This is a genomic window from Thalassospira sp. MBR-102 (genome assembly GCF_040549275.1).
Classification (GTDB): domain Bacteria; phylum Pseudomonadota; class Alphaproteobacteria; order Rhodospirillales; family Thalassospiraceae; genus Thalassospira; species Thalassospira xiamenensis.
Window position 1 is genome coordinate 1 of the sequence record NZ_JBEPTC010000009.1, and the last position, 56,790, is coordinate 56,790.

Below are 56,790 nucleotides of genomic sequence, written 5' to 3' on the forward strand. Positions count from 1 at the left end.
ACGGACCCCGCTGCCCTGAACAAGCACCCGCCGCCCTCGGTTGACGCCGCAAACGCACCTCACCCCAAGGGCCACACGTTGCCGCATGGCAGACACACAACTCCCGCCATCGATGACCGCCCTTTCGGCACCTCCGAACGCACCACCAGCCCGCTGACAACCGATCCTGCCAGTCGCTCCGGGCAAACCGATCCAATCCCACCAAGCCAAGCCCGTTGCCCCCGGCATTGCCAACCGCCACCAACCGCACCCCGGACGGACCCCGCTGCCCTGAACAAGCACCCGCCGCCCTCGGTTGACGCCGCAAACGCACCTCACCCCAAGGGCCACACGTTGCCGCATGGCAGACATACAACTCCCGCCATCGATGACCGCCCTTTCGGCATGTCCGAACGCACCATCGGCCCACTGACAACCGATCCTGCCTGCCGATCCCCACCAGCCGATCCCGTGCCGATCCAATCCGGGCGCAATTCGGGCCCGCTGATTCTCGGCATTGTCACGCTTCACCGACCGGACTGAACCAACTTGGCCCCGGCTCTTGCTGCCCCGAACAAATGCCCTTGCCCCAAGGGCACATTTCTCCCGTCATGATAAACACCCGTTTTTCGCAAATTTCCCGCGGCCTTACGGCCCGGACGCACCGCCGCCGTAATGACTTTTCCATGCGCCAGTGACGTCCCTTTGGCGGTGCCGCCCCCGCCATGTCATCGCGTCAGATCGCTGCTCTGTCATCGTCTCATTCCTGTTTTTGCCGCCCGAAACGCAAAAAACCCGCAAAAGCGAATCACGCTTTGCGGGTTTTGTCTCCGGACCCATTTGTCCTGTTGACTTTATCTTTATGCCACAACGAAAAGAACAAATCAAGAACTTTCTTCCCGAAAACCGGAAAAAGTTCCTTTTCAAAGCTCGCTGCGGAAAGAATGGTATATTTTCCAATATCTTAGCCGGGCGTTTTGTGATGGTTTGATGAAGTCGGCAAAATCGGCTGCTTTGGGCTTTGGCCCTGCGGTTGCGTCCATTATCCTTCGCGCTTGGTTCCATCGGGACCGCAGTGATCTGAGCACGGGGAAAGCATGACCGACCAAAACCTGGCCAAGCCCGATTTACGCCTTTGGCAGATTTTCCTGATTTTTCTGCGTCTGGGGTTAACCAGCTTTGGCGGGCCGGTCGCCCATATCGGCTATTTCCGCGAAGAATTCGTTCTGCGCCGCAGGTGGCTTTCAGATGCAACCTATGGCGATCTGGTGGCACTTTGCCAATTCGCGCCCGGTCCGGCCAGTTCGCAGGTCGGCATGGGGATCGGCATGTCGCTGGGGGGGCTTGCCGGTGCCTTTGCCGCATGGCTCGGTTTTACCATGCCATCGGCAATCGTTCTGGCCGCACTCGGGCTTGGCCTTTCGGCGGCTGATCTGGCGGCGACCGGGCCGGTGATCTGGGGGCTTAAGCTGGTTGCGGTTGGTGTGGTAGCACATGCGCTTGTCGGGATGGCACGCAGCTTATGCCCCGATGTCCCGCGCGCCATACTGGCGTTGATTGCGGCGGCGTTGATGATCGCGATCAACAGTGTTGGCATGCAGGCAATTGTGATTATCGGCGGGGCCTTTGCCGGTTTTGTGTTTCTGCGCGGTGATCATGGAAAGGTAGAGGGAAGCCTTGGTGCAGGCCTATCGCCGAAGGGGGCCATATGTGCCTTGGGCCTGTTTGTTCTGTTGCTGATCGGGTTGCCTTTATTGGCCAATATTGTCCCATCGCCCTGGCTTGCGGTGTTTGACGGGTTTTATCGCAGTGGCGCACTGGTTTTCGGCGGCGGGCATGTGGTGCTGCCGCTGTTGCAGGAAGCCGTGGTTGCCCCCGGATGGGTCGATCTGGATGTGTTTCTTGCCGGTTACGGTGCAACCCAAGCCGTGCCGGGGCCGATCTTTACGTTTGCGGCCTATCTGGGGGCTGTGTTGCAAAATGGTGCCGGGGGAATTTGGGGCGCTTCTGTGGCCCTGATCGCGATTTTCCTGCCCGCGTTTCTTCTGGTGATCGGGTTATTGCCGTTCTGGGATCGCGTGCGGCATATACCCAAAATGCGCGCCGGACTGGCCGGGATCAATGCGGCGGTTGTCGGTTTGCTGGCATCGGTTTTATATGACCCGATCTGGACCGGAACCATCCATGACGTAAAGGACGTGGTTATTGTGGCCCTTGCGTTCGTCGTTTTGCAATGGCGCGTAATGCCGGTCTGGGCGCTTGTTCTGGCAGGGGGTGCCGGCGGGGCAGTGATGGGTGTTCTGGGTTTGGCGGAGGCAATCACCTGATCCGAAATTTAGATCCATGGATCCCTTATTCCGCGACCTGACGGGCACTTTCGACTTCTACGGTCGTATCCCCGTTGCGGGCGACAATATCGGGAAACAGGGCCGCAATCGATCCGACAAAGCGACGCAGATCAAAGGCATCTCTGTCGCGCGTCAGTCCCAGACGCACGATCACCAGTTCCTTTGATGGAATGATGCTGATCGATTGTCCGTCATGACCAAGGGCAAAGAACGCGTCATCCGGAACAGGCGGCCCATCGTCAAGCAGATTTCCATCGCTGTCGCGTGCCCCCGGAAGTTCAAGCCACCAATGTGCGCCATAGATGCCGTTTGGGGCCGCTGGTGCCGGGGTGATGGAATAATCGACCCAACCTGCCGGCAGCAGGCGTTCATCGTTCCAGACGCCATCCTGCAGGAACAATTGGCCAATCTTGGCCCAATCGCGCGCGGTGGCATGCATGAAGCTCGATCCGATGAAATAACCGTCCTGATCTGTTTCAATCACGGCATTGCCAATGCCAAGCGGCCGGAACAGCAAATCAAACGGAATACGCTGATAGCTTTGGGACGAGCCACTGATATTGCGCATTGCAGCCGACAGAATGTTTGTCGCCCCGGAATTATAGGCAAAGACGGTGCCCGGACTATGTTCAAGCGGGCGGGCAACAGCAAATCCGGCGGCTGCCGGTTCGACAAACAGCATCTGAACCACGTCCGATAACGGGTTCCAATAGCTTTCATCAAATGCCAGCCCGCTGCTCATATGCAGCAATTGGTCATAGGTGATAACCGAACGCGGATCGTTAAGCTGTGATTGCCATTCATTGATCAGGACCGGGCCGTCAACGCCGGGGAGCATATGTTCCTGCTGCATGCGGCCAAGCAGGGCATTGAAGACGCTTTTGGTCATTGACCAGCCGGGCAGGGGGGTGCTGGCGGTGATGCCCGGCGCATAACGTTCGGCAATGACCTTGCCCCGGTGCAAAACAACAATAGCCCGGCTGCGCCGCGAGGCATTGGTGCCGGGTTCGTCCATGGCGTCTGCAAGAATGGTGCTAAAGGCGCGCCGGTCGATATTGCCAGGCACGGATGCCGTTCGAAGCGGCTGGGCCGGGATCGGGCGAAGTAACGGGCTTGTCGTGCGAAGCTGTTCTATGCGTGCCGGATCATCGGAAAGTGTGCAGCCCAGATTGGGCCGATAAACAGCAATCCGTTTGCGAAAACCGAATGCATGCGCGCTGACCGTCTGATGACGCAAATCGACATTGGCGGTAATCAGCGACAAAGCAGGATTGTTATCGGCCAGAACATCTTCTTCAAGTGCCCGGTTCGATGGCAGGCCATTCACAAAAATGGCCGAACACATGATTTTGGCCGTATAGCCCGCGCCGACCGGTGCCAGCCAGATAAAGAACGCGGAAATCACAAGAATGCCAAGCAATATCATGCCGATAAAGGTGGCTTTAATCCAGGTCATTCCGTTTCCCTTGTGCCGGGCGTTATTTGCCCTCTGCTTTTGTCTGGCAAAGAGGGTCGCCTGCTTTGCGGGATAGGTCAAGACAGCGCATTGTATAGTCGGACTAATCCGCGGTTACGATGCGGACCGGGCGGTATCGAAGCGAAATGACAAATCCCGCAAGGTAAAATCCGGCCAGCAGAAATGCCGCCCCCTGCCAGCTTGCCCAGTCGATCATCGCACCGGCGACCGGTGGAACAATCACAACGAAAATCTCGGCAAACTGGGCCAGCATCCCCTGAAGGGCGGGCATCGAAAGATCGCGACCGGCAATGCGCGGCAAAAGGGCAAAACATGTCCCGGCAACCGATCCCTGCCCGATATTGAACAGGATTAATGCCAAGACGCTGATCACGATGTTCTGACTGACAAACAGGGCGAAGATGGCGGCTGCCATCACCGGAAGGCCGATGGCAAGGATTCGGCGGCCCGGGACATCGCGGCCCAGAAACATCCCGGCACCGACGCTTCCGATAATGTTTCCGGCAATCGCGGTGGTGCCGATGATGGCGGCAGCCGCAGGAATGCTGATTGAAAGATTATCGGCCATCATGGCGGGCATGAACGCAAGGGCGGCGGACGTTGCCCCGGCAAAGGCCGCGAATGTCAGCGCAACCTGCATCGCCGGACGGGATTTCAGGACGCCGGAAATACCTGATGTCAGGGACCGGTTGAAATGCTGGTCACGCGGTTTGGTCAGCAACATCAGGGCAGGCAGAAGAACGGCAACCGGGACGGTGCAGGCAACAACCGCCATGCGCCAGTCAAGCCATGCGACAATCGCGGCACTGGTCCAGTTCCCCATGGCAATGCCGACCGGGATAAAGGTGCCCCAGATGCTCATGGCCATGGCGACGGTTTTCGGATTGCCCAGATTGGCCATCCAGCTTGGCGCGCCCACCACAATCAGAAGATATCCGATACTGGTGACAAGGCGCCCGACATAAAGCATTCCGGTGTTTGATGCTGTTGCAAAGATTGCGGCCCCGATGATCATCATGATGCCGCCCAGAAACAGCGAACGGCGCAATCCGGCCTGTGCGGCCCAGACGCCTGCGGGAATCGCAAACAGGGCCCCTGCCGCCGTGATCAGCGATGCGACAAGGCCGAACTGCGCCTGGCTCAGATCAAAACCGGCACGAAGATCGGGGGCAATCGGCCCCACCAGACCAACCTGCATCGAGGCAGTCAATCCAAGGCCATACAGAACAAAAATTGCAAAAATCGGTGGCATGAGGGGGCAATCCGTTACGTCAGCAAACTGTCTGGTCGGGGCAAACCAGAAGAACGGATTTCTTTTAGCTGAAACCCGTTGCAACGATCCACGTATGAAATATGCGCGAAACGGTTATGCAGGTGGGTGGTCAAAGCCGGTCGTCAGACGAACGGCGGTACCATCGGACAGGAAAAAACGTTCCCACAGGATGAATTTATCGACAATCGGCATCGGCGGGCCGTTGCGCCCGGATGTTGCGAAACTCAGGTGATCGGCCTGATCTTCGTGCCAGCCCATATGATGCAGGCGTTTTTCCGCCTGTGCGATTTCCGGCGTGGCAAAGCGCCAAAGGGATGTGCCAAGAAGATCACCAGAATCCCGTTGCCATTCCTTTTCGCGCGGTCCCGACGCGCACAGCAAACGATGGCTGCGATCCTCGATCAGATGAACACGTTGCCGCGAATGGATCACCAGCCGTTTGATCGCCTGATCCAATCGGAAATTGCGGTTGCGCGTCATCATCTGATGCAGAAGGTCGATCTGAAGCGGGGCGGGCGTTTGCAAACCCTTTTCCCATCGCGATACGGTTGCCTGTGTCACGCCGACAATATCGGCAAGGCGTGCCTGTTTGATCTCGCTTTCGCGGCGCCATTGGCGCAGGCGGCGACCAAATTCAGGATCGGGTGCTGTCGGGGGCAGTAACTTCATCGCTCAACATCGCCTGACATTTCGAAAGGCAGCCCACCATAACACAGCCGGGAAATCAATAAAGGTTCAGGACGCAGCGCCAAGGCGATAGATATCGATCTGGCAGCGGCCATATTTGCGGCTATCAAGGGTTTCAAGGCCGCCGACTTCCGGTGCCGGTTCGCGCGGATCGCGTTCGGCAATGATCAGCGTTTCATCATTGATCCAGCCGGCATTTGCCAGTCCCGTAATACTGGGGCCAAGCAAATCCTTCTGATAGGGCGGATCAAGAAACACCATGCTGGCCGGTTCGGGCGCGCGTGGCGGTTTGGTCGCGTCGGCACGTTGAACGCGGGTTTTATCACCCAGTTTCAGATCGGCGATATTCTGTTCGATGGCGGCCAGTGCACCGCGATCAAGGTCAAAGAAAACCGCCTTTTGCGCACCGCGTGAAATGGCTTCAAGGCCGAGCGCCCCGGAACCGGCATAGGCATCCAGAATAAGCCCTTCATAAAGCGGGTTCTGGTCGTCCTCGTACCAGCGCGATGCATGTGTCAGGATGTTAAACAGGGCTTCGCGAACGCGATCCAGTGTCGGGCGTGTATCGCGCCCGGTGGGGGCGGTCAAAAGCCGCCCGCGAAGACTTCCGCCAACAATCCGCATTCTGCCTTAACCCTTTTTGCCGCGCGGACGATTGCCCGCCGGTTTCGATCCGCTGCGTCCCGCCGGGCGGTTGCCGGGTTTGCCATCGGCAATGCTGCCGCGGTTGTTGCCACCGGTATTGCCAGACGGCTTGCCGCGACCCCCACCAAACGATTTGCCGCCATCGTTGTTACGTTCACCACCGGCTTTGCCACCGGGCGCATAACGCCCGCGGCCTTTGTTGGCCGGGCGGTTTGTATTGTCGCGATCATCAAAACGATTATCCCGGTCGTCCCGAGTACCGCGGTCATTACGATCTTCGCGGTTTTCCCGCGCCGGGCCGCTACGCGATACCTCTCCGCGTGCGACGGCCGGTTTGGCGCGATTACCCGGACGTGTCCGGTTTTCAAAGCTGTTCTCGGTCCGGGTGTCATCGGTGACGGTGTTCGGGTTATTGCCCTGCTGGCGGCGGCGGGGGGCGGCGGGTTTGCCAAATACGGTACGCGGTGCCTTGGGGCGGCCGGTGCCGCCCCGCGCGACCGATTTCTTTTCGGAAACCTTGCTGTAATCACCCTTGAAGAACGCGGCCAGCTGTTCTTTCATCACCTTGCCGGTGATTTCCTCGCAATCGCCAGGTGCCAGATTGCCCAACTGGAACGGCCCATAGGATACACGCATCAGGCGCGTCACCGGCCAGCCAAGATGTTCCATCACGCGGCGGATTTCACGGTTTTTGCCTTCGCGAAGGGTCACGGTCATCCAGGCATTACTGTCTTTCTGAACGTCAACTTCGGCCTGAATCGACCCGTAATTGATCCCCTCAACCGTAACACCGTCTTCAAGCTGTTTGAGTTTGGCCTCGTCAATCCGGCCATGCACGCGCACCCGATACCGGCGTGCCCAGCCGGTGGCGGGCAGTTCAAGATAACGGGCAAGCTCGCCATCATTGGTCAGCAGCAAAAGACCCTCGGAATTCAGATCAAGCCGCCCGACCGAAATCACGCGCGGCATATAGCTTGGCAGATGTTCGAAAACCGTATCGCGGCCCTGCTCGTCGCGGTGGCTGGTGACCAGCCCGCGTTTTTTAAACAGACGCCACAGACGCGGCTTTTCCTTTTGCGGCAACGGTTTGCCATTGACGTAAATTTCGTCTTCGTCGGTGACGGTCACGGCCGGGCTATCAAGCACCTTGCCGTTCAGCTTCACCAGACCTTCCTCGATCATGCGTTCGGCGTCGCGCCGCGAACATACGCCGGAACGGGCAATGCGTTTGGCAATGCGTTCGGGTTTGCTTTCTTCGGTATCTTCTGTCGGGTTCGGGGTCTGGTCGCTCATTTGCGGGCCTCGGAAATCAGGGCGTCGAAGATTTTCGCATCGCCCGAACTGATATGAAATTCAGGATGCCATTGCACCCCAAGACAATAACGATATCCCGGATGCTCAATCCCCTCGATCACGCCATCCGGGGCGACGGAATTGATGATCACATTCGGGCCAACCTTATCAACGGCCTGATGATGCGCGGAATTGACCGACAGGCTTTTGACATCGCCAACAATGCGCGAAAGCAGGGTATCGGCTTCGACGGTCACATCATGCCCCGGCTCGTTGCGCGGGTTGGGTTGTTCATGCGCCAGACAGTTTTCAACACTGTCTGGGATATGCTGGATCAATGACCCGCCAAGGATCACGTTCAACAATTGCTGCCCGCCGCAAATGCCCAGAACCGGCATATTGCGTTTCAGCGCACCTTCGGCCATCGCCCATTCAAACTTGGTGCGGCGGTCTTTGGTGATCACCGTGTCATGGCGTTCTTCGGCCCCAAATAGGCTGGGATCGACATCAAATGCGCCACCGGTAACCACAAGCCCGTCAATCAGATCCAGAAGATCGGGAACCAGTTCCACCTCGTGGGGCAGGGGCATGGGAATGCCCCCCGCCGCCGTGACCGCACCGGCATAGTTTTCACGCAGCGCATACCAAGGAAATTTGGAATAGCCACCGGGTTCCTCGGAATCAAGGGTAATGCCGATGATCGGTTTTCTGGCACTCATGATCTGTCAAATCCCGTTGGTGGTGGCAGTTGGTCGCTATGTTTGCTGGCGATGCCATGAATTTGGCCGGAAACTAACCCCGGTGCGTTAGAAGGGCAACGGCAATTCACGCATATGTGCAATCGGTCGCGATCTTATCACCGCTTGACCGATCCTTGCACAGATTGCAATCTCATATGCTTAACGCCCGATAAAAAACAAAACAAATCAAACCCGCAATGTGCCTGTTGGGGGCAATTGCTTTTCCGGGATGGAAAACAGATCATGAGCGCAGACAGCTTTATGGATATGGCGCTAGATGAGGCGCGCGCCGCCGCAAGGCGCGGCGAGGTGCCGGTTGGTGCTGTTCTGGTCGATGCCGACAGTGGCGAGGTCTTGGCACGTGCCGGCAACCTGACCGAGGAACTCAATGATCCGACAGCCCATGCCGAAATCCTTGTGATCCGTGCCGCTGCCGGGGCCAAGGGCGAGCCGCGCCTGCCCAATTGTGATCTGTATGTCACGCTGGAACCCTGCCCGATGTGTGCCGCCGCCATTTCATTTGCCCGCCTGCGGCGGGTTTATTTCGGGGCCTATGATCCCAAAAGCGGCGGCATCGATCACGGTCCGCGCGTGTTCGAAAGCACAAGCTGCCATCACCGCCCCGAAGTCTATGGCGGGATTGGCGAGGTCGAGGCGGGCAAGCTTTTGAAGGATTTCTTCGGATCTCTGAGGTGAGTGGTTTTATTTTTTACTCAATATTTTTAGGGTCAATGACCGTACAATGAAACTCTTCAGCTGCTATAGTTAGATTGTGATCATTTGTAATGAGCACGAAGTTTTCACTGATAGCAGTGGCAGCTATCAGGGCATCTCTACTTTGGTTTTCAGGTCTTTTCTTTTTACCTGAGGCCTTATCAAGGTTTTGTATCCTGGATAGCAACTTTTCATAGAGCCCGTTGGCATCGCCCCATTTTGCTTCATTCCAGTTTGAGACGCCCCAAACTGCCGCGTTTGTGGGAATGGATTCTGCATCAATAGTCTGGAACCGTGAAAGCAACTGTTCTCGTCTATCAACGCAAGAAGTTTGTTTGATTTCATCAAGTTGAATATGAGTTACGAATAATTTTTGATTTGTAAAATGGTCTAAATTCGCAAGATCATCCAAAATGTGATTGAAAACATTGGTGTCCAATAGGTACTTATTTATTTTTTCCATGTTTTTACTCAATTATAAAGATATTCTCCCTAATGTATCATTGTATATAGATATTTGAAATTTATATTGATCTAATATTTCGAGATTAAATTTTTGATCTAATCTCTCTCATGGATTTGATAAAAAAGCCCGCCATTATGACGGGCCTTTGTTTTTATTCGCGTGTCTGTCCGCGCAATCCCGGCAAATGTTGGAACATCCAGGTTTCGCTAAGCGGGGCATCACCACGTTTCAGATACATCCGCAAATCAACCGGCTCATTGCCCTCGACTTTAAGGTCAAACGCCGCACGCCAGATGCGGGTATCCATGATCGGTTCGATCTTGGTGCGGACAATTTCCCCGCGCGAGGTTGAAACAATGACTTCCGGGAACTCGCCATAGGCCAGGGTTCCAAGGATTTCCCCCTCGAATTCGACCGAGAATTTCAATTCGTCCTTCGGGCGGACCGTGCCGGGATTGCCGCCGCGGCCCATACGGGTGGCGGTCGCATGGGCAAGCTTGTCCATCGGGAACGGATTCTGTGCCTGCCAATACAGGCGATAACGGAACAGATAGCTGTTGCCTGCCTTGGCCGGGGCATTTGGTACCCAGAAGGCACCGATATTGTCATGAATTTCATCGTCGGTCGGGATTTCGACAAGCTGCACGGCCCCGTCTTCCCATGCGCCAAGCGGTTCGACCCACAGGCTGGGGCGGCGGTGATAACGCACACCGTCAAGATAATGGCTGACTTCGCGGTCACGCTGCATCAGGCCAAAACCACGCGGGTTTTTGTCACCGAATGCTGATGTGCGGATGATTTCCGGATTGTTCAACTGACGCCAGATGCGTTCGCCGTTCCCGGTCCAAAGCTCCAGCCCGTCGCTGTCATGGACTTCGGGACGCCAGTCAAAGCGGAACGATTTGTTCTGTTCGGAATACCAGAACATGCTGGTCAGCGGTGCGATGCCAAGGCGTTCGATATCCTTGCGCAGGAACAGGTGTTTTTCAACATCCATCGTCACACCTTCGCCGCGCGTCAGATAGAACCGGTAGGCACCCGTGATGCTGGGGCCATCCAGCAGGGCATAGACCGTGACCGGGGCATTGGCCGATTTCGCGGGCTCGATATAAAATTCGCGGAAATCGGGGAATTCTTCGGGCTGGGACGTTGCCGTATTGACGACAATACCGCGCGCAGACAGGCCATATTGACCTTCATCGCCAATCGCACGGAAATAGGATGCGCCAAGAAACGCTGCCCAGTCCTGTGTTTTCCAGTCATCACGTTCGACATTTTCATGCAGACGGAACCCGGCAAAACCGCTGTTTTCCGAAAGCTTGCGCGCGATGCTGTCTTCGGGCATGTCGAAATAGTCGGGCGTATAAACCACTTCGCGCGATTTGCCACCATCCACCAGATACATATGCACCGGTTTGGCAAAATACATGCCCAGATGGAAGAAGGTCAGCGGATAGGTGCCCGAACCATCGGCGTATGGCGAAAATTCGCGCTTGTAATGCAGCTTGCCGTGGATGTCGTAATCGATCTTGCCGACAATTTCGGGATCGGGGGCGACAGGCGGCTCGTAAGGCGATTTTGCCATGGCTTCGGCGCGTTTGATCAGGGCGTCAAAGCTGAAGCTTTGCGGTTCGCCAAGATCAAGTTTTTCGTTCGCGGCCGAGGCACCATTGACCATCGACATGCCCGGCAGGATCAGCCCGGCAGCGGCCATGGATTTCAGAAATCGTCTGCGTTCCACAGAAGTCGTCATCAATCAGGTCCCGTTAATTTAAGATGTCCGGAACTATACCGGACAGTGTGGACGTAATCGGGATAAAACATGGCGAATTCAAGATCGTAATATCTGCATTTTTCGCATGGCGGTATGCCAGATGTCTGCCTAAATAAACTTGCAATCATTGAAATGGCGAGGTCGCCATCGCAGAAAGGCATGTTCATGCAGCAAACCGTTATGGGAAAGCCCGGGCAGAGAGCCATTTTCCATCAGGCGGAACAGAACGGTCTGCGACTGGCGATCAAGGGGCGTCTGGTCGCGCTGATCCTGATGGGGGTCTGGCTTGTGGCGTCGCGGTCGGGTGACCCGTTACGTGCCATTGAATATCTGATTGCGCTTGGTGTCTTTGCCGGGTTTGGCATCATCCATTACCGGATTATCGGATCATCCTATGACCGGAACTGGATCAAGTATCTGTTCATTGCACTTGATATCGGGTTCCTGTCGTTTCTAATTGCGACCCAACCGGTATTTGACAATGTCGATCTGCCCCAGGCGGTGATTTTCCGCACGCCGATCTTCCCATTCTATTTTATCGTTGTTGGTGTTGCGGCGTTCAGTTTTTCGCCCGGCCTTGTTTTATGGGCCGGTATGTGTGGGGCGGCCGGGTGGCTTGGTGCGTTTCTTTATGCCATCCGCGATATGGATCAGACCTATGACTGGCAGGATATCGGCACATCTCCCGATACCCAGACTTTTGTGACCTATTTCTTCAGCCCCGATTTTATCGGTGCCTGGAGCCGCGCACAGGAAGCCCTCTCGCTGGTTGTTGTTGCCATTCTGATTGGTCTGGTCATGTGGCGTGCGCGCCATACGGTGCGCCGGCAGATCGAGGCAGAACAGGAACGTAGCGCCATTTCCGATATTTTCGGACAATATGTGCCGCCCGCCATTGCCGAAGTGCTGATTTCCAAACGCGGGACGCTGGCCCCGGTCGAGCGTGAGGCAACCATCCTGTTTGCCGATCTGGCCGATTTCACCAAGCTGACCGAAACCATCGGTCCGAAAGGAATTGTCGAGGTTCTCAATACCTATTTCGATGCGGTGTCACAGATCATTACCCGCCATCATGGTGTGATTACGCAGTTTCAGGGCGATGCGGTACTGGCGACCTTCAATGTTCCGGTCGAGGATGCCGACCATGCCAGATGTGCGGTGCGCGCCGCACGCGAGATTTCCGATCTTGTGCAAAGTCGGGATTTCGCCGGGATTCATGTTCGTACGCGTATCGGGATATGCACCGGCACGGTGATTGCTGGCAGTGTCGGCGGGGGTGGGCGTCAGAACTATACCGTGCATGGCGATACGGTAAATATGGCGGCCCGATTGGAAGTGATGAACAAGGAACTGGGAACCGACGTTCTGATTTCTGCAACGACGGCACAGTATCTGACCGCAGAAGATTTTCGCAAGATCGGGCAGATGGATGTTCGCGGACTTTCCGAACCGATTGATCTGTTTACCTTTGCCACGGCTGATGAACGGAATGTCGCGACTGGCAATGTGCCCGTGACAGCGAACTGATTATTGGCAAAGTTTTCGCGCATGAAAATGAAAAAAGGAACGGCATCCATTCGATACCGTTCCTTGCGGGTTCTGCGCCGGGTTAGCCGGTGCAGCGGGGGTTTTAAAGCCTGAATGCTATTGTATGGGCTGGCGATACATCACCATTCCTGCGTGATACAGAACACCGTCTTCGAAATATCCGTCGGCGGTAAAGCCGGTATCATCCCAGTAATCGATATGATTGCCGGAAATTTCATAACGTCCCTGATAGGCAGACGGGCGATTGCCGCGCGCCTCGTCATAACGTCCGTTGGCCAGCAATTCCTGACGGATATTGCCATCAGCCGTGACCCACATGCCAACATAGGGATGCGGGTCGTTCGATGTGGTTCCGGACATGACGGTTTCCTCCTGTGCGGTGGCAGTGCTGGAAAACAGCATCAGAAGACTGGCGATAGAAGACGCAAACATATGACGTGCCATGCGTGCCTCCTTGGGCGTTACGGGTCAATATGCCGATGCGGTCGGGCGCACGATGATCTCGTTGACATCGACGCTTTCGGGCTGGGCGATTGCGTAAAGCACCGACCATGCAATGGAAATCGGGCTGAGTGCGGTTTTGCGCAGTTCACCGAGAAACCCTTTGGCATTGTCATCGGTAATGTCGTTGCCAAGTTCTGTTTCGGTAACGCCCGGCGAAATGGTGGTGACGCGGATATCTCGGCTTTCCTGACGCAGGCCATCGGAAATCGCCCAGACGGCATATTTCGTGGCGCAGTAAACGGCTGCAGTCGGGGATACCAGATGTGCGCCAATGGATGCGGTATTGATGATGTGGCCGCTACCCTGTTCCTTGAACAATGGCAGACCGGCGGCAATGCCATTCAGGACGCCGCGAATATTGACGTCGATCATCTTGTTCCACTCGTCAATTTTCAGTTCGGCAAGTGGTGACAGGGGCATGACACCGGCATTGTTGAAGATCACATCAACGCGGCCATAGGTGTTTTTGGCGAAATAGATCAGTGCTTCGACGTCGTCGGCATCGGTGACATCAACCGCGCGACATGTGGCGGTGCCGCCTTCGGCTTCGATTTCGGCGACGATGGAATGAAGCTTTGCCGTGCGTCGGGCCGCAAGAACGACCTTTGCACCGTTTTCGGCCAGAAGTTTTGCCGTGGCCTCGCCAATTCCGCTGCTGGCACCGGTAATGACGACAACCTTGTTTTCAACATTGTTGGACATAAGCGACATGACATCCTCCTTGTCTGGATCATGGCGCTTACTGTGATTGCAAATGGTGGCCTGATGAATACACAGAACTCTTGATCAATTGCCTGATTCTCCAGGCAGGGTGAAAACCGCTTTTCAGGATGGTTCTGGTTGCTATAGTTCATATTAGGGAAATAAAGGAGTTTGGCGATGCCTGTGTTTGAAGAGATGTCTGAACTGATTGACAGATACTGCGAAGGCGAAGGTGTTGCCGAGACGCCGGTAAAGGCGGTGCATCTGTATCGTGCGACCGGGCCGTCGATGAAAGTTCCGACAATCTACAAGCCATGCCTTTGCATTATCGCGTCAGGTGCCAAAGAGGTCACTCTGGGCGAGGCGGTTTTCAGTTACGCGCCCGGAAAGTATCTGGTGGCGTCGGTCGACCTGCCGATTGTCGGCTGTGTGACAAATGCCAGTGCAGCACTTCCGTATCGCAGTTTGTCGATTGAACTTGATGGTCAGATGTTGGGCGATCTTGTCACCCAGATTGATCTTCAGGTCGGCTCGGCATCCGAAAGCGATTGCGGGCTTCATGTCGATAACGCCAGCGATACCTTGCTGGATGCTGTGATGCGCCTGTTGCGCCTGTGTGATGAGAAAGACGATATTTCGGTGATGGCGCCGATGCTTCTGCGCGAGGTGCATTATCGCCTTCTGCGCGGCCTTCAGGGTGCCAGGATTGCGCAAATCGGCATGGGCGGCAGCAACATGCAGCGCATTTCCAAGATCATCCGCCTTATGAAGGACGATTTTGCCGCACCGCTTCGGGTCGATGATCTGGCGGCACAGGCGAATATGAGCCCGTCTTCCTTCCATCATCATTTCAAACAGGTAACCTCCATGAGCCCGCTTCAGTATCAGAAACGCCTTCGCCTGACGATGGCGCGCCAGATGATGCTGACCGAAATGAAGGATGCGGCAACAGCGGCCTATGAAGTCGGATATGAAAGCGCATCACAATTCAGCCGTGAATATGCCCGCATGTTTGGCGCGCCACCGATGCGCGATGTCTCGGCGATCCTTGGGCGGCTGGGCGGCGATGGCACGGCGGCGGCGAACGCCTATTGAAAATTGTAATCATTGCGATTTATTCGCAATTGGCTTGACCGGCCTTCGTGACTATGTGACACCGATAGATGTCAGTATCCGATAAGGATAAAGGGAATTCGAAGCCGTCCGTGAAGACGGTTAACCGAAGCTGCCCCCGCAACTGTAGGCGGTGAGTGTTTCCTTCTGAAAGCCACTGGGATATTTCCCGGGAAGGCAGGAAAACACAACGACCCGCGAGCCAGGAGACCTGCTGACATAAATACGACGGACCGGGCGGGGTGCCCCGGAGGATGTCGGTATATGTCACCGTTCCGGGCGGGCTGAAAGCCATTGGACCGCCCTTGGATTCCGGCATTTCCCGCCATTTTTCAGCACTTTAGCCAGTCCCTTGACCATAGTAGCTTTGATGTTGTGTTATAACATAACATTTATTGGTTTGGTATGTCCGGTCGGGAAATGAAATTCCCGATCAGCATATCCATGAAAGGACGCAAAGTGATTGAACTGAACAAAAAGGTTCTTGCAGTCGGGGTGTTTGCTGCAGGACTGGCTTCTTTCGCGCAATACGCATCTGCCACGGAATATCCGCTCACACTGGAAAATTGTGGTCGAACCCTGACCTTTGATCAGGCTCCGAACCGTGTCGTATCGCTTGGCCAAAGCAGCACTGAACTGCTTTATCTTCTGGGACTGGCCGACAGGGTGGTCGGAACGGCCGTATGGCTTGGCCCGGTGCAGGAACAGTTTCGCGACGTCAACGCCACCATTCCGCGTCTGGCCGACAACGATCCCAGCTTTGAAAGTGTGGTCGGCCAGAAACCCGATATGGTCGCAACCCAGTTCCAATGGCATATCGGCCCGAATGGCAAGGTCGGAACGATTGACCAGTTTGCCGAACTTTCAATCCCGGTCTATACCGCACCAGCCGATTGCGTCGGTAAGGACAACACCACGGGCGGTGACGGAACGCGGATTGATGCCTTTTCGATGGATCAGATCTATCAGGGGATAGCCGACCTTTCGAAAATCTTCGATGTCGAGGAACGCGGCGCAGATCTGATTGCCGATTTCAAAGCCCGCGAACAGGCTGCGCGCGAAAAAGTCGCCGCCGTGAATGGCAAGGGAATTTCAGTACTGTTCTGGTTCTCCAGTGCTGAAATCGATGTTGATCCGTTTGTTGCCGGGCAGAAAGGCGCACCGGCCTATGTCATGTCGATCCTTGGTGTGGAGAATGTCATCGACAGTGATGATGAATGGCCCACAGTCGGGTGGGAAACCATCGCACGAACCAATCCCGATATCATTGCGATTGGCAAAATGGATCGTCGCCGTTTTCCGGCCGATGACTGGGAACTGAAAATGCAGTTCCTGAAATCCGATCCGGTAACCCGTCAGATGAATGCGGTCAAAAGCGGAAATATCGTCGTCATGGATGCCCAGTCGATGAACCCGACCATGCGGACAATCGACGGCATTGAAACCCTGGCCAAGGCAATCGAGGCGTTCGAGGCAACCCAGTGATCGGGCCAATGATCGGGAATATCATTTCCAGCCCTGTTTTCATCAAACGCATCAGCGTGGCATTTGCCGCGCTGATGTTGCTGGCAGCGGTTCTGGCGGTTGCCGCATCGGTGGGCGAAACAGCGATCCCGGTGGGCACGGTGATCAATACGATTGCCAATCATTTGTGGGATGCCGGGTATCCGGTGGATGCGATTGATGCCGGTATTATCTGGAACTACCGACTTAGCCGCGCCATCGTTGCCGCAAGTTGCGGGGCGGCCTTGGCCGTTTCCGGTGCGGTCCTGCAGGCGCTTTTGCGCAACAGTCTTGCCGATCCCTATCTGCTCGGCATTTCGGCCGGGGCATCGACCGGTGCGGTCAGCATCGTGATCCTAGGTCTTGGGGCCGGGATGCTTTCGCTGTCACTTGGTGCATTTATCGGCGCAGTGGCGGCATTCGCCTTTGTGACCCTTCTGGCGTTACAGGCCGGGCGCGGTACGGGTGCGATCATTCTGGCCGGGATTGCCGGATCGCAGATGTTCAATGCCCTGACATCCTTTATCGTCACCAAATCGGCCAGTGCCGAGCAGGCGCGCGGCATCATGTTCTGGCTTCTGGGCAATCTTAGCGGCGTGCGCTGGCCCGATGTGTGGCTGGCTTTACCCGTGGCTCTTGTCGGGCTTGTCGTGTGTCTTTGGCATGCACGCGCACTTGATGCCTTTACGTTTGGTCGTGAATCCGCCGCATCGCTTGGTGTGCCGGTCAGGCGGGTTTATGCGATCCTGATTGCCGCAGCCGCGATGATGACGGCGGTAATGGTCAGTATCGTTGGTTCCATCGGTTTTGTCGGTTTGGTGATCCCGCATGCGGCGCGCTTTTTTGTCGGAACGCGCCATGGGCTGCTATTACCGCTATCGGCATTGATTGGCGCACTGTTTCTGGTCTGTGCCGATGTGATTTCACGCGTGATCGTTCCGGGGCAGGTTTTGCCAATCGGGGTGATTACCGCCCTTGTCGGGGCCCCGGCCTTTGCCCTGATCCTGTGTCACGGAAGGATTTTGCGATGACCCTGGAACTGCGCGATATCGTCTGGTCTGCCGGTTTTCGCAAGATCATCAAAAATGTCTCGATCCGGGTTGAACCGGGCGAGTTCCTTGGCCTGATCGGGCCAAATGGGTCGGGAAAAACCAGTTTGATGTCGGTTTTGGCCGGTATTCGTCCACCTGATCAGGGGCGTGCAATGCTGGCAGGGCAGGACATGAAAAAGCATGGCCGTCGCAAACTGGCCCGGCAGATCGGCTTTGTCGAACAGCAGGCCGACACGACGGACCGCCTGACCGCGCGCGAGGCGGTGGCACTTGGACGCACACCTTATCTCAGCATGCTGTCGCCTTGGTCGGAACGCGATGATGCGATTGTGGAACGTGCGCTCGGCGATGTTGATATGACCCATCTGGCCGACCGGTTCTGGCATACGCTTTCGGGCGGTGAAAAGCAGCGGGTTCATATCGCGCGTGCGCTGGCGCAGGAACCAAAATTCCTTCTGCTGGATGAACCGACAAACCATCTGGATATCCGTCATCAGCTTGGATTGCTGGAACTGGTGCGTGAATTACCGGTGACCGTGGTGGCGGCCTTGCACGATCTGAACCATGCCGCGATGTATTGCGACCGGATTGCCATGATGCGTGACGGGGAACTGGTGGGGATCGGCAGTCCTGCCGATATTCTGACGACCCAAAATCTGCGCGATGTGTTCGGTGTGGATGCCACCATCGAACATGGCCCTAACGGGCAATGCGCGGTGCGCTATCACGCAGGCATGAAAAAAGACCGGGCTGCATGACCCGGTCTTTTCCAATTCAAAGGCTTACTTCTGTTCGCGGGCAATCGCGCGCCAGCCGATATCACGACGGCAAAAACCACCCGGCCAGTTAATGGCATCAACCGCTTCATAGGCGCGTTTCTGTGCCTCGGTCACCGACGTGCCACGTGCGGTAACGCCAAGAACACGCCCCCCCGTCGCGGTCAGTTTGTCACCATCCATTTTCGTGCCCGCATGCAGGACCTTGACCTTGTCCATCGCATCGGCATCGGCCACGTTTTTGATCTCGGTGCCTTTGTCGTAGCTGCCCGGATACCCCTTGGCGGCCATGACAACGACCATGGCGGTTTCGTCATGCCATTCGGGTTTGACGGTATCGAGTTTTCCGGTTGCCGCCCCATCAAGGATATCAAGCACATCCGATTTCAGACGCGTCATCAGAACCTGGCATTCCGGATCGCCAAAACGGATGTTGTATTCGATCAGTTTCGGATTGCCCGCATCGTCAATCATCAGACCGGCAAACAGGACGCCCTTGAACGGATGGCCTTCGGCGGCCATGCCCTTGACGGTCGGAACAATGATCTGTTCCATGACCTTGTCCTCAACCGACTGCGTAAAGACCGGGGCGGGGGAATAGGCACCCATACCACCGGTATTCGGGCCGGTATCGCCCTCGCCGACGGCCTTGTGATCCTGTGCGGCAATTAGCGGAATGACGTTTTCACCGTCACAAACCGCAAAGAACGATGCTTCTTCGCCGGTCATGAATTCCTCGATCACCAGCTCCGCACCGGCATCGCCGAATTTGCCACCGACCATGCATTCGTCAATCGCGGCAAGGGCTTCGTCGATTGTCTGGCAGATCGTCACACCCTTGCCCGCGGCAAGGCCGTCGGTTTTGACAACAATCGGGGCACCGTGCTTTTCAACAAAGGCCCGCGCATCGTCGGGCGTGGTGAAACGGCCATAGGCCGCGGACGGGACGCCAAACTTTGCCACCATGTCCTTCATGAAACCCTTGGAGCCTTCAAGCTGTGCGGCAGCCTTCGAACAGCCAAACGATTTGATGCCAGCCGCATCCAGCGCATCGACAAGGCCCGCCACCAGCGGGGCCTCGGGGCCGACAACAACCAGATCAACCGCATTGTCGGCGGCAAATTTTACAAGGCCATCAATGTCGCTATCTGAAATGGCGACACATTCTGCTGAATCGGCAATCCCTGCATTGCCCGGCGCACACCAAAGCTTGGTCAGTCGCGGGCTTTTGGCAATTGCCCAGCACAATGCATGTTCACGTCCGCCACCGCCAACGACCAGAACCTTCATGATTTTAACCTCGATTACGTGTCCGACTGCTTGATGGTCCAGACGGGATGAACTAGGCTTGCACCCCATCCCGCTTGAAAATTTATGCGGGCTTTTAGCATAAAGTGCCCTTGATGACGCAAGATTTGTTCGACCCGTTCGCCCCCATGCCCGAAGAACCCGCGAAACCGGGAAATCTCCCGGAATTTTCGGTCTCCGATCTTTCCAATGCGCTTAAACGCACGGTCGAGGATGCGTTTTCGTTTGTGCGTGTGCGCGGCGAGATTTCCGGCTTCAAGCGCGCAAGCAGCGGTCACATGTATCTGGCACTCAAAGACGATCAGGCGGTGCTGGATGGTGTTTGCTGGCGCGGGCAGGCATCCAAACTTGGCATCGCACCCGAAGACGGCATGGAAGTCATTGTAACCGGCCGATTGACGACATTCCCCGGGCGATCAAAATACCAGATTGTCATCGAAACGATGGAGGTTGCCGGCGAAGGTGCGCTTCTGAAACTTCTGGAAGAACGCAAAAAGAAACTTGCCGCCGAAGGACTGTTTGATGCGGATCGCAAAAAGCCGATCCCGTTCCTGCCCGATGTCATCGGGATTGTAACATCCCCGACCGGGGCGGTGATCCGCGATATCATGCATCGTTTGCGCGAACGTTTCCCGCGCCGGGTTCTGTTATGGCCCGTATTGGTACAGGGAACCGGTGCCGCCGAACAGGTCGCGCAGGCCGTGCGCGGTTTCAATGATCTTTTGCCCTATGGCAATATTCCGCGCCCCGATGTCCTGATTGTTGCGCGCGGTGGCGGATCGCTTGAAGACCTTTGGGCATTTAACGAGGAAATCATTGCCCGCGCGGTGGCGGAATCCGACATTCCGGTGATTTCTGCAGTCGGTCATGAAACCGATACCACCCTGATTGATTTTGTGTCTGACCTGCGTGCGCCTACTCCGACGGGGGCCGCGGAAAAGGCCGTTCCGGTGCGGCTTGATCTGATCGGTCAGGTCGAGGAAGACGGCCTTCGTCTGACGCAGGCGGTCCGTCGGCTTGGTGTGGAAAAACGCACCGCCCTTGAAAGTCTTGCGCGTGGTCTTGGCGATCCGCGCCGGATGCTTGAGGAACGCAGCCAGACCCTTGATAACTGGGCCGACCGGCTGCCTCGTGCAGCAGGCAGTGTCTTGCAGCAGGCGCGCGCACGCCTGAACGAAGCCGGGGCACGGTTGGTTAGCCCGCGTGAACAGCTTTCGGAAAAACGCGGGCGATTGGAAAATGCCGGTCTGCGACTGGATGGGGCGATCAAATCCGCCATCCAGATGCAAAAGGCACGTCTTGATCAGGCCGCCGCCGGACTTCGCCCGGCAAATGCCAGACGCGATATCACACGCGACCGCAAACAGATCGATGATCTGGCCGGTCGGATGCAGGCGGCGGTTAAAAATATCCTGAACCGCGAAGCCGAAGGACTGGCGCGGTATGATCGTCTTTTGGAAAGCTATTCGTATCGCAATGTTCTCAAACGCGGCTTTGCCGTGGTGCGCGGTGCGGATGAAGGTTTGATTGGCAAAGCATCGGATTTAATTGCCGGGCAGGGTTACATTCTGGAAATGCAGGATGGACGTGCCGATGTAACAGCAGGGACGTATTCCTCTGGAGCATCCGAGGCGGCACCGGTTGCCACGGTCGCGCCGAAATCGGCTGCCAAACCGAAACCGGCCCGGAAAAAAGACCCGGCCCCCAAAGATGACGACAGGCAAGGGAGCCTTCTGTAATGCGTTTCGCAATGAAGATGTTTTTGGCGGCAACCGGTTTGATGGCGTCATGCGTTGGGGCAATCGCGGCCGAGCCGACCTATCAGGGCCAGTTTGTTCAGGGCGGCATCGTGTTCGGTCAGGCCGAGCCCGGAAGCAGCATCCTTCTGGATGGCACGGCCATTGATACGATTGGCCCGGACGGGGCGTTTATCCTTGGCTTCCCGCGCGATTACGAGGGGCCGGCGAAGCTGACACTGCGCAAGGCTGATGGGGCAGTCGAAGAATATGCCTATGACATCGGTGATCGTGAATTCGATATCCAGCGGATTGATGGCCTGCCGCCCAAGATGGTGACGCCGGACCCGGAGGTCATGGAACGGATCAGGGATGATTCGCGTCAGGCCCGCGAAGCGCGCGTCGAACGGTTTACCCAGGAATTTTACAAGAACGGCTTTATCTGGCCGGTTCTGGGCCCGATCAGCGGTGTCTATGGATCGCAACGCATCTTGAATGGTGAACCGCGCGCCCCGCATTGGGGGGTGGATATTGCCGTTCCCACCGGCACACAGGTCGTGGCCCCGGCGGACGGGATTGTGACGTTGGCGCATCCCGATATGTATTTTTCCGGGGCGACCCTGTTTATTGATCACGGGCTTGGCATGGTTTCGGCCTTTTTGCATCTGTCGGAAATCGATGTGAAAGTCGGCGATGTCGTTCGGCAGGGTGATCCGATTGCCAAGGTCGGGGCAAGTGGCCGGGCAACCGGGCCGCATCTGGATTGGCGGATCAATGTCGGGGATGCCCGTGTTGACGCCGCCCTGCTTGTGCCGCCGATGGAAGATGCAAAAAAGGCCGCAAAGGCGAAGGCCAGCAATTGATGACGAATAAACAATAAGGAACCTCTGCCATGAAAAAGCACGGAGCCGTCGCCGCAGGACATGATGTCACCGCACGCGCGGCTGCCGATGTGCTTGAGGCGGGCGGCAATGCCTTTGATGCGGTCACTGCGGCGATGTGGACGGCGTGCGTGGCGGAGCCGGTTCTGGCATCATTGGGCGGCGGCGGGTTTGTCATGGCACGCCCGGCGGGAAAACCGCCCCGGCTTTATGATTTTTTTGTCGAAACCCCGCTTGCCAAACGCCCGCGCGAAGAACTTGAATTCGAAAGCCGGTTTGCGACATTTTCCGGTGGCGTTACCCAGGAATTTCACGGTGGATACGGTTCGGTTGCAACACCGGGCGTGGTTGCCGGTATTTTCAAGCTGCATGACGATCTTGGATCCCTGCCGATGGCGATGCTGGCCGAACCGGCAATTACAGCCGCACGCGACGGGATCAAGCTGGATGCGTTTCAACGGTATGTCATGGGGATCGTAACCCCGCTTCTGGCTTTTTCCAAAGATAGCCGGGCCGTTTTCGGTGCAGCGGGGCATCAGGACGAAGACGGATTTGAATTGCCAGACGAGGGCTCCATTCTTCGTCAGGCTGATATGGCCGACAGCATCGAATATTTGCTGCGGACCGGATCGGACGGTTTTTATCACGGCGATCTTGGTCATGCCTTGGTGACGGAATGCCGGGAATATGGCGGCTATCTGACAGGGGCGGATTTGGCGGCATACCGCGTTCTGGTCCGTGATCCGCTATTGATTGCCGGGCGCAACGGGCGGTTTGTTTTAAACCCGCCACCGGCGTCGGGCGGGGTTCTGGTTGGCTTCGGGCTTAAGCTTGCGCGTGAAATTGAACTCGGGGCATTTGGATCGGCCCGTCATCTCGAAGCCATTTCGCGCATTCTTCATGCCACCGGGCTGGCACGCAGCGAACATGGCGCAAGCCCGACAATCCTTGCCGACGAATTTTGCGAATCCTACCGGTCTATGATTGGCGAACGCCCGCTTAGCCAGAATGGCACGACCCATATTTCCGTGGTTGATGGCGATGGCAATCTTGCCGCGGCGACGATTTCAAACGGGTCCTGTTCCGGGCGCATGGTGCCGGGGACTGGTATCATGCTCAATAACATGCTGGGCGAAGCCGATCTGTCACCCGACGGGTTCCATCACTGGCCCTGCGGTGTGCGGATGACCTCGATGATGACCCCGGCCCTGTATCTGGCGGGCAATGGTGATGCGATTGCACTGGGTTCTGGCGGGTCAAACCGCATTCGTTCGACCATGTTGCAGGTGATGCTGAATATCGATGCCTATGACATGACCCTGCATGGGGCGGTGGCGGCACCGCGGCTTCATGTCGAAGACAGTCTTTTGTCTGTCGAACCGGGATTTGACGGATCGCTTCTGGATGGTCTTAGCCTTGAAAACCAGCAACGCTGGGATACGGAGGATATGTTCTTTGGCGGTGTTCACGCCGCCAAGGTCAGTCGCGATGGGAAGAAATTCAACGCCGTCGGCGATGCCAGACGTAATGGCCACCAAGTGGTGATTGCCGACCTGTAATCCGGTTTGAACCGACCTAACGCGGAATTTCGTCGGCAGGGCGGACGTCAAGCAATGGGGCCGCATCAATCTTTTCCGCATTCATCATTGTCGCGACCCGCTGCATGGATGACAGAAGCTGCGTTTTTTCCCAATCGGGCAGGGCTTCGAATTGGGATATGAATTCTTCGTGCAGCATGGTTGGGGCTGCTTTCAGAACATTCTGACCTGCCTCTGTCAGAACCGTATTGACCACGCGCTTGTCCGTGGTGCTGCGGCGGCGTTCTGCCAGCCCGCGCTGTTCAAGGCGGTTCAGGATTGTTGTGACCGTTGCCTGGCTAAGGGACACATGATTGGAAATGCGGCGCACCGTAACGTTCTGCAATTCGTCAATCGCGCGCAGGACCATCACCTGCGGGATGGTCAGGCCACAGGCTTTCATCATGCGTTTGGAATGCAGATCGGTTGCGCGAATGATCTGGCGCAATGCAACCAGAATGTCCTGCCAATAGGCCTGTGTCATTATTTCTTAGTTTCCTCGGACGATCGCTCTTGAGCCAGTCGGTAACGGGGTTTGATCACATTATCAACGCAATTTGTCCTGCAACAAAGGATGCTGATCCTAATTTCCCCGAATGCGGCGTGTGGCGAAAAAGATCATCGCGAAAATAGCGATCAGGACAAGCGTTACACCCGCGATCAACATCGCCTGATTCAGGCGCAGATCATATTCCTGTTTGCGTTCGACATAGACAATAACCTGTCGGCGCAACTGATCCATTTCCGGTGTGATGTCGAAGCTGGTCCGATACATTGTTGCCCCGGCACGGGACAGAAGGTCGTTGGTTTTGTTAAGACGTTCGATGAACATGGCAAAACGTTCTTCGGTTGCCGCCAGTTCATCAAGCGGGCTTTCTTCCGCGTCGCGATCTTTGGCGCGTGCAATCGATAGTTTGGCTTGCGTCAGGTTATCGTCGTCTTCGGCAATGCAATCTGACAGTGATTTCTTTTCGCCGCTGGCACCGCATTCGATCTGGCGATCGCCGAATTTTTCGACCGCTTCTTGCAGATGTGTGCGCAACTGCTGATCCAGCTCGGCAATCCGTATGCGCACATTTTTTGAACTGCTTTCGATCTTGCCGATGTCGCCCTCAAGCGCAAAGGACGGCCAGACCGCAAACATCGATGCAATAAGGATCAGGAAAAGCGGGACGACGAAACGCAGCAAAAAGAAACTTCCCCGGAGATTGTGGTGAGGTGCCCACCAGTCTGGTGCAAGGTCGTTCCAATTAGGTTAATGCCAGCGTGATAATTGCCGCTTAGTTCGGCCAGCGTTTGTGAAGCCAAAGCCATTGTGCCGGCCGTTCACGGATCCAGCCTTCCATGATGGCGTTCACTTCGGTCATGATACGAAGGACATCTGCCTCGCGGTCTTCGGTGGGGATAATTGTCAGCGCCGGGTAAAACGTCATCCGGAAATTGGCACCGCTCAACCTCTCGACCCTCACCGGAATGACCGGGCAATCGTATTTCAGGGCAAATTGTGCCAGTGCGGGGGCCGTCATCGCATCGCGGCCAAAGAAAGGTACGGCGATCCCGTTATTGAGCTTCTGATCGACCAATAGGGCTGCGTGGCCACCTTTTTTCAGGAAGGCGGCAAATTTTCGTGCACCTTTGGCACCCTTTGGCACCAGTTCGCCGCGAAATCCCTTGCGAACGCTTTTGAAAAGTTTATCGACCCAGGGGTTATCCGGTGCGCGATAAATGGTCATCATTTCCATATCAAGCGCATCGCCAATCTTGGTCGAAACTTCCCAGTTCCCCATATGGCCGGTAAAGAACAGACCGGGTTTGTTATCTTCCCTTGTCGCCATACCGTTTTCCAGACCGACGATTTCAAGGCGGGGGCTTCCGCAATCGAGCGTTGGAAGATGGGGAATTTCTGCCGCACTACGACCGAGATTTTCCCACATATCTGTAATGATGGCTTCGATTTCTTCGGCTGACTTTTCCGGAAAAGCCTTGACGAGATTATTTCGGGCTTTCTTGCTTTGCCCAAGTTTCGGGCCAATCGCGCGCAGAAGCCGACCGCCGATGGCAGACGCAAGATCAATCGGCATGATCTTGAAAAAGCCAAACAGCAAATAGGCACCAAGCCCCTGTAAAGGGTGGGAAACATATTTCTGGCGTGCTTTGTAAAAGGCGCTGCGTTCAGCCATCAGACAATACCGCTTTAATGATTTTCTCAAGCTGGTCCGGGGCTTCGAATTCCAGTTTGATGCCAAGTGTGCTTATGCCGTTGCGCGCCGCGACAGGCAAGCGCATCAGATCTTTTTCCGTTGTTACCAGATCCGCGTTCAGGGCTGCGGCCCTTTGGCGCAGGTTAGCCAGTTCATTTGTGCGAAACGGATGATGGTCCGCGAAATCGACGCTGGCAACAATATTGGCACCAACGGTACGCAGGCTGTCATGGAATTTCGCCGGGCGGGCAATGCCCGCAAATGCAAGGACCCTGCGACCGTCAAACTCGACACCGTTGCAAGGCACAACTCGGGCTCTCAGAACCGGGACAGAGGCAGGAAGATTTGCCAGAAATGGCGGATTGCCATCTCCAATCAGGATAATGGCGTGGACTTTTGCCAAGCCCTGTTCAAGTGTTTCGCGCATCGGCCCAGCCGGGATCACGCGACCATTCCCAATGCCGAAACCACTATCGACAACGGCAAAGCTGCAATCCTTGATCACGGACGGGTTTTGCAGTCCGTCATCCATGATAATCGCATCGGCCCCGGCATTACGGGCGGTTTCGGCCCCCATGCCCCGGTCACGCGAAACCCACGTTGTGGCGGTATGTGCCAAAAGCAGCGGCTCATCACCGACATCGGAGGCCGTATCGGTCGCCGGATCAACGCGATGCGGGCCGATTTCACGCCCGCCATAGCCACGGCTCAGAAAATGGGCGTTGATGCCCATATGGTGCAACGTGTGATAAAGCGCGATTGCCGTCGGGGTTTTTCCAGCACCGCCGATGGTAAAATTGCCAACGCAGAAAACCTTGCATCCGGGATGACGCATGGTTGTTTTCATGGCGCGAATGCCCGCACCCGCCCGCCACAGCAGCGACAGGGGCGATAATGCCTTGGCCCAGAAACCATCCGCTTGCCAGAAATCAGGGGCGCGCATTGGCGGCCTCGCTGATTAAAAGCGGCGCGATTGCATCCATCGTCCGATCAAGCACCTCGGCCTTGGAATTGGCATATTCCAGCGCAGCATTTGCCAGTTCCCGGGCCTTTTCCGGATATGTCAGAAGGGTATCAACCTGCCGGGCCAGATCATCGATATCGGCAACCGGACGGCATGCCCTGGCGGCAAGAAGTTCGCGGCTGATTTCGTTAAAGTTGCTCATATCCGGGCCATGCAGGATCGCACAGCCAAGCCTTGCTGGTTCCAGCGGGTTTTGCCCACCCGATGCGCAAAGGGTCTTGCCGATCAGGCATACCGGTGCAAGCCGGTAATAAAGCCCCATCTCGCCCATGGTGTCGCCAAGATAAACATCAACCTGATCGGTAATCACATGGCCAAGGCTTCGGCGCGCCACGCGCAGGCCCTTTGCGATCAGGTCGGTTTCGATATCGTTGGCCCGATCAGAATGGCGGGGAACGATCACCGTCAGAAGGTTTTCATGTTTGCTGGCAAGGCTTTTATGAACCTGCGCGCATGCGGCTTCTTCGCCGTCAAACGTACTTGCGGCAAGCCATACGGCACGATTGCCAATCTGTGTCCTGAGTTCGGACAACGTGTCGCTATCAACCGGCAGGGCGGGGGCTGCGAATTTCAGGTTCCCGACCGCACGAACATCGGTTCCCCCCAATGCGATGAAACGCCCGGTTTCCTCTGCCCCCTGACTTAGGATCAGGTCAAAGGCCGAAATCACCGGGGTAATGAAGGAAGGGAACCGGGAATAGCTTTTAAAACTTCGAGCCGAGATACGACCGTTCAGAAGTGCCAGTCTGGTCCCCGCCTTTTTGGCCTTTGTCAGAATGTTGGGCCAGAAATCGCTTTCAAGCCAAAGTGCAACATCAGGTTTCCAGTGATGCAGGAAACGCGCAACGCAGACCTGTCGGTCAATTGGAATAAACTGATGGATCACACCTTCCGGAAGGCGTTGATACATCATTGCCGCGGATGTGACGGTGCCGGTGGTGACAAGTATCGACACATCGGGAAAACGCGTGCGAAGGGCATCAATCACCGGCAGGGCGGAAAGGGATTCGCCAACGCTGGCCCCGTGTATCCAGACCAGCTTTCCCTTCGGGCGCAATGCGCTGGCATGACCGAACCGTTCGCCGATCCTTCCTGCATCTTCCTTGCCGCGTTTTTTGCGCCGTTGCAGATAAAGACCAAGTACCGGACCCAAAAGCCGTGTCGCAACGCGATAGGCGTAAAACAGGCTCATTTGGCCGTTTCCTGTTCTGCCGCCGCCGCCACGGCCGACCGCTTCTGTTTGGGAAGTTCATCCGGTCCGGCTGGTTCAATCACGTCAAGGCCAAGCTTGGCATCGCTTTCCTGTGTCAGCTTGGTCAAAGCTGCTTCAAGTTCCAGCCGCTTTTCTTCCAATCCGTCATCATCCAGATCGCGCGGGATATGGATGGGATCGCCCCAGCTAAAGACACCTTTTGAAAATGGAAGCGGCAAAACAAACCGGTCCCAGCTGCCAAAAACGCGGCGTCTTGAGGCAGAATAGGTCAGTGGGAAAATCGGGACTTCGGCCAGTCGTGCGGCCTGAACGATGCCATCGGAAATCCGCATGCGTGGTCCGCGCGGTCCATCCGGGGTCATGCCGACGACTTCGCCAGACTTGAGGGCCTTGAGAATACGCCGCAACGCTGCCGCGCCGCCCTTGCCTTGTCCGGTTGACCCGGCAATTGTCGCAATTCCGAAATGGCCGATGGTGCGGGAAATGATTTCACCGTCGCGATGCGATGAAATCAGCATGTTAAACGGTCGGTTCCCCGCAACCGAACGCCATGTATAGGGCATCATCAGCAACCGCTGATGCCAGAAAGCCACGATAAAGGGTTTTCCTTCGGTCAGGAAATGCGCAGGATGATCGCCACCTTCCGTGTGCCAGCGACCGGTAAGACGAATGAACCGGATATAGGTTGCCGCAAGCCAGCACAAAGTGCTGCGCGCCTGATCGCTTTTTATGATCCGCTTATGAAACTGCACGCCAGTTTATCCCGATTTCTGTCGGCCTAGTTATCGCTCTCTTCCGAGAATTGCAGATTATAGAGATTGGCGTAAGCCCCTCCAAGCGCAAGCAATTCTTCATGGCGTCCCTGTTCGGTAACATGCCCGTTCTGAATGACGCAAATTTTGTCGGCATCGACAATCGTCGAAAGGCGGTGCGCGATGACAAGCGTTGTCCGTCCTTTCATCAATTCGGTCAGGGCCCCCTGAATGTGGCGTTCCGATTCCGTATCAAGGGCCGATGTTGCCTCGTCCAGAAGCAGGATCGGGGCGTTTTTCAACATCGCACGTGCAATCGCGATCCGCTGGCGCTGGCCGCCTGAAAGCTTCACACCATGTTCGCCGACAATGGTGTCATAACCGTTTTCAAGCTGCAGGATGAAATCATGGGCTGCTGCATGACGCGCGGCTTCTTCGATTTCGGCATCGCTTGCGCCAAATCGGCCATAGGCGATGTTGGATCGAACCGTATCGTCAAACAGCGTGATTTCCTGGCTGACCAGTGCGGTCGCTGATCGCAGGCTTTCGAGCGTTACATCGCGGATATCCTGACCATCAATCGTGATTGCACCGGCATTGATATCATAAAACCGCGGGATCAGGTTCAGGATGGTCGATTTACCGGCACCCGATGGCCCGACAAGGGCAATCGTCTGACCGGCCTCTATATCAAGGCTGATGTTACGCAGCGCCGTCGTTTCATTGTTATAAGAAAAGGAAACATCCTTGAACTGGATGGCGCCGCCCTTGACCTGAAGCGTTTTGGCATCGTCGGCATCGCGAATTTCCGGTTCGATATCAAGGACGGTAAACACGCGCTGCGATGCTGCAAGACCGGCCTGCAGGTTGATATTGATATTGGCAAGGCGCTTGACCGGCTCGTAGGCCAGCAACAGGGCCGTGATGAACGAAAAGAAACTGCCCGGATCGCTTGCCCCGTCAATGACGCGGCTACCGCCGTAAATAATGATGGTCGTGATCGCAGCGCCGCCGAGTGTTTCCATGATAGGGGACGAACGTGCGCTGACTTTCTGCGCCTTGAAGCTCAGATCAAAGACGGTTTCAACAAGCTTTTCCATCCGCGAACATTCATAGGGTTCCATGCCATAAGCTTTGACATGGCGGACACCTTGGAAAGTTTGTTCAAGGAGGGTTGCAAATTCACCAATCTGTTGCTGGGTGTTGGCGGAAACCTTGCGCATTCGCTTGCCCAGGCGGGCAATCGGCAGGATGGCGGCGGGAAATACCGTAAACGCAATGATGGCAAGCTGCCAGTCCTGATAGAACATGACGCCAATCAGCACGATGGCGGTCAAAAAGTCCTTGCCAAAGCCGGTCAGTGATACGGAAACGGCGGCCCGCATCGCGGTGATATCGCTGGTGAAACGCGTGATCAGTTTGCCGGTATTGGTATTGTGGAAGAACCCGATATCAAGTCGGATGACATGTTCGTAAAGCTTGTTCTGAATATCGGCAAGGATGCGACCACCGACATAGCTCATCAAAACCGACTGCCCATAGTTGGCAAAGCCTTTCAGCGCAAAAGCCGCAAGGACAGCAACCCCGACAGGGACCAGCATCGCCGGGTTCTTTTTGACAAAGACCTCGTTAATCACCGGATCCATCAGATAGGCATAACCGCCAGTCGCGGCAGCCATAAGCGCCATGCAAATCAGAGCCAGGATAATCTTGCCGAAATAAGGGGCAACCGCATCCTGAACGATGCGTCTGATCATTGGCCACGTATTCCAATGTTCCGTCGTGTGATCTAGCGAATGCTTTGGCAATGAATTCTTCCCGGTCGTGCGACGCCATTTCCGATTGTGTCAGTCCGACACTATCTATATGGATGAGGCATCATGAATATCTTGATCTTTCCGGGCTGTTGCTAGCATGCCCGGGCAGGTGCGGCAAGCCGCAGCAACGTAACTTAACTGATACTGACAGGGCCTGCAGGAATGCAGGCCACGAAAAACGACATATAAGATAAAAAAATGACAGAGCAACTCCACGATATCGTGGAACAGACGATTGCCCAAGGTGTTGGCGCACGGGTTTTTCCATTGCGGTGGAAAGGACGGCGTATCTGGATCAAACAGGCTGTCCGGCCAAAGCAAAAGGGCTGGCACCGCCTGCAGCGTTTTGTCGCAACCCTGACGCGGATACCGATGTTGCGCCCGACAGTGTCGCCAGGCGGCAAGGCCGGTCTGGCAAGCGAGGCTGAAGTCCTTCATGCCCTGAACCGTGCAGGCGTTCTGGTGCCTGATCTTCTCGAAGTCGCCGATAACTGGATCGCTATTGGCGATAACGGGGCGATCTTGCAAACCGTAATCAGCGATGCGGTCAAGGCTGGGGATGAAGCACGTGTCGCTGAACTGATTGCCATGGCCGGAACTGCATTGGCGGATTTGCATGCCAATGGTTTTGCGCATGGCGCCCCTCTTTTGCGCAACATGACCATTCGGGATGATGGCAGGATCGGTTTTATTGATTTCGAAGAAGACCCCAATAAACGTATGCCATTGCCCGACGCACAGGCGCGCGACATTCTGCTGTTTGTGTTTTCCATACAGCGCGGTTTTAAACGTCGTCCCGATCTTTTGCGTTCCGGATGGCAGGCTTATCTGAGCCGCAGTGGCATGACCGCACCACAGATGAAACCTCTGTCCCGTATCGTGGCGGTTATCCGGCCGGTTTATGTCGCGCTTAAACCGTTCCGTCGGTGGCTTGGGACGGATGCGATCAATGCGATGCGGGCATATGGCACTCTACGCAGAAGCCTGCGAGGGAAAGAAACCCCGCAGGACGGCTCCCAGCTTGCCAGAAAATAAACGGCTGCCGGTTATTGCGCCGGCATGACAATCGCCGGTTCTTTTGCTTCTGTTATGTCTTCAACGGCAAGACGTTTGGCTGCCGCCCCGTCAAACCCGCCCGAAAACGGTGCCAGATTATGCAGGAACTGACTGGCGGAATTGCGCCAGCTATATTGTTCTGCGAGTGCGCGCGCATCCTTGCCGTCAAGTTCAAGGGCCGCCATCGCCGCCTTGCGAAGGTCGGCATCAATGGCACCTGCCTTGGTCCCGCGCACGATGTCGGCGGGCCCCTGAACCGGGAATACCGCAACCGGGGTTCCCGATGCCAGGGCCTCAAGAATAACAAGGCCAAAGGTATCGGTTTTGCTTGGGAAGACAAAAACGTCTGCCGATGCGAAACAGACAGCCAGTTCTTCACCAACCTTTTTCCCAAGAAACTGTGCATTCGGGTATTTTGATTTGAGTTCCGCCAGTTGCGGCCCGTCGCCGACAACAAATTTTGTCCCCGGCAGGTCAAGGTCAAGGAAATGGCCGATATTCTTTTCAACCGCCACCCGACCGACAAACAGCCAGTGCGGTTTTGGGAAATCCCCGAAACTTGCATCGGGTCGTGGTTTGAACAGGTTAAGATCAACGCCCCGCGACCAGATATTCAGCCTGTTAAAGCCGCGATCAGCCAGCTCTTCGCGAAGCGATTCCGTGGCCACCATGACCGATTGTGATTTGTTATGGAACCGCCGCATCCCGCGATAGGAAATCGAAAGCGGCAGCCGTGTCCGCGCATGCAGATATTCCGGGAACCGGGTGTGATAGGCTGATGAAAACGGTAGTTCGCGTTTCAGGCAATAAGCACGTGCCGCCTGACCCAATGGGCCCTCGGTCGCGATATGGATCGCAACCGGTTGCAGGGCATCAATCATCCGGGCCAGTTTGCGTTTGGCAAACAGGGCCAACCGGATTTCAGGATAGGTCGGGCAGGGGATCGTCCGGAATTGATCAGGCGAGATGATATGCACATCATGTCCCATCTCGCCCAGTTCGCTGCGCACGGTTTCAAGGGTGCGCACCACACCATTTACCTGGGGATACCAGGCATCGGATACGATCAAAATTCTCATGCGGTCTTTCCAATTGGCGTGCCGCTGTTCTTTTTGGAACTGGCATTGGCAGCACGATTATTGTCCCCGACAACCCGAAACAGCGACATCAGTTTGCCCAATCCAAGGGATGGGGCACTGGCAGCATCGCGGCCGGGTTGGGAATGTGTCATCGCCATCTGGCGCATTTCAGCCCAGTACAGCAGTTCAAGCTTGCCGTTCTGGTCTTCGGTAAGGGCCGTGCAGCTTTCAACCCAGTCGCCGTCATTGCAGTAAAGGACATCGCCAATCATGCGTTTTTCGGCATGATGGATATGGCCGCATACAACACCGTCCACCTTGCGCTTGGCAGCTTCGTGGGCGACTGCATTTTCAAAATTGCAGACGAACTGAACGGCGTTCTTGACCCGGTTCTTAAGATAGGCCGACAGTGACCAGTATCCGTAACCCAGTTTGCGACGGATGCCGTTATAATAACGGTTCAGGACAATCGCGAGGTTGTAGGCCGTATCCCCAAGATAGGCGAGCCACTTGGCATATTTGACCACACCGTCAAACTCGTCGCCGTGAATGATCAGAAGCTTTTTGCCATCCGCCGTCTCGTGAATGTCGTTCATCTTGACTTCGACATGTCCAAAGGTCATATCGACAAACTCACGGGCGAATTCATCATGGTTGCCGGGGACAAAAATGACCTTTGCCCCGTTCTTGGCCTTTTCCATGATTGTCGTGATAACGGCGTGGTGGCTTTCGGGCCAGTACCAGCTTTTCTTGAGCCGCCAGCCGTCAATGATATCGCCGACCAGATAATAGGTATCTGCCGTCACTTCATTGAGGAAATCCAAAAGAAGATCTGCCTGACATCCACGCGTTCCGAGATGGACGTCCGAAATCCAGATCGTGCGGTAATGCGGTTGCAGCGTCATCGCTGTCATTGCCGCTCCTCCGTATCCTGCCAAAAGGATGGCTGGAATTCGACGGTTTTACATGCCGAATAGTGTCCCCAACCAGTAATGGTTTAAAACAAATCGCGCGAATATATAACCCGTTCATATAAATTTATCGGTTCTGTCAATATACTGTTACATGTTTCATTTTCTATAAAGAGAACGCGAAAGTAATGTTTCATTTTTATTACGGAAGTTTTTCGCAATGACCCATTCCGGGGTGACTGTTATCTTCAATCCGCGCGCTGGCGGGAATAAACAACGTTTCCTTTCAAGCATTTTGCAAAAAGCCGGTGTAAAGGTTGAATTGTTACAGACAACCCATCCCGGTCATGCTCGCGAACTGGCGCGCAAGGTTCGTGCCCATCAACGGCTGTTTGTTGCCGGTGGCGATGGATCACTGAACGAGGCCCTCAACGGCCTGCTTGATGCGCAAATCGAAGGCCACGAAGTCCCGCCGCTTGGCATCATTCCGCTGGGAACGGCCAATGTTCTGGCGGTCGAGGTCGGGCTTGAAATCCGCGCACAGGCGATTGCCGATTATATCAACAATCCGGCCCAGGTTTGGGTGCGGCCCGGTCTGGTCAATGGCCGGGCATTCTTTTTGATGGTCGGCATGGGGGCGGATGCCGATACGGTCGCAAATGTGTCACTGAAACTCAAACGACTGATCGGCAAGGGTGCCTATGTGATCGAAGGTTTGCGCAATATTATCTTTCCGCATCACCGCGATTTCGAAGTTAATATCGGGCGCGAACAATATCGCGTTGCCGGTGTGGTTGCGACCCATGCCAAACATTATGGCGGGGCGTTTGTTATTTCCCCCGATGCCAAACTGACCGATAACAGCCTTGATGTCGTGCTGATGCCCGGCAGCGGCTTTATGGCGCTGGCACGCTACGGGATTGCTTTGACCCTGAACCGGTTGCATGCGCAAACCGACGTGTCGGTGGTGCAGACCGAACGTCTGACCATCACCAGCCATTGCGGCCCCGCACCCTTGCAGATTGACGGCGAAAGTGCCGGTAAACTGCCGTGTGAAATCAGCCTGTCGCCTTATCCGGTGCGGGTTATGGTGCCTCAAGCCTATGCCGACCAATGCAATGGCCGCCAAAATGAAAACAGGGATGCGCAAAACGCACCCCTGTTACAAATCACATCTGGGTAATTTTGGCTTATTGCCCGGCCAGCGTCATGCCATCAATCCGGATTGTCGGGGCATTCGTGCCGTATTTGAAGGTCAGATCATTGGCCGGAATGGCCGTTTTGAACATGTCCTTCAGGTTTCCGGCAACCGTGATTTCGGAAACCGGATAGGCCAGCTCGCCATTTTCGATCCAGAAGCCCGATGCCCCGCGCGAATAATCGCCGGTCACGCCGTTGACACTGCTGCCGATCATTTCGGTGATGTAAAGGCCCTGCTTGATATCCTTGATCATGTCGGCGGGCGAAATGGTGCCCGGTTCCATGTAAAGGTTGGTGGTGGATGGTCCCGGCAGGCTTCCGGCCCCGCGCGATGCGTTGCCGGTCGATTTCAGGCCAAGCTGGCGGGCGGACCGCAAATCCATGATCCAGGTTTTCAGAACACCATTTTCAATCAGATGGCGCTTTTCGTTGGCGACACCTTCGGCGTCAAACGGTTTGGACCGCAGGCCACGTTTGCGGTGCGGGTTATCAATGATGTTGATCCCCGGCGCAAAGATTTCCTTGCCCATGGCATCCAGAAGGAAGCTGGTGCCGCGCGCAATACCCGATCCGTTGATCGCACCGGCCAGATGGCCGACGAGGGATGCCGAAACACGCGGGTCATAAATCACCGGAACCTGCGTGCTTTTGACCTTGCGCGGGTTCAACCGTTTCAGAGTCTTTTCCGCCGCCTTAAGGCCGATATCGACCGGATCGCGCAGATCGGTCGAAAACACCGCACTGTCATAATCATAATCGCGTTCCATCCCGGTGCCGGTTCCGGCAAGGACCGATACGGAAATGTGGCTGCCGCTGCCGGCATAGGAATTGGCAAAGCCGTTGGTCGCGGCAAGCGTGATCTGGTGGGTGCCCCAACCGGCATCCGCGCCCTCGGAATTGGTGATACCTTCAACCGACCGTGCAGCCTCTTCACAGGCGGTCGCCCATGCCATCAGTTTTTCCTGGCTGACTTCGCCCGGCTCGCAAAGCTCAAGCGCCTCGACATCAAATGTTTCGGCCAGTTCGGAGGGATCGGCAATGCCACAGAACGGGTCTTCGGGGGCGTTCTTCGCCATCGCAACGGCGCGTTCGACAAGTTCGTTCAACGCGCTTTCGCTGGTGTCGGATGACGACACAACCGCCTGCTGCTTGCCGATCAGAACACGCAGGCCAAGATCGGCCCCCTCGGATCGTTCAAGCTTTTCCATCTTGCCCAGTCGCTGCGATACCGAAAGTGACGTGCCTTCGACATAAACGGCATCCGCATCGTCGGCACCCGCCTTTTTTGCGCGCGCCAGCAGGTCGGTGATGCGATCGAGTGTCATATCGGTTTTGGGCATGGAAGCTCCCTTTGGTCGGAATGTGGTTTCCTATGGTTATAGGCAGGCTGATCGCTTTTCGCAAAGGGCAAGAAAAGGCAGTCGCCTGAAAGACCCAACCAGATACCGTCTGACGCACATTTGAATGATCCATTTGGCGAAAGCCGATCTTTGGTCATTTTTTCTTCGCAAGTTGCTATTATGACCTGAAATCCGAACCGGGACGAACCGGAAACCTGCAAGAGAATGACGGGAAACACACGTGCGAAACCTGTTTGTGGCAACACTGCTTCTGGGCACTTCCCTGACGATGTTGCAAGCTGATGCGCAAGAAGCCAAAACCGCGGCACCAAGCGATACGATGGCAGCACCAGTCACCGCCAATGATCTTTACCGCGAAATGCGCATTCAGGCCGGACAATATGCCGCGCAAAACCGTCATCAGGTTCTGGTCGGGGATTTTACCTGTGACGATATCAATGACCAGATCGTCGGCTGGGTGGATCGTGACAATCCCGAGGGACCGTTTTTCGATGTCCTGATGGTCACCAGGCACAATGGTCAATTGCATTCCGAATTCAAACAGATCCCGTTTGCGCAATCGGAACAATACGCCCTTTGCATCGACGATAAAACCGCCCCGCCGGTCATGAGCTGGCAGGTCAACGATCCTGAATATATCCGCGATGTCATTGGCAATGGCGACTTTTGCAATATCGCCGTGCGGGTCGATGATTTCATGTGCGACGCGCCGCAATTCTTCTGGTCGGAAAAGCCGGACGAAAGCGGTGAACACTGGATGTTCTTCCGGAATTGAGGCAAGAGACTATGCGTGATATAATGCGCATATATGATGCACATGAATTATGGGCGGAATTATGGGCGCTGTTACGAACAAACATACCCGCAAGGCAACCAATGTCAGTCTTGATTCCGAACTTCTGGAAACGGCAAAGCAGCTTGGAATCAATATTTCACGCAGTGCCGAGGCCGGACTGAGAGACGCTGTCTTAAAACGACAGGCCGAAATCTGGAAAAAGGAAAACAGTGCGGCGATACAGGCCAGCAATGACTATGTTGAAACGCACGGTATTCCACTGGCATCGCATCGAAAATTCTGATGGCACGTTATGATATCCATAAGCTTGCCAACGGATATGTTGTGGATGTGCAGGCCGATCTTCTTGCCGATATGATTACGCGTGTGGTTGTGCCGCTTCGTCCGCATTCTGAAATACCAAAACCAATCGGGCGTTTGAACCCGGTCATTATGATTGGCGACACCCGATGGGTTTTGCTTCCACAGTTCATTGCGACAGTAACGGTCGCCGAACTCGGAGAGGTGGTCGGTGAGTTTTCTGAAAAATTCGTCCTCACCGACGCACTGGACATGGTGTTTCAGGGAATTTAATCCCGCCAGATTTTCTTGCCCGATCCCGGCAATCCGTATCGATCCCATTTGGCATCAACCCGGTCAATAATCTCGTCTTCCATGAAAATCTTTTCGCCCCATTCCCGATGGGTTTCGGGGGGCAGCTTGTTGGTCGCGTCAAGGCCAAGCTTGCCGCCAAGGCCGCTTTCAGGTGATGCGAAATCAAGATAGTCGATGGGGGTTTCGGTCACGGTGGTGATGTCGCGCACCGGGTCCATGCGGGTCGAAATCGCCCACATCACGTCTTTCCAGTCTCGCACGTCAATATCGTCATCCACGACAATGACGAATTTCGTATACATGAATTGCCGCAGGAACGACCAAACCCCCATCATCACGCGCTTGGCATGCCCCGGATAGGCTTTTTTCATCGACACGACCGCGATGCGATACGAACATCCTTCGGGTGGCAGCCAGAAATCGACGATTTCAGGGAATTGCTGCTGCAATAATGGCACGAAAACATCGTTAAGCGCCTCACCAAGCACCGACGGCTCATCTGGCGGGCGACCGGTAAAGGTCGACAGATAGATCGGCTTTTTGCGCATGGTGATTGCGGTGATGTTAAAGACCGGGAATTCCTCGACCGAGTTATAATAACCGGTATGGTCGCCATACGGCCCTTCGGGCGCGTATTCATCCAGCGACACATAACCTTCCAGAATGATCTCGGCGGTCGCCGGGACTTTCAGCGGAACGGTTTTGCACTCCACCAGCTCGACCTTCTCCCCGCGCAGCAATCCGGCAAACTGATATTCTGAAAGCGTATCGGGAACCGGGGTCACGGCGGCAAGGATCGTACCCGGATCGGCACCAAGGACGATTGCGGCGGGCAACGGATCGCGCTTTTCCTTTTTCCATCGCGCATGATGCTGCGCCCCGCCGCGATGTTTCAGCCAGCGCATGATCGCCTTGTTCTTGCCCAGAACCTGCATGCGATAGATGCCAAGATTGAACACATCACGTTTATCGCCGCCTTTTTCATTGGCGGTCGGGCCCTGCGTCACCACCAGCGGCCACGTGATCAGCGGGGCCGGCTCCCCCGGCCAGCACGATTGGATCGGCAATTTTGAAAGATCTATGTCATCGCCCTCAAGGACGATTTCCTGACAGGGGGCCTTGGAAACCGTTTTGGGTTTCATCGCCATTACGGTTTTGGCCAAGGGCAGCATTGAAAATGCTTCCCTGAGGCTTCCGGGCGGTTCGGGCTGTTTGAGAAATGCCAGCGTTTCACCGACTTCGCGCAATTCTTCGGGTTTGCGGTTCATGCCGGCCGCCACGCGGTCCACGGTGCCAAAAAGGTTCACCAGAACCGGGATGTCATATTTCTGGCCATCTTCGCCAATGACATTTTCAAACAGGACCGCCGGGCCACCTTCGGCCAGAAGGCGCGTCTGGATTTCCGTCATCTCAAGATAGGGGGAAACCGGTTCGCTCACCCGGACCAGACGGTCTGTCTTTTCAAGCGCGTCGATGAAATCGCGAAGGGATTGATAGGGCATGGGCACCACAATCTGTGAAGTCGGTCGGTCTGAGCTGGCAATAGCCGGGCCAGCGACAAACCGGGCCAACAATAAATCTGTTGTTTCACGAATTAATACGGTGCAGGCGCGATGTCCAGCATCCACTCCCTTATCGGTGGGGAAGGGAGCAGATGCCAGACAGGAAAATTACGACGAGCGATTGGTGTAATAGGCGACGTTTCCATCATTATCGATGGTTGCCAACTGGCCCGCCTTGGTCAGGACCGACATGCAATCGTCTTCTTCATCCCGTCCCCAAAGACACAGATATTGCCCCTGTTCGATGGTCCAGAGTTTTTCGCGCATGCCGCGATCACCATCCTCGTCAATCCAGGTGATCGATGCCTTGCCATTCTGGAAATAGGTGACATTCACATTGGTTTCCTTGCCCTCGTCACGATAGGAAAAGGTCTGATCATTGATCGTATTGACCAATGCGGTACCGGTTAACGGGCTGTATCCCGACGCAACAACCGTCGCACTGGCTTCTTCCATGTCGTCACTTTGAACATCAATATCCGGGGTCGCCGATGGTGTGCCGCAGGCAGACAGGGCCGCGGTGATCGAAATAACGCCAGCAAGACCGGCACGCTTGATATGTGTTATGTTCATTTTGTTTTCCTTTTGCTCTTTGTGCCCACCAAATCATTTGGGATATCTGCCACCCAAAGCGGCGATCCGGCAGAGCGAACCGTCAGAATAAAAAGGAAAATTGTCGCCTTCTGGTCGTCCATGCGTCGACTGAATGGCAATATTGACCAAATTGGTGGTGTCGGTCGCAGACGGATTTGGTTATACAAGGGCAGGAAACCGGGTTGCGCAGCACCACCCTGCACGGCCTGTCGACATTCACCAAAGCATGAAGGACGCACAGATGGCCAAGTACTGGGTTATCGGGGGCACCTATCAGGATACCGGTTTTGACAAGCCGATCGGCGAAGAAACCAAAGTCGGTCCGTTTGGCAGCTTCGAAGACGCGGAAAAAGAATGGTCCAAAATGGCCTGGCAGTCGGTTGACGACGCCAATTCGCGTTACCGCATCGAACGCCTTGAAGAATACTGGGTTGTCGGTGGCGAATACGAAACCACCGATTTCGAAAAGCCGGTCGGCGGCGAAGAAGAACGCCACGGCCCGTTTGCGACCTTCAAGGATGCCGAAAAGGCTTGGTCGAAACTGGCATGGCAGCACGTTGATAACTGCAACTGCCGTTATCGCGTCGTTGAAGGCTGAACCGGGCTTCGAACCGGAACCGATCGAGAAACAGAAAACGCGCGCAAGGATGTCTTGCGCGCGTTTTCATATTGGCACTTCGTGCCTTATGAGGACGGGCTATTTATCGCGATCTGGCAAAAGCTGCCAGATCCGGGTGAATTTGGTGTCGACATCCTCGACCGCGACATCGACTGGCACGTCATAGGTTTCAAGTTCGTCGATATTGTGCGTCGGGGCATATGTCCGGCCCGGATCGGCAAGAATGACCCGCGTGCCAAGCCGTGCCTCGCCCATCAGCCATTGCAATACCGCATTGGCCATATCCTGCTGATAGCAGACATCACCGGCAAAAATCACATCCCAGCGGCGTGTGGCTGATTCCGTGCCGACAAAGTTTTCGGTCGTGGTTTCAAAGGCAACGCCATTGCGTTCGGCGTTCAGGCGGGTTGCCGTAATCGCCACCGGATCAATATCGTTTGCCAGAATGCTGTCTGCCCCGGCCATGACACACGCAATCGCCTGCATGCCGCCGCCACACGCAAAATCCAGAACCTTTTTGCCGCGCACCAATTCCGGATGATCAAGGATATATCGCGTAATCGCCTGTCCGCCGGGCCACGCAAACGCCCAATAGGGCGGCGGGATATCAAGCACGCCAAGGATATCCTCCGTCGCCTGCCAAAGCGGGGTGATATGCGTTGCCAGATACATCTCGATTTCGGGCGCCAATGGCACCCGTGCCGGCACGGTAAAGGTATCGATCAGATCAGCAAACCGCGGATCGTCGACTTCGGGGACCAAGGCATCGGCGAAAACATTATCGGTCATGATCGGCCCATATCGGGGTGAAACGGATTGCCGGGGCTTACTTGCTTTGTGCCTCTGGCGCAAGCGAAGTCGCCTTCGGGTTTTCGTCAGGCTTCTGGCTGTTCTGGGCATTGCGGCCAAGATACAGCAAAATATCACGCGGCTTTGCCTTTGGCATATCGGGCCCCATATGAAGCTGCGCCCCGCGGACAAGGGCGATGACCGGTGGTTCGCATCCCTGAACGTCAATGAAATCGTCCCAGCCGAATTCGTCGGTCAGACGGGTTTGCCGGATTTCGGCACCATGCCGGAAATCCTCCCGGATGTCGTCGGTTGTCATCGGTTCGGAAAACAGGGGCAACCCGCCCAATGTCTGGCTATGGCGTTTCGGGTCTTCGGGCGATCCGTGCATGCCGGTCTGAAAAACGGCGCGGCGGCCAAATTCCGGCGCGAAATCAGTACAAACCAGCGTGTTATAGGCATCGTTATCCGTGGTCGCGATCAGCGTGCCAAGCGATGAAGTATCAAGGTGATGTTCGAAAACTTCCGAAAGCACTTCCCCGTAATAGGTTGGCAATCCGGCCTCGCGCGCCAGACGCATGCTGTGCCAGCGGCTGTCGGCAACCACCACCGGAATATCAAGCTCGACAAGGCGTTTTGCAAAATCAATCGTCCAGCGATGCGCACCAACAATCAGAACACCCGGCGGTCCTTTGACCGCCAGATCAAGCTGGCGCGCCATCGGTCGGATGGAAAAGCCATGCAGCACCACGGTCGAAAACACCATCGCAAAGGCCAGCGGGATCAAAAGTGCCCCGTCGGCATAACCAAGTTCGACAAGTTCGGTCCCGAACAGGCCGGAAACCGCGACCGCCACAATCCCGCGCGGCGCGATCCAGCCAACCAGAAGCCGCTCTTTCCAGCTCACCCTTGAAAAGGCCAGCGACCCGATCACCGAAACCGGCCGCACGATAAACAGCATGGCCAGAACAAAAAGCCCATGCCCCCATGTCAGTTCGGCAATCATCGACCATTCAAGTGTCGCGGTCAGGATGATGAACACGCTGGACACCAGAATAACCGTCAGGGTTTCCTTGAACCGGCGGATTTCATCAATCGCCAGCAAATGGGCATTGCCAATCGTAAGGCCCAGCACGGTTACGGCCAGCAACCCGCTTTCTTCCTGAATTTCATTGGCCCCGGCAAAGCAGGTCAGAAGCACGCCAAGAACAAGCGGGGCTTTCAGGAATTCGGGAATCCAGCCACGCTTGAAAATCTGAACCGTCCCCAAACCAAACGCCAGGCCGATCAGAACCGCCAGCAGAATGTTGATCGCCAGATGACCAACGGCTGCGCCAAAGCCGTTGCCATGCTGGCTTGCGGCAATGACTTCGTAAGCCAGCACCGCAAACAGGGCCCCGATAGGGTCATTCACGATGCCTTCCCATTTCAGAAGCGTCGCCGGGCGCTTGGACAGTCGGGCATGACGCAACAGCGGTGCAATCACCGTCGGGCCGGTCACGATCATGATCCCGCCAAACAGGGCCGCCACCGGCCATGAAAGATCGGCCAGATAATGCGCCGCCCCCGCACCCAGAAGCCACGCCACAAGCGGGGCAATGGTGGTCAGGCGGATCACACCGCTGACACTGTGCGTCAGTTCCCGAAAATCAAGCGCAAGCCCGCCTTCAAACAGGATCACCGCAACCGCCACCGCAATAAGCGGCTGCAACAATGTACCGAAATCATTGACCGGATCGATCAGATCGGTTCCCGGTCCCAGCAGCAGGCCGACGATGGACAGCAACACGATTGCCGGAATACCGGCCCGCCATGCGAACCATTGCGCCCCGACACCCGCAAGGATCAATCCGGCAATCATCAGGGCAAGCGGTGCAATCATGGGCGGTCTTTCGATAATGGTGCAGATGAAGGATGGATCAGCCCGTATGCGGGCCTAAACTAAAGCCCGGTGCCGACCAGATTGGCAATGATGATGGCAGCCAGCACCATCAAACCGAAATCACGGTTTGATTTAAACCGTTTCAGGCAGTTCGCGGAATCATCAAGTTTGACCGTGGCAACCTGCCACGCCAGATGCAAACACGCCAGTGCCAGAAGCGGGAAGTAAATCCAGTGCAACCCGGCCAGCACACCCGAAACACCCAGCAAAAGGGTGGTTACGGTATAAAACCCCATCGCCCATCGCGGGGTTGCATCGCCAAGCCGAAGGGCCAGTGACTTTACCCCGATCTTGATGTCGTCATCCTTGTCCTGATGGGCATAAATGGTGTCGTAACCAAGCGTCCAGAAGAAGCCTGCAACATACATCGCAACCGCCGCCGGTGCGACAGTTCCGGTGACAGCCGCCCAGCCGACAAGCGCCCCCCAGTTGAATGTCAGCCCCAGAACCGCCTGCGGCCAATAGGTAATGCGCTTCATGAACGGATAGGTGATGACAAGTGGCAGGGAACAGATACCGACAATGATCGCCTCGATCCGGAACTGCACCAGAATGGCAAGCCCGATCAGAAGCAAAAGACCCAGAAATGCGATTGCCTGCCAGACCTTGACCTGGCCGCTGGGAATCGGGCGGGTTGCCGTGCGTTCGACCTTGCCGTCAAAATTCCGATCCGCCAGATCGTTGACGACGCAACCGGCCCCGCGCATGATCAATGCACCAATGGCAAAATAAACCATCATCAACAGGCTGGGCGCGCCGTTGCTTGCCATGGCGGTTGACCACCAGCAAGGCAGAAGCAGAAGCCATGTGCCAATCGGACGGTCAAGTCGTGCCAGCTTAAGATACGGCCGACTGGCCAACGGCGCGAGCCGGTCGATCCAGCCATCAGACGGCATATCGTTCTTCGTGTTCTGTATCGGTTGGTTGACCTGTGACATAATTGGCCTATGTAACTCTTTAACAAACTGAACTTCGCCGCATAACCGGCCTGGGGACATATATGACAGACGACGCCACCCGCGCCCGGCAACGCCTATTCGTTTCCGATCCTATCACGCCGGGATGCGAGATCGAACTCGCACCTGAACAGTCTCATTACCTTGAACATGTGATGCGCCTCAAGCCCGGAACGCCCATCAAGATATTTAATGGTCTTGATGGCGAATGGCTGGCGACCATCGACCACCTTCGCAAAAAGAAGGGCACGGTGACAGCCGAACGGCAATTGCGTGACCAGATTGTCGAACGCGGCCCGATCCTGGCTTTTGCTCCGATCAAAAAGCAGCGCCTTGATTTTCTGATCGAAAAGTCGGTCGAAATGGGGGTCGGCACCCTGCAACCAATCGTGACCGCACATGGCATTACCGACAAGGTCCGCCTTGATCGTTTGCAAGCCCAGGTGATCGAGGCCGCCGAGCAATGCGAACGCCTCAGCGTGCCGGAAATTGCCCCACCGGTAAAATTGCTTGATTGGCTCGCGGACTGGCCGGAAAACCGGCATTTGCTGTTCTGTGACGAGACGGGATCGGGCTCACCAATTGGTGAAGTGTTAAGTCAGCTATTGGCAAAGGGCGCTGGCTCGGCTATCGACAACGACAATGTTGTTAACCATGCAATCGTGATTGGACCCGAAGGCGGCTTTAGCGCCGACGAAATTGAACGCATCCGCAAACAGCCTTTTGCAACGCCTGTAAGCCTTGGTCCGCGCATCTTGCGGGCCGAAACTGCGGCAATTGCTGCTTTGTCCGTGTTTCAGGATCGCATCGGCGACTGGTCGATACCTCCGGTCACGAGAGATTAGGGGAAGCCCTTATGACTGTCAGCGCCTCCACCGGCGACAGCCCGGTCATCGAAAGCCGTCGTCAGCTTGTCGAATGGTTCGAGTCCGGTTGTACACCGAAAAAAGACTGGGCCATCGGCACAGAACACGAAAAATTCGCCTTTACCCGTAACGATCTTCGCCCGATCCCGTATGACGGCGAACGGGGGGTAAAGACCCTTCTGACACAACTTGCCGAACGCTTTGATTGGGAACCGATCATTGAAAACGGCAATGTGATTGCGCTAACCAAGGATAACTGTTCCGTTTCGCTTGAACCGGGTGGGCAGATCGAATTGTCCGGTGCGCCGCTTAAAAACATCCACCAGACCTGTGGAGAAGTGCATCAGCATCTTCATGAAATCCGCGAAATCTGCGGTGATCTTGATATTGAAATGCTTGGTGTCGGCCATCAGCCGAAATGGGAACGCAAGGATATCCCGTGGATGCCCAAGGGCCGCTACGCGATCATGCGTGACTATATGCCCAAGGTCGGCAATCTTGGTCTGGACATGATGCTTCGCACCTCGACCATTCAGGTCAATCTGGATTTCGCCTCCGAAGCCGACATGATCAAGAAATTCAGAACGTCGCTGGCGCTTCAGCCGGTTGCGACCGCGCTTTTTGCCGCATCCCCGTTCGTGGATGGCAAACCAAGCGGCTATCTGTCATCACGATCCCATGTCTGGACCGATACCGACCCGGATCGTTGCGGCATGCTGCCCTTCGTGTTCGAAGACGGTTTCGGGTTCGAGCGTTATGTCGATTACATGCTCGATGTGCCGATGTATTTCGTTTATCGCGATGGCAAATACATCAATGCCGCAGGCAAATCGTTCCGCGATTTCATGGCCGGAAAGCTTGACGTTCTGCCCGGTGAACGCCCGACGATGAATGACTGGTCCGATCACATGACGACCGCCTTCCCCGAAGTGCGCCTCAAGAAATTCCTTGAAATGCGCGGTGCGGATGGTGGCCCGTGGAAACGCATCTGCGCCCTTCCGGCCCTGTGGGTTGGTCTGTTGTATGATGACGCGGCGCTGGATGCGGCATGGGATCTCATCAAGGATCTCAGCCACGCCGAACGCGAAGCCCTTCGCGACGATGTGCCGCGTACCGCCCTTGCCACGAAGTTCAGGAACGGCACCGTTCAGGACCTTGCCAAGGATGTGCTGGCCGTCTCCAGACAGGGGCTTAAGGCGCGCGGTCGCATGGATGCCTATGGCGACGATGAAAGCCATTTCCTCGACAGCCTCGAAGACGTCGCCGAAAGCGGCCGTACCCTGGCCGAGGAATTCCTCGATAAATACGAAACCGAATGGAACGGATCGGTTGATCCGCTGTTCAAGGAATATGCCTATTAGACATTGTGAAATGGCGGTGAATAATCACCGCCATTTTTCATTTTTCGTGAATAATGAAAGTTCTGCCGTGATGACGACCAAAGCCAACCCTTGCGAAACCATGTCCGATGTACGTGCGAATGTGGATCGGGTGGACAGGCTTCTGGTGGCGCTGATGGCGGAACGGCTGAACTATATCGAACAGGCCGCGCGCATCAAACCGACCCGGGATGCCGTGCGTGACGAAAACCGGATCGAGGATGTGATCACCAAGGTCCGTGCCCAGTGCCGCATTGATGGCTTTGACGAAGACATGGCCGAACGGATGTGGCGGGCGATGATGGAAGATTTCATCGCCCACGAATTCGTCAAATGGGATGATCTGCGCAAGTAACCGGTTGCCGGTTTCTTACTGTGCGGCAAGTTGATCCGCGCTGTTTGCAAACCAGTCTCGAACCGCGTTGATATCGCTTTCTTTCATGCCAAGGCCAAGCTTGGTCCGCCGCCAAAGGACATCCTCGGCGGACCTCGCCCATTCCTGCGTCATCAGGAAACGGAGTTCCGCCTCAAACAGGTTGGGCGCAACTTCCCGACCCAGATCACCAATTGCCTTGGCATCCGGTGCAATATCAAACAGGCGCGTGCCGTAACAGCGCGCCCAGCGATGGGCGATCTGTTCGGGCAGCCAGTTCAATTTTGTTCTGACACCGGCCAAGAACCGGTCGAAATTGCCATCACTCATATCCCCGCCCGGCAGAACCGATGTCGCGGTCCAGTCCGATGCATCATTGCCCAGAACCGGGCAAAGCTTTTGCAGGGCATGTTCGGCCAACCGGCGATAGGTGGTGATCTTCCCGCCATAGATCGACAGGATGGCGGGGGCGTCGCCGTCCCCGGTATCCAGATCAAACACGTAATCGCGCGTCACCGCCGATGCGTTGCTGTTCTTGTCGTCATAAAGCGGCCTGACACCGGCATAATCCCAAACGATATCGGCCCGCGTTAATGGTGTCGCCAGATAGCCATTGACCAGCTCAAGCAGGTAATCGATTTCGTCATCATTGATCTTCACCTCGGCCGGATCGCCGTCATAGGGCACATCCGTCGTCCCGATCAGGGTGTAGTCCCGCTGATAGGGGATGGCAAAGGCAATGCGGCCGTCCCCGTTCTGGAAGATATAGCAATGATCATGCGGATGAATGCGCGGCACGACAAAATGGCTGCCTTTGACAAGGCGTAACCCCGCGGCCTTGTCGCCAAGCCCGGCACGGTCGACCATTTCGGTCACCCATGGACCTGCGGCATTGACCACGGCCCGTGCCGAAACGCTGGTTTCTTTGCCATCTTCGGTTTGCAGTGTCGCCGTCCAGCCGTCCGTTCCGCGCACAAGGGCGGCACAGCGCGTCCGGGTTTTGATCACCGCCCCGCGGGCCTGCGCATCAAGGGCGTTCAGCACGACAAGCCGCGCATCATCAACCCAGCAATCGGAATAGGAAAAGCCGCTGGTGAACTGGTCCAGAAGCGGTTTGCCTTCTTTCGTGCCGTTCAGGGATAGCGCACGGGACCCCGGCAGGCGTTTGCGCTTTGCCAGATGGTCATAAAGAAACAACCCGGCCCGCAGCATCCATTTGGGCCGAAGCCCTTTATGGTGCGGCAGAACGAAGGTCAGTGGCCAGATGATATGCGGGGCGGCCGCAAGCAGAACTTCGCGTTCCTGCAAGGCTTCGCGCACCAGCCGGAATTCGTAATGTTCAAGATACCGCAAACCGCCATGGATCAGTTTGGTCGAGGATGAAGACGTGGCCGAGGCAAGATCGCGCTGTTCGACCAGAAGGACGGACAGACCGCGACCGGCGGCATCACGGGCAATACCCGCACCATTGATGCCGCCGCCTACGACCAGAAGGTCGTAATGTTCAGACACGTCAGATCACCTTTTTGCGCAGCCAGGCCGCCAAAGCCTCGCCCACGATCACAAGACCGATGATCGCCAGAAGAATGGTGGCAACCGTCTGCCAGGCAAAGGTGTCAATCGCGCCTTGCAGGACGATACCGATCCCGCCAGCCCCGACCAGACCCAGAACCGTACTTTCGCGGAGGTTGATGTCCCAGCGCAGGATCGAGACCGCAAAGAAAGTCGGCATGACCTGTGGCACAACCCCGTAAATCAGGATTTTGAACCGCGATGCGCCGACGGACTCAAGCGCCTCGATCGGGGCCCGGTCGATTTCCTCGATCGCCTCGCCCAGCAATTTGCCGATAAAGCCGATCGAACGGAAAATAATCGCCAGAATACCGGCCATCACGCCGGGGCCGAAAATCGCCACAAACAGCAGCGCCCAGATGATGGTATTGACCGACCGCGACGACACCAGAATGAACCGGCCGATCCAAAGCGTCAGCTTGTTCGGTGTGGTGTTCTGGGCCGCGATCAGGGCAATCGGCAATGAAAGGAACACCGCAAAAAACGTTGCAATCGTCGCAATATTGACGGTTTCAAGCAACGTGATGGCGATCATTTCCCAATCATTAAGCGATGGCGGATACATGCGCGAAAAAAGATCGCCCATCTGTTGCGGGGCATCCCAAAGCCACGGCCAGATGATGTTGATCGTCGAAAGCGACCAGACCGTTGCCAGCACGACACCGCCATACATGGCAAAGCGCAGCCAGCGTTGTTTGGGGGTATAGCGTGACCATTCGCGTTCGGCGATGGCGTCCGGTCCGGTATTTTGTGTTGTCGTTACCATATGTTCCTCCGGATCCGGCCGCTTATGGCTTCGCTGATCAGGATGACGCCGATAATGCAAAGCGTGATCGCAAGCGCGAAGTCATAGTCATAGCGCCGAAACGCATTCATCAGGGTCGATCCGATCCCGCCCGCGCCCACAATGCCGACCACGGCGGATGCACGCAGATTGCTGTCAAGCTGATAGATCGAAAGACCGATCTGGCGGGGCATGATTTGCGGGATCACGGCATAAAGCATGGTGATGAATGTCCCGCCCCCGGCCGCCCGGATGGCTTCGACCTGGCCCCAGTCGATTTCCTCGATCCGTTCGGCCAGCATTTTGGCAACGAAACCGATGGAATAGATCGTCAGGGTCAAAATCCCCGCCAGCGGACCAAAACCGACCGCCTTGACGAACAGGATGGCAACGATCACCGGATGGAAACTGCGCGCGATAATGATCGTGGCACGCCCGATGTTATAAAGCCATTTGGGCGCAATATTGGATGCGGCGGCAAAGGCAATCGGCACGCTGAGCATCACACCGGCAAGGGTTGCAACGATGGCGATCTTGATGCTTTCAAGAAAACCCTGCAACACCAGTTCGCCCCGGATCATGTCCGGCGGGAAAGCGCCCTTGAAAATACGGATGGCGCGCGGAATGCCTTCCTGAATACGTTCCCAGTTAAACGGCAGGCTGGTGACCGCCCAAACGACATAGGCCAATACGCCAAGAATAATCGCCCAGCGTATCGCCGGATTGGCGATAAAGGGCGGCTTTTTCCAAGTGCGATGGCCCGTTGTTTTTTCAACGGAGCTGGTCATTGCGATACCACCTCGCGCAGGGATTCCGCATCACCGGTTTCGCCGCGTTCTTCTGCCGGAACCCCGGCATAGATTTCATCCATGGCATCCTGGGTCAGATCGGTCGGAACGCTGTCAAAGATGATGCGACCAAACCGCATGCCGACGATGCGCTGGGTATATTCCTTGGCCTCGGTGACATTGTGGATATTGATCAGAACCGGCAGGTGCAGCTCGGATGCAAGCGCACGCAGCAATTCCATGATCTGTCGGGATGTTTTGGGGTCAAGCGACGCGGTCGGTTCATCGGCCAGCAGGATTTCAGGTTCCTGCATCAAGGCACGAACGACGCCGACGCGCTGGCGTTCGCCACCCGATAATTCATCGGCGCGTTTGTTGGCATAATGGGCAATGCCGACACGTTCCATCAATTGAAACGCACGATCAATGTCGCTTTGGGGGAAATTGCGCGTCATGGCGCGCCAGGTCGGGACATATCCCAACCGTCCCGACAGAACATTTTCCATCACCGTCAAACGGTTGATCAGGTTAAAACCCTGAAAAATCATGCCGATACGACGACGTGCCAGACGCAACTCGCCACCCGACAAAGTCGTCAGTTCGGTGCCGTTAAGGTCAATCGAGCCCGATGTCGGTTCGACCAGGCGGTTAATGCAGCGCAAAAGCGTGCTTTTACCAGCGCCCGATGCCCCAATGATGGCAACGACGCTTTCGCCCGGAACTTCAAGGTTCAGGTCCTTGAGAACAGCCTCATCCTTGCCATAGCGTTTGACCAGATCTTTGATACGCAGCATCACGATACCTTGAAAAAAAAAGACTACCGGGACCGAAAATCGATCCCGGCAGAAGCAGTTTGAAAGAAGGGATTACTTCAGGTTGTCCGGGGTGTATTTCACACCGTTGGCAGCCTGGATTTCACGAATAACGTCCCAGTCTTTCTGATAGGTGACAGGTACGAATTTCGACACGCCTTTGAACTCTTCGCCAAGGGCGGTGCCCTTCATGTCGAAGGTAAAGAAGGCTTCCTTGATCTTTTCGATCAGTTCGGGCTTCAGGTTATAGGCATAGTTGAACGAAGTGGTCGGGAACGGCTTGCTTTCATAAAGGATTTTGACGTCAGCCGGATCGTACAGATCACGCTGGGCCATACGTTCAACCACTTCGGATGCGACCGGGGCGGCGTCATAGTCACCGGCGACAACGCCCAGCATCGACTGGTCGTGCGATCCGGAATAGACGACTTCGTAATCCTGTTCCGGGACGATGCCCTGACCGGGCAGAAGAGCGCGCGGTGCCAGGTTGCCCGAGTTCGAGGTCGGGGAGGTGTGCGCAACACGTTTGCCCTTAAGATCGGCAAGCGAATTGATGCCGCTGTCAACCCGGGTATAAAGCTGCAAGGTATAGCCAAAACGACCGTCATCGCCACCCATCAGGGCAAACGGAACCGCACCGGCAAGGTTAACCGCAAACGGGGTCGGCCCGGTCGAGAAACCGGCAACATGCAGACGGCCGCTGCGCATGGCTTCTACTTCGGCGGAATTCGACTGAACCGCAAAGAAGTGAACATCCTTGCCGGTTACTTTTTCAAGATGTTCAAGGAACGGCTCCCAGATATCGGCGTAAACCGCCGGGTCTTCGACCGGGGTATAGGCAAATACGAGGGTGTCGGGATCAACCTGCTGATCGGCAGCCGGTGCATCGGCGACCAGATCGCCATCCATGTCGCAATACATCTGGTCAAGATCGCCGCGTGCGATGCAATCATCGGCCGCATATGCCTGGGTGCTGCCAAAGCTCATCATGCCGATGGCGGCAAGCACCGTAGAAACTTTCAAAAAGTCTGTTTTTTTCGCATGTGAAAACATGTGATCGAACCTTTCTTCCCTGTAAACGCTGGTAAAGCGCCATTTTTAATGTGGTTTTGTTGGTTTTATTGTTGCTTTTATCAACATTATAGAAGGTCAAAAAGTTGGAAAAGCAACACAAAACTGTAACAAATGGTTACAAGGATTGCTGCTAACCTTGCCGGAATGGGGTGCGATCAAAGGTATTCAGGGGGGAGAGCGTCTTTGCGTATCGGAAAAAAAGAACGTCAGCAGCGCATTCTTCAGGAGCTGCAAATCCATCCGCATGTGAGAGTTGCCACATTGGCGGAACGATTCGATGTGGCAACTGAAACAATTCGCCGTGATCTTGATGCGCTAAGCGAAAATGGCCTGATCAAGCGCGAATTTGGCGGCGCATCGGCACAGCCAATGGGCCATCAACCCGATCTGGCGCAGCGACAGATGACCGCGGTTGCCGGGTTCGAACGGATCGGCATCATGGCCGGAACCATGATCCGGCCGGGTGACGTGATTATGATCGATGCCGGGTCTACCGTCAGCCAGCTTGCCCCCTATATGGCCCAGAATCCCGGCGCATTGCGGCGCACGGTTCTGACCAATTGCTACGCGGTGGTGCATGGCATGGGCGAACAGGCGGTGATTGATGATGTCATCATGTGCCCGGGGCAGTTCGATCCACGTGAAAACGCGGTTTACGGCAATGATACCGTCGAATTCCTGCGCCGTTTCCATGCCAACAAGGCCTTTATTGGCGCATCGGGCGTCGCATGGCAGGGCTTTAGCGACGTTAACCGCCGCGCGGTTGCGGTCAAACGTGCCATGATGGAACGGTCCGATGAAACCTGGCTGATGGTCGATCACACCAAGTTCGATCAGCGTTACCTTGAAAACATCGCACCGCTTGAAGCCCTGACCGGGGTGATCACGGATCGGTTGCCGCCGGAAAAACTGCTGTCACATCTGGATCGCATCGGCGTTCAGATTGTCGCATGGCAGGACAATGTTTCCGCAGATCAGGGGGCAATCGTCGGCTGATATTTTATCGCTGGCGATAAAACTGCTTTTTTTCAACATAGTGACTTTGCGCGAAAGATCATTTGCGCCCATATTCGGGAACGGCAAAACGTAATTGCCAGCCGGGTTCCCGCCCCGGTCAGTATGTTTTCTGACACGGAGGATTTCTATCGTGACCAATCCAGTGACCACCCGCACCGAACAGGACACCATGGGCAGCATCGATGTGCCCGCGGACCGGTATTGGGGGGCGCAGACCCAGCGATCCAAACAGAATTTCCGCATTGGCGGCGAACGCATGCCCGATGCCCTGATCCGGGCGTTCGGGATACAGAAACTTGCCGCCGCACGCGCCAATGCTGCCCTTGGCAATCTGGATGCCAACCTTGCCGAGGCAATCGAGGCCGCCGCGCGCGAAGTCGCCGATGGCAAGCTTCTTGATCACTTCCCGCTTGTCGTCTGGCAGACCGGCAGTGGCACGCAGACCAACATGAATGCCAACGAGGTCATCGCCAACCGTGCGTGCGAAATCCTTGGCAAGCCGATGGGCAAACGCGATCCGGTTCATCCCAACGATCATGTCAATCGCGGGCAGTCGTCCAATGACAGCTTCCCCGCCGCAATGCATATCGCCGCTGTGGTCGAGATCGAAGAAAACCTGAAACCGGCCCTTGCCCATCTTCGAAGTGCCCTTGATGCCAAGGTCGAAGCCTTTGCCGATATCGTCAAAATCGGCCGCACCCACATGCAGGATGCGGTGCCCCTGACACTGGGGCAGGAATTTTCGGGCTATGCCGCCCAGATCGCCCTTGGCCTTGATCGCATTGATGATGCACTGGTCCGGCTTCGCAAACTGGCACAGGGCGGCACGGCCCTTGGCACTGGCCTGAACGCGCCAAAGGGCTTTGATGTCGAATTTGCCAAACAGGTATCCGATATCACCGGCCTGAAATTCGAAACGGCGGCCAACAAATTCGAAGCCCTTGCCGCCCACGATGCCTGTGTCGAGATGTCGGGTGTGCTGAACGTTCTGGCGACGTCGCTGATGAAGATCGGCAATGATATCCGTCTGCTGGGTTCCGGTCCGCGTTGCGGGCTTGGTGAACTGGTTCTGCCCGCGAACGAGCCGGGATCATCGATCATGCCGGGCAAGGTCAACCCGACCCAGGCCGAAGCCCTGACCATGGTCTGTGCACAGGTGATCGGCAACCATGTTGCTGTGACTGTCGGCGGTTCAAACGGTCATCTGGATCTGAACGTGTTCAAACCGGTGATCATTTATAACCTGCTGCAATCGATCCGTCTGATTGCCGATGCCTCGGTCAGCTTTGCCGATAACTGCGTTGTCGGCCTTGAAGCCGATCAGGAAAAAATCGATCACTATGTCGAACAAAGCCTGATGCTGGTGACCGCCCTGGCCCCGCATATCGGTTATGACAATGCCGCCGCCGTCGCCAAAAAGGCGCACAAGGATCGCAGCAGCCTTAAGGAAGCAACCATTGCGCTCGGCTTCCTTGACGGGGCGAAGTTCGATGAACTGGTCCGCGCACGTGATATGATCTGATGTGATGATGCGGGCCGGTTTTGACCGGCCCGTTCTTTATCCGCCTATCGGGATGCGAACGCACCGTTCAGCATCGCGGGCACAATCGCCTTATGAAACGGCATGATGGTGCCAAGATACACCCGGCCCAGCATATTATGCCGCCGGATCAGGGTGGTTGACCGGATCACCGTCTGCCCGCACTGGAATTTTTCGACCTCGACCGTCAGCCGAAAATCAAGATGCCTGTCATCCATGCCCAGCACGATGAAATCGTCCCCGCGCTCAATCACCGGGAAAAGCCCGATGACATCGGCATCGGGTTCCGGCGCGGTTTTAAGCCCCAGCGGACGGACCATCGCGTTACGCAGTGCCAGCAGATACCCCATCCAGACCGGCCGGCCATCCATGATCTTTTGCGCGGCTTGTTCGGGGGTGATGTCGGGATCGTCAATCGTGATCGCAAAACTGTCCGCCCAATCGGCATCGACCATTGCAGGATGGGGCAGGGATATCGGAACAGCCATCGCGTAGGGCAAAAACGTATCCTTTCGATCAGCCTGGGTCAGCTTTTTCGGCGGTGATCGTGCCCCAACTGTCATTCTGCGGCAATGATTTATGTCATTGTCGCGGGGGGTAAATTCGGGCATACCCAATCCATGCTTATTCGCACCAGACCGATGCTGTCACATACGAAAATCCGGGCCGCTGGCAACATCCTGCGCGTCTGGATGCTGGCATTCGTCATCCTGATGACCGGGGTGACGCAGTCGGGTTTCGTGAGTGCGATGTATGGCGGTGCCAGTGGTGGCGGGTTAACCGCCATTACCGGGGCCAATGCCGAACCCGGTGGCGATCTGATCTTCATCTGCACGGCGGATGGGGTGCGCGCCATATCGTTTGGCGACGTCGGCCCCGATGCCGCGTCACAAAATTCCGGCGGGCATTCTGCCGGTCATGGTTTCTGTTCGCTATGCGCGTCCCATCATGGGGCGATGGCAAGTCTGGACGTGCCGTTTGGCGCGCCGGTTTCAATCATCCATGATGCCGAATATGCGCAAGCCCGCCTGCTTGTCGCAACGATCACCGTGCCGCGTACGCGCTATTCCCGCGCACCCCCGCATTCCATCTGATTTTCCAATACACCCGAAATCAAATTACCGGTGTGATGCAACCAATCCACACCGGACAAGGATGGAAACAAAGATCATGAAAAAACTGTTTGCTGTTATTGCGACCCTGGCCGGTCTGTTTGCCGCGACCCAGGCGTTTGCCGCCGATATCGAAATCAAGGATGCCTGGGCCAAGGCATCGCTTGGCAAGGTGCCAAATGGTGCAGCCTTCCTGACGGTGGAAAATACCGGCATGGCGGATCGCATTGTCGGGGTGAAATCCGATCTGGCCGATAAAACCGAACTGCACACGCATATCATGGAAAACAACGTCATGAAGATGCGCCCGGTCGAAGGCGGGATCGATGTGCCGATGCATGGCGAAGTCCTGTTCAAACCGGGCAGCTATCACGTCATGCTGATCGGCCTGCACAAGCCGCTGGTCGAAGGTGAAAAAATCGACGTGACCCTGACCTTTGAAAAGGCGGGCGACGTGCCGGTGACCATTGATGTGATGGATACCATGTCCAAAGGCCCGCATGGTGATGCCGGGATGGATCACGGCAACATGAAAATGGGCGATCAGGAACACAAGGGCCACTAGGCCGCGATTTCACCGATTGATCAATCTACCGATACAGAAAATACCAGGGGGACGGTTTGCACCGTTCCCCTTTTTTGTCATGATGGTCGGCCATCATCCACCCCATGCAGGGAAGTGCGCCATGTCCCGCGATATCACCATCGACCAATTGATCGAAAAACTCGGCTTGCAACCTCATCCCGAAGGCGGCTTTTACGCCGAAACATTCCGGGCGCTGGAAACCTGCAATCCGGGCAACCGGTATCTTGGCGTGCGATCAACGGGGACCGCGATCTATTACCTGCTGACCCCCGATACCTTCTCAGGCATGCATATCCTGACCAGTGACGAGATTTTCCATCATTAC

General features: G+C 55.9%; 56 protein-coding genes and 1 riboswitch (1 of these 57 only partly in view). Of the genes, 24 read left to right on the plus strand and 32 right to left on the minus strand.

All coding sequences use genetic code 11. From position 1 onward, the window contains the following. The first annotated feature begins 1,076 nt into the window (after window positions 1–1,076). Window positions 1,077–2,306 (plus strand): chromate efflux transporter, encoded by a 1,230-nt coding sequence (gene chrA / locus ABIE64_RS15050; protein WP_354377847.1) that lies wholly within the window; start codon window positions 1,077–1,079, stop codon window positions 2,304–2,306. 25 nt (window positions 2,307–2,331) lie between these two features. Here chrA and ABIE64_RS15055 read toward each other — a convergent pair whose 3' ends face one another. The 6 genes from ABIE64_RS15055 to ABIE64_RS15080 form a co-directional block, all read right to left on the minus strand. Next, a complete protein-coding gene (locus tag ABIE64_RS15055) occupies window positions 2,332–3,783 on the minus strand; it encodes a serine hydrolase domain-containing protein (protein ID WP_354377848.1) in 1,452 nt (483 codons plus the stop codon). A 103-nt stretch (window positions 3,784–3,886) separates the two neighbouring features. Next, window positions 3,887–5,056: an MFS transporter gene (locus ABIE64_RS15060; RefSeq protein WP_354377849.1), complete on the minus strand. Its 1,170-nt coding sequence runs from the start codon at window positions 5,054–5,056 to the stop codon at window positions 3,887–3,889. A 114-nt stretch (window positions 5,057–5,170) separates the two neighbouring features. Then, window positions 5,171–5,746 carry a helix-turn-helix transcriptional regulator gene (locus tag ABIE64_RS15065; RefSeq protein WP_063093265.1) on the minus strand — a complete coding sequence of 192 codons (576 nt, stop codon included), beginning with the start codon at window positions 5,744–5,746 and terminating at the stop codon, window positions 5,171–5,173. A 66-nt stretch (window positions 5,747–5,812) separates the two neighbouring features. Further along, a complete protein-coding gene (gene rsmD / locus ABIE64_RS15070; protein ID WP_354377850.1) occupies window positions 5,813–6,388 on the minus strand; it encodes a 16S rRNA (guanine(966)-N(2))-methyltransferase RsmD in 576 nt (191 codons plus the stop codon). 6 nt (window positions 6,389–6,394) lie between these two features. Further along, complete coding sequence (locus ABIE64_RS15075; RefSeq protein WP_354377851.1) at window positions 6,395–7,702, minus strand: pseudouridine synthase; 1,308 nt, start codon at window positions 7,700–7,702, stop codon at window positions 6,395–6,397. Further along, window positions 7,699–8,421, minus strand: a complete 723-nt coding sequence (locus ABIE64_RS15080) for a gamma-glutamyl-gamma-aminobutyrate hydrolase family protein (protein WP_063093267.1) — start codon at window positions 8,419–8,421, stop codon at window positions 7,699–7,701. Before ABIE64_RS15080 ends, ABIE64_RS15075 begins: the two co-directional genes overlap by 4 nt. 264 nt (window positions 8,422–8,685) lie before the next feature. On the opposite strand from ABIE64_RS15080, the gene ABIE64_RS15085 reads away from it, so the two are divergent. Then, window positions 8,686–9,138, plus strand: a complete 453-nt coding sequence (locus ABIE64_RS15085) for a nucleoside deaminase (RefSeq protein ID WP_007091239.1) — start codon at window positions 8,686–8,688, stop codon at window positions 9,136–9,138. Window positions 9,139–9,151: 13 nt separating this feature from the next. On the opposite strand, the gene ABIE64_RS15090 is transcribed toward ABIE64_RS15085, so the two are convergent. Then, the gene (locus ABIE64_RS15090; protein WP_354377852.1) at window positions 9,152–9,631 is read right to left on the minus strand and encodes a type II toxin-antitoxin system VapC family toxin; all 480 of its coding nucleotides are present in this window, start codon (window positions 9,629–9,631) and stop codon (window positions 9,152–9,154) included. 142 nt (window positions 9,632–9,773) lie between these two features. Then, window positions 9,774–11,375 carry an OpgD/OpgG family glucan biosynthesis protein gene (locus tag ABIE64_RS15095; RefSeq protein ID WP_354377853.1) on the minus strand — a complete coding sequence of 534 codons (1,602 nt, stop codon included), beginning with the start codon at window positions 11,373–11,375 and terminating at the stop codon, window positions 9,774–9,776. Between the two features lie 186 nt (window positions 11,376–11,561). On the opposite strand from ABIE64_RS15095, the gene ABIE64_RS15100 reads away from it, so the two are divergent. Then, window positions 11,562–12,923: an adenylate/guanylate cyclase domain-containing protein gene (locus ABIE64_RS15100; protein ID WP_354377854.1), complete on the plus strand. Its 1,362-nt coding sequence runs from the start codon at window positions 11,562–11,564 to the stop codon at window positions 12,921–12,923. Window positions 12,924–13,040: 117 nt separating this feature from the next. On the opposite strand, the gene ABIE64_RS15105 is transcribed toward ABIE64_RS15100, so the two are convergent. Together ABIE64_RS15105 and ABIE64_RS15110 are read right to left on the minus strand one after the other, a co-directional pair. Beyond that, window positions 13,041–13,388, minus strand: a complete 348-nt coding sequence (locus ABIE64_RS15105; protein WP_007091236.1) for an Atu4866 domain-containing protein — start codon at window positions 13,386–13,388, stop codon at window positions 13,041–13,043. A gap of 24 nt (window positions 13,389–13,412) precedes the next feature. Next, window positions 13,413–14,159, minus strand: a complete 747-nt coding sequence (locus ABIE64_RS15110) for an SDR family oxidoreductase (protein ID WP_007091235.1) — start codon at window positions 14,157–14,159, stop codon at window positions 13,413–13,415. 168 nt (window positions 14,160–14,327) lie between these two features. Between ABIE64_RS15110 and ABIE64_RS15115 the strand changes: the two genes are divergently transcribed. The 4 genes from ABIE64_RS15115 to ABIE64_RS15130 all read left to right on the plus strand — a co-directional run bounded on the left by ABIE64_RS15115 (window position 14,328) and on the right by ABIE64_RS15130 (window position 18,576). Next, the gene (locus ABIE64_RS15115) at window positions 14,328–15,245 is read left to right on the plus strand and encodes an AraC family transcriptional regulator (RefSeq protein ID WP_007091234.1); all 918 of its coding nucleotides are present in this window, start codon (window positions 14,328–14,330) and stop codon (window positions 15,243–15,245) included. 55 nt (window positions 15,246–15,300) lie between these two features. Beyond that, a riboswitch (cobalamin riboswitch) is annotated at window positions 15,301–15,496 on the plus strand. Window positions 15,497–15,707: 211 nt separating this feature from the next. After that, on the plus strand, window positions 15,708–16,748 hold the full coding sequence (locus tag ABIE64_RS15120; RefSeq protein ID WP_354377856.1) for an ABC transporter substrate-binding protein: 1,041 nt from the start codon (window positions 15,708–15,710) through the stop codon (window positions 16,746–16,748). 8 nt (window positions 16,749–16,756) lie between these two features. Continuing rightward, the gene (locus ABIE64_RS15125) at window positions 16,757–17,797 is read left to right on the plus strand and encodes a FecCD family ABC transporter permease (RefSeq protein ID WP_052268345.1); all 1,041 of its coding nucleotides are present in this window, start codon (window positions 16,757–16,759) and stop codon (window positions 17,795–17,797) included. Further along, window positions 17,794–18,576, plus strand: coding sequence for an ABC transporter ATP-binding protein (locus ABIE64_RS15130; RefSeq protein ID WP_007091231.1), 783 nt, complete (start codon window positions 17,794–17,796; stop codon window positions 18,574–18,576). Before ABIE64_RS15125 ends, ABIE64_RS15130 begins: the two co-directional genes overlap by 4 nt. A 24-nt stretch (window positions 18,577–18,600) precedes the next feature. Here ABIE64_RS15130 and purD read toward each other — a convergent pair whose 3' ends face one another. Further along, complete coding sequence (gene purD, locus ABIE64_RS15135; protein WP_354377857.1) at window positions 18,601–19,884, minus strand: phosphoribosylamine--glycine ligase; 1,284 nt, start codon at window positions 19,882–19,884, stop codon at window positions 18,601–18,603. A gap of 113 nt (window positions 19,885–19,997) precedes the next feature. Between purD and xseA the strand changes: the two genes are divergently transcribed. The 3 genes from xseA to ABIE64_RS15150 are packed head-to-tail and all read left to right on the plus strand — an operon-like array spanning window position 19,998 to window position 24,078. Then, window positions 19,998–21,641 (plus strand): exodeoxyribonuclease VII large subunit, encoded by a 1,644-nt coding sequence (gene xseA / locus ABIE64_RS15140; RefSeq protein ID WP_354377858.1) that lies wholly within the window; start codon window positions 19,998–20,000, stop codon window positions 21,639–21,641. Next, complete coding sequence (locus ABIE64_RS15145; RefSeq protein WP_354377859.1) at window positions 21,641–22,501, plus strand: M23 family metallopeptidase; 861 nt, start codon at window positions 21,641–21,643, stop codon at window positions 22,499–22,501. The genes xseA and ABIE64_RS15145 overlap by 1 nt, the downstream gene beginning before the upstream one ends. 29 nt (window positions 22,502–22,530) lie before the next feature. Next, complete coding sequence (locus ABIE64_RS15150) at window positions 22,531–24,078, plus strand: gamma-glutamyltransferase family protein (protein WP_354377860.1); 1,548 nt, start codon at window positions 22,531–22,533, stop codon at window positions 24,076–24,078. Window positions 24,079–24,094: 16 nt separating this feature from the next. Here ABIE64_RS15150 and ABIE64_RS15155 read toward each other — a convergent pair whose 3' ends face one another. The 7 genes from ABIE64_RS15155 to ABIE64_RS15185 all read right to left on the minus strand — a co-directional run bounded on the left by ABIE64_RS15155 (window position 24,095) and on the right by ABIE64_RS15185 (window position 31,043). Continuing rightward, a complete protein-coding gene (locus ABIE64_RS15155) occupies window positions 24,095–24,580 on the minus strand; it encodes a MarR family winged helix-turn-helix transcriptional regulator (RefSeq protein WP_063093276.1) in 486 nt (161 codons plus the stop codon). A gap of 99 nt (window positions 24,581–24,679) precedes the next feature. Continuing rightward, window positions 24,680–25,285 (minus strand): hypothetical protein, encoded by a 606-nt coding sequence (locus tag ABIE64_RS15160; RefSeq protein WP_037991048.1) that lies wholly within the window; start codon window positions 25,283–25,285, stop codon window positions 24,680–24,682. A gap of 91 nt (window positions 25,286–25,376) precedes the next feature. Then, window positions 25,377–26,276 carry an LpxL/LpxP family acyltransferase gene (locus ABIE64_RS15165; protein WP_354377861.1) on the minus strand — a complete coding sequence of 300 codons (900 nt, stop codon included), beginning with the start codon at window positions 26,274–26,276 and terminating at the stop codon, window positions 25,377–25,379. Continuing rightward, a complete protein-coding gene (gene lpxK / locus ABIE64_RS15170) occupies window positions 26,269–27,240 on the minus strand; it encodes a tetraacyldisaccharide 4'-kinase (RefSeq protein WP_354377862.1) in 972 nt (323 codons plus the stop codon). Before lpxK ends, ABIE64_RS15165 begins: the two co-directional genes overlap by 8 nt. Continuing rightward, window positions 27,227–28,513, minus strand: a complete 1,287-nt coding sequence (locus tag ABIE64_RS15175; RefSeq protein WP_354377863.1) for a 3-deoxy-D-manno-octulosonic acid transferase — start codon at window positions 28,511–28,513, stop codon at window positions 27,227–27,229. The genes lpxK and ABIE64_RS15175 overlap by 14 nt, the downstream gene beginning before the upstream one ends. Continuing rightward, window positions 28,510–29,286, minus strand: coding sequence for a lysophospholipid acyltransferase family protein (locus ABIE64_RS15180; RefSeq protein ID WP_063093281.1), 777 nt, complete (start codon window positions 29,284–29,286; stop codon window positions 28,510–28,512). The genes ABIE64_RS15175 and ABIE64_RS15180 overlap by 4 nt, the downstream gene beginning before the upstream one ends. A 26-nt stretch (window positions 29,287–29,312) precedes the next feature. Then, window positions 29,313–31,043 carry an ABC transporter ATP-binding protein gene (locus ABIE64_RS15185; protein ID WP_354377864.1) on the minus strand — a complete coding sequence of 577 codons (1,731 nt, stop codon included), beginning with the start codon at window positions 31,041–31,043 and terminating at the stop codon, window positions 29,313–29,315. Between the two features lie 258 nt (window positions 31,044–31,301). Here ABIE64_RS15185 and ABIE64_RS15190 point away from each other — a divergent pair, with 258 nt between their 5' ends. Continuing rightward, window positions 31,302–32,138 carry a BUD32 family EKC/KEOPS complex subunit gene (locus ABIE64_RS15190; protein WP_354377865.1) on the plus strand — a complete coding sequence of 279 codons (837 nt, stop codon included), beginning with the start codon at window positions 31,302–31,304 and terminating at the stop codon, window positions 32,136–32,138. An 11-nt stretch (window positions 32,139–32,149) separates the two neighbouring features. Here ABIE64_RS15190 and ABIE64_RS15195 read toward each other — a convergent pair whose 3' ends face one another. Continuing rightward, on the minus strand, window positions 32,150–33,238 hold the full coding sequence (locus ABIE64_RS15195; RefSeq protein ID WP_071239447.1) for a glycosyltransferase family 4 protein: 1,089 nt from the start codon (window positions 33,236–33,238) through the stop codon (window positions 32,150–32,152). Continuing rightward, complete coding sequence (locus ABIE64_RS15200; RefSeq protein ID WP_114095542.1) at window positions 33,235–34,152, minus strand: UDP-2,3-diacylglucosamine diphosphatase; 918 nt, start codon at window positions 34,150–34,152, stop codon at window positions 33,235–33,237. Before ABIE64_RS15200 ends, ABIE64_RS15195 begins: the two co-directional genes overlap by 4 nt. A gap of 217 nt (window positions 34,153–34,369) precedes the next feature. Here ABIE64_RS15200 and ABIE64_RS15205 point away from each other — a divergent pair, with 217 nt between their 5' ends. Continuing rightward, window positions 34,370–35,332, plus strand: a complete 963-nt coding sequence (locus tag ABIE64_RS15205; RefSeq protein ID WP_341363292.1) for a diacylglycerol/lipid kinase family protein — start codon at window positions 34,370–34,372, stop codon at window positions 35,330–35,332. Window positions 35,333–35,339: 7 nt separating this feature from the next. Here ABIE64_RS15205 and ABIE64_RS15210 read toward each other — a convergent pair whose 3' ends face one another. Continuing rightward, on the minus strand, window positions 35,340–36,689 hold the full coding sequence (locus tag ABIE64_RS15210; protein ID WP_354377866.1) for a TldD/PmbA family protein: 1,350 nt from the start codon (window positions 36,687–36,689) through the stop codon (window positions 35,340–35,342). A 241-nt stretch (window positions 36,690–36,930) separates the two neighbouring features. On the opposite strand from ABIE64_RS15210, the gene ABIE64_RS15215 reads away from it, so the two are divergent. The 3 genes from ABIE64_RS15215 (at window position 36,931) to ABIE64_RS15225 (ending at window position 38,079) form a co-directional block, all read left to right on the plus strand. After that, entirely contained in the window at window positions 36,931–37,485 is a 555-nt protein-coding gene (locus tag ABIE64_RS15215) for a hypothetical protein (RefSeq protein WP_354377867.1), read from the plus strand. 61 nt (window positions 37,486–37,546) lie between these two features. Further along, complete coding sequence (locus tag ABIE64_RS15220) at window positions 37,547–37,789, plus strand: type II toxin-antitoxin system CcdA family antitoxin (RefSeq protein ID WP_007091213.1); 243 nt, start codon at window positions 37,547–37,549, stop codon at window positions 37,787–37,789. Then, complete coding sequence (locus ABIE64_RS15225) at window positions 37,789–38,079, plus strand: CcdB family protein (protein WP_354377868.1); 291 nt, start codon at window positions 37,789–37,791, stop codon at window positions 38,077–38,079. The genes ABIE64_RS15220 and ABIE64_RS15225 overlap by 1 nt, the downstream gene beginning before the upstream one ends. Here ABIE64_RS15225 and ABIE64_RS15230 read toward each other — a convergent pair. Beyond that, a complete protein-coding gene (locus ABIE64_RS15230) occupies window positions 38,076–39,602 on the minus strand; it encodes a UbiD family decarboxylase (RefSeq protein WP_354377869.1) in 1,527 nt (508 codons plus the stop codon). The two genes, ABIE64_RS15225 and ABIE64_RS15230, sit on opposite strands and share 4 nt — an antisense overlap. Window positions 39,603–39,770: 168 nt before the next feature. Next, entirely contained in the window at window positions 39,771–40,235 is a 465-nt protein-coding gene (locus ABIE64_RS15235) for a hypothetical protein (protein WP_354377870.1), read from the minus strand. Window positions 40,236–40,497: 262 nt separating this feature from the next. On the opposite strand from ABIE64_RS15235, the gene ABIE64_RS15240 reads away from it, so the two are divergent. Beyond that, window positions 40,498–40,854 carry a DUF4170 domain-containing protein gene (locus tag ABIE64_RS15240; protein ID WP_007091209.1) on the plus strand — a complete coding sequence of 119 codons (357 nt, stop codon included), beginning with the start codon at window positions 40,498–40,500 and terminating at the stop codon, window positions 40,852–40,854. 99 nt (window positions 40,855–40,953) lie between these two features. Here the strand turns inward: ABIE64_RS15240 and ABIE64_RS15245 are convergent, their stop codons facing one another. From ABIE64_RS15245 to ubiA, 3 genes are read right to left on the minus strand one after another with little or no spacing between them, the layout of a single operon-like run. Continuing rightward, the gene (locus ABIE64_RS15245) at window positions 40,954–41,664 is read right to left on the minus strand and encodes a class I SAM-dependent methyltransferase (protein WP_354377871.1); all 711 of its coding nucleotides are present in this window, start codon (window positions 41,662–41,664) and stop codon (window positions 40,954–40,956) included. A 37-nt stretch (window positions 41,665–41,701) separates the two neighbouring features. After that, entirely contained in the window at window positions 41,702–43,546 is a 1,845-nt protein-coding gene (locus tag ABIE64_RS15250; protein WP_354377872.1) for a cation:proton antiporter, read from the minus strand. Window positions 43,547–43,605: 59 nt separating this feature from the next. After that, a complete protein-coding gene (gene ubiA / locus ABIE64_RS15255) occupies window positions 43,606–44,544 on the minus strand; it encodes a 4-hydroxybenzoate octaprenyltransferase (RefSeq protein ID WP_354377873.1) in 939 nt (312 codons plus the stop codon). A 62-nt stretch (window positions 44,545–44,606) separates the two neighbouring features. On the opposite strand from ubiA, the gene ABIE64_RS15260 reads away from it, so the two are divergent. The 3 genes from ABIE64_RS15260 (at window position 44,607) to ABIE64_RS15270 (ending at window position 47,162) form a co-directional block, all read left to right on the plus strand. Continuing rightward, complete coding sequence (locus tag ABIE64_RS15260) at window positions 44,607–45,407, plus strand: 16S rRNA (uracil(1498)-N(3))-methyltransferase (protein WP_062950612.1); 801 nt, start codon at window positions 44,607–44,609, stop codon at window positions 45,405–45,407. A gap of 11 nt (window positions 45,408–45,418) precedes the next feature. Continuing rightward, entirely contained in the window at window positions 45,419–46,789 is a 1,371-nt protein-coding gene (locus tag ABIE64_RS15265; RefSeq protein WP_354377874.1) for a glutamate--cysteine ligase, read from the plus strand. 70 nt (window positions 46,790–46,859) lie between these two features. Continuing rightward, window positions 46,860–47,162 (plus strand): chorismate mutase, encoded by a 303-nt coding sequence (locus tag ABIE64_RS15270; RefSeq protein ID WP_354377928.1) that lies wholly within the window; start codon window positions 46,860–46,862, stop codon window positions 47,160–47,162. A gap of 15 nt (window positions 47,163–47,177) precedes the next feature. On the opposite strand, the gene glpD is transcribed toward ABIE64_RS15270, so the two are convergent. From glpD to phnD, 5 genes are all read right to left on the minus strand, one after another. Next, window positions 47,178–48,692, minus strand: coding sequence for a glycerol-3-phosphate dehydrogenase (glpD, locus tag ABIE64_RS15275; protein WP_354377875.1), 1,515 nt, complete (start codon window positions 48,690–48,692; stop codon window positions 47,178–47,180). A 1-nt stretch (window position 48,693) separates the two neighbouring features. Then, window positions 48,694–49,518, minus strand: a complete 825-nt coding sequence (phnE, locus tag ABIE64_RS15280) for a phosphonate ABC transporter, permease protein PhnE (protein WP_097051097.1) — start codon at window positions 49,516–49,518, stop codon at window positions 48,694–48,696. Beyond that, a complete protein-coding gene (gene phnE / locus ABIE64_RS15285; RefSeq protein WP_063093293.1) occupies window positions 49,512–50,324 on the minus strand; it encodes a phosphonate ABC transporter, permease protein PhnE in 813 nt (270 codons plus the stop codon). The genes phnE (ABIE64_RS15280) and phnE (ABIE64_RS15285) overlap by 7 nt, the downstream gene beginning before the upstream one ends. Beyond that, window positions 50,321–51,118 carry a phosphonate ABC transporter ATP-binding protein gene (phnC, locus tag ABIE64_RS15290; RefSeq protein ID WP_063093294.1) on the minus strand — a complete coding sequence of 266 codons (798 nt, stop codon included), beginning with the start codon at window positions 51,116–51,118 and terminating at the stop codon, window positions 50,321–50,323. The genes phnE (ABIE64_RS15285) and phnC overlap by 4 nt, the downstream gene beginning before the upstream one ends. Window positions 51,119–51,190: 72 nt before the next feature. Further along, a complete protein-coding gene (phnD, locus tag ABIE64_RS15295; RefSeq protein WP_354377876.1) occupies window positions 51,191–52,159 on the minus strand; it encodes a phosphate/phosphite/phosphonate ABC transporter substrate-binding protein in 969 nt (322 codons plus the stop codon). Between the two features lie 234 nt (window positions 52,160–52,393). Here phnD and ABIE64_RS15300 point away from each other — a divergent pair, with 234 nt between their 5' ends. Beyond that, window positions 52,394–53,206, plus strand: coding sequence for a DeoR/GlpR family DNA-binding transcription regulator (locus tag ABIE64_RS15300; RefSeq protein ID WP_354377877.1), 813 nt, complete (start codon window positions 52,394–52,396; stop codon window positions 53,204–53,206). A gap of 151 nt (window positions 53,207–53,357) precedes the next feature. Beyond that, a complete protein-coding gene (gene fumC, locus ABIE64_RS15305) occupies window positions 53,358–54,749 on the plus strand; it encodes a class II fumarate hydratase (protein WP_220150887.1) in 1,392 nt (463 codons plus the stop codon). Window positions 54,750–54,793: 44 nt separating this feature from the next. On the opposite strand, the gene ABIE64_RS15310 is transcribed toward fumC, so the two are convergent. After that, entirely contained in the window at window positions 54,794–55,267 is a 474-nt protein-coding gene (locus tag ABIE64_RS15310) for a DUF2867 domain-containing protein (protein ID WP_354377878.1), read from the minus strand. Between the two features lie 120 nt (window positions 55,268–55,387). On the opposite strand from ABIE64_RS15310, the gene ABIE64_RS15315 reads away from it, so the two are divergent. The 3 genes from ABIE64_RS15315 to ABIE64_RS15325 form a co-directional block, all read left to right on the plus strand. After that, entirely contained in the window at window positions 55,388–55,861 is a 474-nt protein-coding gene (locus tag ABIE64_RS15315) for a DUF2946 family protein (RefSeq protein ID WP_354377879.1), read from the plus strand. Between the two features lie 76 nt (window positions 55,862–55,937). Continuing rightward, entirely contained in the window at window positions 55,938–56,444 is a 507-nt protein-coding gene (locus ABIE64_RS15320; protein ID WP_354377880.1) for a copper chaperone PCu(A)C, read from the plus strand. Between the two features lie 121 nt (window positions 56,445–56,565). Continuing rightward, window positions 56,566–56,790, plus strand: the beginning of a protein-coding gene (locus tag ABIE64_RS15325; RefSeq protein ID WP_037991160.1) for a cupin domain-containing protein. 279 nt of this gene lie beyond the right edge of the window; only the first 225 of its 504 coding nucleotides appear in the window; its start codon is at window positions 56,566–56,568; the stop codon falls past the right edge of the window.

Excerpts from the sequence above, each read along its gene's own strand:
- chrA (WP_354377847.1), top strand. The coding sequence starts at position 1,077 with ATGACCGACCAAAACCTGGCCAAGCCCGATTTACGCCTTTGGCAGATT.
- ABIE64_RS15055 (WP_354377848.1), bottom strand. The coding sequence starts at position 3,783 with ATGACCTGGATTAAAGCCACCTTTATCGGCATGATATTGCTTGGCATT.
- ABIE64_RS15060 (WP_354377849.1), bottom strand. The coding sequence starts at position 5,056 with ATGCCACCGATTTTTGCAATTTTTGTTCTGTATGGCCTTGGATTGACT.
- ABIE64_RS15065 (WP_063093265.1), bottom strand. The coding sequence starts at position 5,746 with ATGAAGTTACTGCCCCCGACAGCACCCGATCCTGAATTTGGTCGCCGC.
- rsmD (WP_354377850.1), bottom strand. The coding sequence starts at position 6,388 with ATGCGGATTGTTGGCGGAAGTCTTCGCGGGCGGCTTTTGACCGCCCCC.
- ABIE64_RS15075 (WP_354377851.1), bottom strand. The coding sequence starts at position 7,702 with ATGAGCGACCAGACCCCGAACCCGACAGAAGATACCGAAGAAAGCAAA.
- ABIE64_RS15080 (WP_063093267.1), bottom strand. The coding sequence starts at position 8,421 with ATGAGTGCCAGAAAACCGATCATCGGCATTACCCTTGATTCCGAGGAA.
- ABIE64_RS15085 (WP_007091239.1), top strand. The coding sequence starts at position 8,686 with ATGAGCGCAGACAGCTTTATGGATATGGCGCTAGATGAGGCGCGCGCC.
- ABIE64_RS15095 (WP_354377853.1), bottom strand. The coding sequence starts at position 11,375 with ATGACGACTTCTGTGGAACGCAGACGATTTCTGAAATCCATGGCCGCT.
- ABIE64_RS15100 (WP_354377854.1), top strand. The coding sequence starts at position 11,562 with ATGCAGCAAACCGTTATGGGAAAGCCCGGGCAGAGAGCCATTTTCCAT.
- ABIE64_RS15105 (WP_007091236.1), bottom strand. The coding sequence starts at position 13,388 with ATGGCACGTCATATGTTTGCGTCTTCTATCGCCAGTCTTCTGATGCTG.
- ABIE64_RS15110 (WP_007091235.1), bottom strand. The coding sequence starts at position 14,159 with ATGTCGCTTATGTCCAACAATGTTGAAAACAAGGTTGTCGTCATTACC.
- ABIE64_RS15115 (WP_007091234.1), top strand. The coding sequence starts at position 14,328 with ATGCCTGTGTTTGAAGAGATGTCTGAACTGATTGACAGATACTGCGAA.
- ABIE64_RS15120 (WP_354377856.1), top strand. The coding sequence starts at position 15,708 with ATGAAAGGACGCAAAGTGATTGAACTGAACAAAAAGGTTCTTGCAGTC.
- ABIE64_RS15125 (WP_052268345.1), top strand. The coding sequence starts at position 16,757 with ATGATCGGGAATATCATTTCCAGCCCTGTTTTCATCAAACGCATCAGC.
- ABIE64_RS15130 (WP_007091231.1), top strand. The coding sequence starts at position 17,794 with ATGACCCTGGAACTGCGCGATATCGTCTGGTCTGCCGGTTTTCGCAAG.
- purD (WP_354377857.1), bottom strand. The coding sequence starts at position 19,884 with ATGAAGGTTCTGGTCGTTGGCGGTGGCGGACGTGAACATGCATTGTGC.
- xseA (WP_354377858.1), top strand. The coding sequence starts at position 19,998 with ATGACGCAAGATTTGTTCGACCCGTTCGCCCCCATGCCCGAAGAACCC.
- ABIE64_RS15145 (WP_354377859.1), top strand. The coding sequence starts at position 21,641 with ATGCGTTTCGCAATGAAGATGTTTTTGGCGGCAACCGGTTTGATGGCG.
- ABIE64_RS15150 (WP_354377860.1), top strand. The coding sequence starts at position 22,531 with ATGAAAAAGCACGGAGCCGTCGCCGCAGGACATGATGTCACCGCACGC.
- ABIE64_RS15155 (WP_063093276.1), bottom strand. The coding sequence starts at position 24,580 with ATGACACAGGCCTATTGGCAGGACATTCTGGTTGCATTGCGCCAGATC.
- ABIE64_RS15165 (WP_354377861.1), bottom strand. The coding sequence starts at position 26,276 with ATGGCTGAACGCAGCGCCTTTTACAAAGCACGCCAGAAATATGTTTCC.
- lpxK (WP_354377862.1), bottom strand. The coding sequence starts at position 27,240 with ATGCGCGCCCCTGATTTCTGGCAAGCGGATGGTTTCTGGGCCAAGGCA.
- ABIE64_RS15175 (WP_354377863.1), bottom strand. The coding sequence starts at position 28,513 with ATGAGCCTGTTTTACGCCTATCGCGTTGCGACACGGCTTTTGGGTCCG.
- ABIE64_RS15185 (WP_354377864.1), bottom strand. The coding sequence starts at position 31,043 with ATGATCAGACGCATCGTTCAGGATGCGGTTGCCCCTTATTTCGGCAAG.
- ABIE64_RS15190 (WP_354377865.1), top strand. The coding sequence starts at position 31,302 with ATGACAGAGCAACTCCACGATATCGTGGAACAGACGATTGCCCAAGGT.
- ABIE64_RS15195 (WP_071239447.1), bottom strand. The coding sequence starts at position 33,238 with ATGAGAATTTTGATCGTATCCGATGCCTGGTATCCCCAGGTAAATGGT.
- ABIE64_RS15200 (WP_114095542.1), bottom strand. The coding sequence starts at position 34,152 with ATGACAGCGATGACGCTGCAACCGCATTACCGCACGATCTGGATTTCG.
- ABIE64_RS15205 (WP_341363292.1), top strand. The coding sequence starts at position 34,370 with ATGACCCATTCCGGGGTGACTGTTATCTTCAATCCGCGCGCTGGCGGG.
- ABIE64_RS15210 (WP_354377866.1), bottom strand. The coding sequence starts at position 36,689 with ATGCCCAAAACCGATATGACACTCGATCGCATCACCGACCTGCTGGCG.
- ABIE64_RS15220 (WP_007091213.1), top strand. The coding sequence starts at position 37,547 with ATGGGCGCTGTTACGAACAAACATACCCGCAAGGCAACCAATGTCAGT.
- ABIE64_RS15225 (WP_354377868.1), top strand. The coding sequence starts at position 37,789 with ATGGCACGTTATGATATCCATAAGCTTGCCAACGGATATGTTGTGGAT.
- ABIE64_RS15230 (WP_354377869.1), bottom strand. The coding sequence starts at position 39,602 with ATGCCCTATCAATCCCTTCGCGATTTCATCGACGCGCTTGAAAAGACA.
- ABIE64_RS15235 (WP_354377870.1), bottom strand. The coding sequence starts at position 40,235 with ATGAACATAACACATATCAAGCGTGCCGGTCTTGCTGGCGTTATTTCG.
- ABIE64_RS15240 (WP_007091209.1), top strand. The coding sequence starts at position 40,498 with ATGGCCAAGTACTGGGTTATCGGGGGCACCTATCAGGATACCGGTTTT.
- ABIE64_RS15245 (WP_354377871.1), bottom strand. The coding sequence starts at position 41,664 with ATGACCGATAATGTTTTCGCCGATGCCTTGGTCCCCGAAGTCGACGAT.
- ABIE64_RS15250 (WP_354377872.1), bottom strand. The coding sequence starts at position 43,546 with ATGATTGCACCGCTTGCCCTGATGATTGCCGGATTGATCCTTGCGGGT.
- ubiA (WP_354377873.1), bottom strand. The coding sequence starts at position 44,544 with ATGTCACAGGTCAACCAACCGATACAGAACACGAAGAACGATATGCCG.
- ABIE64_RS15260 (WP_062950612.1), top strand. The coding sequence starts at position 44,607 with ATGACAGACGACGCCACCCGCGCCCGGCAACGCCTATTCGTTTCCGAT.
- ABIE64_RS15265 (WP_354377874.1), top strand. The coding sequence starts at position 45,419 with ATGACTGTCAGCGCCTCCACCGGCGACAGCCCGGTCATCGAAAGCCGT.
- ABIE64_RS15270 (WP_354377928.1), top strand. The coding sequence starts at position 46,860 with ATGACGACCAAAGCCAACCCTTGCGAAACCATGTCCGATGTACGTGCG.
- phnE (WP_097051097.1), bottom strand. The coding sequence starts at position 49,518 with ATGGTAACGACAACACAAAATACCGGACCGGACGCCATCGCCGAACGC.
- phnE (WP_063093293.1), bottom strand. The coding sequence starts at position 50,324 with ATGACCAGCTCCGTTGAAAAAACAACGGGCCATCGCACTTGGAAAAAG.
- phnC (WP_063093294.1), bottom strand. The coding sequence starts at position 51,118 with ATGCTGCGTATCAAAGATCTGGTCAAACGCTATGGCAAGGATGAGGCT.
- ABIE64_RS15315 (WP_354377879.1), top strand. The coding sequence starts at position 55,388 with ATGCTTATTCGCACCAGACCGATGCTGTCACATACGAAAATCCGGGCC.
- ABIE64_RS15320 (WP_354377880.1), top strand. The coding sequence starts at position 55,938 with ATGAAAAAACTGTTTGCTGTTATTGCGACCCTGGCCGGTCTGTTTGCC.